The organism is Luteimonas dalianensis (assembly GCF_049339425.1).
Taxonomy (GTDB): domain Bacteria; phylum Pseudomonadota; class Gammaproteobacteria; order Xanthomonadales; family Xanthomonadaceae; genus Luteimonas; species Luteimonas dalianensis.
In genome coordinates this window covers 1-55,842 of sequence record NZ_JBMPPO010000002.1, presented here as the reverse complement: position 1 = coordinate 55,842, position 55,842 = coordinate 1, and the positions used below count along the sequence as shown (strand labels likewise).

Below are 55,842 nucleotides of genomic sequence, written 5' to 3'. Positions count from 1 at the left end.
GACAGCAACCACAGCTTCTTCCTGAGTTCCATCTACACCCGCTTCACCGACCACGAAATGCGCAACGCGTGGGAGTTCGACTTCGACGCCGACGCGGTCGATACCGACAGCGGCGAGCGCGGCGACGGCTATGCCGACGTCCGCACCGGCAACACCCCGTACCTGGGCACCGTGTACGGCGTGGAGATGGACACCACCCAGAACATCGGCAACTCCGAGCAGAGCATCTTCACCACCACCCTGGGCGGCGACCAGTCGTTCACCGACTGGCGTACCAGCTGGCGGGTGAACTACACCCGCGCCGAGGACAAGGGCGGCCCCGGCTTCGGCTCCACCTGGGTCAGCCCGGAAGACCGCAGCCTGCGGCCGACCGTCGACTACGACTTCACCAACCGCGAGCTGCACCGCGTCACCCTGTGGGAGACCATCGTCAACCCCGACGGCTCCTTCTCCAAGGGCAACCTGAAGCGCTCGCTGGACTCGCACGACTATGACTTCGTGCGCCTCACCTCGGGCGAGGACAAGGCGGTCACCGACTCCTACAGCACCCGCCTGGACCTGTTCCGCGACATCGACCTGTTCGGCCAGCCCACCGAGCTGCAGTTCGGCTTCCAGTACGACGACCGTACCAAGGAGATGAACGAGACCGAGTTCCTGATCGACGCCGACCACCTGGCCGCCGCGGGCATTGCCATGCCGACCATGGCCGGCATCGCCACCGACAAGCCCTACAAGGGCAACCTGCCGCTGGGCTACGCCTTCCGCTACCACGACGAGGCCAAGGCCTGGGCCCTGCTCAACGGCCTGCGCGCCCAGGGCGTGGGCGAGTACGACGACGTGGTTGCGTTCGAGGAGTGGTACAAGGTCACCGAGCAGATCGCCGCCGTCTACGGCATGGTCACCAGCCACTACGACTGGGGCAACGTGGTTGCCGGCGTGCGCGGCGAGTACACCCGCAACGAATCCTCCGCCCACACCGAGGACGACGACGGCAACTTCGCTCCGGTCACCATCACCGAGAGCGGCGTGGAGTTCTTCCCCAGCGTGCACGTCAACTGGGACCTCAACGACGAGATGAAGCTGCGCTTCTCGGCCAACACCGGCGCCGCCCGACCGGACTACACCGACCTGCGCCCGAACTTCGCCATCAGCGACGAGGACCAGGAGATCGACGGCGGCAACCCGTATGCGGAGACCGAGAAGTCGATCGGCTTCGACGCCTACTTCGAGTGGTACATGCGTCCGCAGGGCTTCTTCTCGGCCGGCGTGTACTACAAGGACCTGCGCGACGTGCTGTTCGACGTCTCCATCCCGCAGTTCGGCAGCGATGACCTCAACACCCCGGACATCGACCGCTCCGAGTACCGCTACTTCACCCTCGCCAACGGCGGCGACGGCCATCTGATGGGCCTGGAGATGGCGTACTCGCAGAAGTTCGGCTGGCTGGCCGAGCGCTTCAACCTGCCGATGTGGGTGGGCGACTTCGGCGTGACCGCCAACGTCAACTTCAACGACAGCGAAGCGACCACCCCGGACGGCCGCAAGGTCTCCCTGCCGGGCACCTCGGACACGATCTACAACGCGTCGGTGTACTACGAGGCCTACGGCCTGTCGGCCCGCCTGAGCTGGCAGCACCGCACCGAGTGGATCGACGGCATCGGCGACGGCGACATCATGGGCGACGAGTACTGGGACGACGTCGGCCGGCTGGACTTCTCGCTGCGCTATGCCTTCAACGACAACGTCGAGATGTACTTCGACGCCAACAACCTGCTCAACGAGCCGGGCATCCGCTACCAGGGTGACCGCCGTCGGGTCAGCGAGTTCGAGCGGTTCGGCCAGCGCTTCATGGCCGGCGTGCGCCTGAACTTCTGACCCCGGGTGGCAACGGGCCGGCCCGCGCACCGACGCGGGCCGGCCCCTGCTTTTGTGGGGCTACCAGGGGATCGTTTCCCCGTCCGTGCCGATGAAGCGGCCGCTGTCGGTGGGCTGCACGGCATCGGCCTGCCGCAGCACACCCGCCACCGCGTCCTCCGGCGCCACCTCGGCGTCGGCGCCGCCCATCTCGGTGCGCACCCAGCCGGGGCTGATCGCGAACACCACGATCTCGCGCCCGCCCAGCGCCTGGGCCATCAGCACCGTGGCCATGTTCAGCGCCGCCTTGCTGATGTTGTAGCTGGGGGTGCCGAAGCGTTTGGTTTCGGTGATCGAGCCCAGCCGCGAGGACAGGTTCACCACCCGCGCGCCGTCGGCCAGCAGCGGGGCCAGCGCCTGGGTCAGCAGCAGCGGGCCCATCGCGTTGATGCGGAAGCTGTGCTCCAGGTTGTCCGCGCCCAGGCGGCCGAAGCGCTCGCCCGAATGCAGCACGCCGGCGTTGTTGAGCAGCAGGCCCAGGCGGGCCGGCTCCTTGCCGTCGTCGCCTCCCAGCACCAGCGGCAGCTCGCGGGCCAGCTCCGCGTGCGACTTCGGCTCGGCCACGTCCAGCGGCAGCACGTGCAGGCGGCCGGGGTATTCGCCGGCCAGGGCATTGAGCGCGGTGGCCCTGCCGGGCTGGCGGCAGGTGGCCACCACCCGGTCGCCGCGGGCCAGCAGCTGGCGGGTGAATTCAAGGCCGAGGCCGCGGTTGGCGCCGGTCACCAGCGCGTGCAGGGAATTGTCCATGGCCGCCAGTGTGCCGCATCAGCGGTTGGCGCGGGCTCAGCGCGGCGGCTGAACGGACTCCGCTGCCGCCCCTGTCCGGACGGCGCCGCCGGTTGCCAGCCGCCGCCCCAGCCAGCACTATCGGCCGCGTATTCACATGGTGACCGCCCGATGCGCCAGCTGCTGATTCCCGTTTCCCTTGCTTTGGCCTTGGGTGGCTGCACCTGGGTGAAGATGGCCCCCGGCGCCAGCGCCGTGCGCATCGCGTCCTCGGCGCCCACCGGCTGCCAGAAGCTGGGCGAGGTGGAGGTCTCGGTGAAGCACTCCATCGCCTTCGTCGAGCGCAACCCGCTGCGGGTGCGCGAGGAGCTGGAGACCCTGGCCCGCAACGAAGGCCCCGGCCTGGGCGCCGACACCATGCACGCGCTGACCGAGCCGCTCAACGGCACCCAGCGCTTCGCCGCCTGGCGCTGCGGCGGGGCCGGCTGAACGGGGGAAACGGTGAAAAATGCGCCAACTTCCGGAAGCCTGTAACATTGGTTCTCTTTTGTCCCCGTTTCCGGTACGCCCATCATGCTGTTCCAACACGTCGCCATCGCCGGCCTGGCCCACATCGACGCGCCGCGCCGGCTCTCCAGTGACGAGCTGAACGCCCGCCTCAAGCCCACCCTGGACAAGCTCGGGATCCGCTACGACGTCTTCAACGACATCGCCGGCATCAGCGCCCGGCGCCTGTGGGACGGCGACGTGAAGGCCTCCGATGCCGCCACCCTGGCCGGGGTGAAGGCGCTGGCCGACGCCGGCATCGACCCGGACAAGGTCGGCCTGCTGGTCAACACCTCGGTCAGCCGCGACTACCTGGAGCCGTCCACGGCCAGCATCGTCAGCGGCAATCTGGGCCTGGGCGACGAGTGCCAGAACTTCGATATCGCCAACGCCTGCCTGGCCTTCATCAACGGCATGGACATCGCCAGCCGCATGATCGAGCGTGGCGAGATCGACTACGCCCTGATCGTCGACGGCGAGACCGCCGACCTGGCCTACGAGAAGACCATCGAGCGCATGACCCGCGCCGACGTCACCGCCGAGGATTTCCGCAACGAGATGGCCACGCTCACGCTGGGCTCCGGCGCCGCCGCCATGGTCATGGCCCGCGCCGAGCTGGCCCCGGGCGCGCCGCGCTACCGCGGCGGCGTCACCCGCGCCGCCACCGAATGGAACAAGCTGTGCCGGGGCAACCTGGACGGCATGGTCACCGACACCCGCACCCTGCTGATCGAGGGCGTGAAGCTGGCCCAGAAGACCTTCCAGGTCGCCAGCCAGAAGCTTGGCTGGGTGGTCGGCGAGCTGGACGAGTTCGTCATCCACCAGGTCAGCAAGGCCCACACCAAGGCCTTCACCCGCGCCATGGGCATCGACCCCAAGAAGGTCATGACCATCTTCGGCGAACACGGCAACATCGGGCCGGCATCGGTGCCGATCGTGCTCAGCAAGCTGCGCGAGGAAGGACGACTGAAGAAGGGCAACCGGATTGCGCTGCTGGGCATCGGCTCGGGGCTGAACTGCTCGATGGCCGAGGTGGTCTGGTAAGCGCCGTCGCCCATTGATGCATGCGGGGGCCGGCTTGTCCGGCCTCCGTCGTTTCCGGTCCTCGCGGCGGGCTGATTTCCATCCCGGCCCTGCTGGCCGCCGGGGTGCCGCCGGTGCAGGCGATCGCCACCAACAAGGTGCAGTCGAGGGCCAAGCCATACAATGCAGGAGGCTGCCCACCAGGACTGGAAATGACAGCTGATCGACGCCTTTCCTTCCGCCGCGCGCTCTTGGTATTCCTGTTGGCGCTGGCCGGTTCCGTCACCGGCATCCTGCTCGGCCCGCGCATCGTCGCCGCATTCGACGGGGCGCCCGGGTGGCTGCTGCCCGCCGTCATGATGGTTTCGGTGCTGCTCGCCCTGGTCGCGGCGTACGTGGCCTTCCGGATCGCCAGCCGCAAAGCGCAATGACCCGCAGCCGCCGGAGTACGGCGGCGCCATGATCGCCCGGCCCCCGGCGTGGGAGCCGTGGCGCCAGGGATTACTTCGGGGCGAGGACGGGCTTGCGCGGCATCAGCTCCTCGCGCATCGCCGCGTGATACGCGAACGAGGCCACGATCGCCGCCGCCTGCTTCAGGTCCTCGGGCTCCACGTGGTCCCAGGTGTCCAGGTGGGTGTGGTGGACGTTGGTGAAGTAGTCGAGCCGGTCCTGGATGAACTGGAAGCCGGGCAGGCCGACGCGATCAAACGCGATGTGGTCGGTGCTGCCGGTGTTGCGTGTGGCCACGGTCGTGGCGCCAACGTCGTGGAAGGGCTTGAGCCAGGCTTCGAAGATCGGCATCGCCGCCAGGTTCTCCTGGGCGTAGATGCCGCGGAAGCGGCCCGAGCCGTTGTCCATGTTGAAGTAGACCGAGAAGCGGTCGTAGTCGCGGGTCTTGCGCAGGGCGCCGGTGGGTTCGCGCAGCGAGGCCGGCAGCGCCTTCTGCGCCGGGTCGGTGGGTTCGGGCCAGGCGGCGAAGTTGCGCGCGACGTAGTCCTGCGAGCCCACCAGGCCCTGCTCCTCGCCGCTCCACAGCGCCACCCGGATGGTGCGGTCGGGCTGCGCGCCCACCGCCTTGAGGATGCGCATGGCCTCCATCATGACCGCGACGCCGGCGGCGTTGTCGGCGGCGCCGGTGCCGGTGTGCCAGGAGTCCATGTGCGCGCCCATCATCACGATCTCGGCGGCCTTGCGCCCGCGGCCGGGGATCTCGGCGATGGTGTTGTAGCCGGGCTGGTTGGCCTCGTGGATGAAACGCGCGTCGACGTTGACGCGCAGGCGCACGGTCTGCCCGGCCTTGAGCGCGCGCACCAGCGGGTTAAAATGCTCGGCGATCATCGCCAGCTCCGGGATGCCCACCGGCTCGCCGGCCTTGCGCGAACCGCCGCCGGCGACGCGGATGATGCCGTTGTCCCAGCTGCTGATGCTGATCGCGGCCAGCGCGCCTTCCTCGGCGAAGAAGGTGTTCACGGCCCGGTTGAGCTCCTGGCGCTCGCCGTACTCCCTGACCCGCTTCGCCCGGTCGGCGTCCGCGGTCCTGGGCACGGTGAACTGCTGCAGTCCTTCCAGCGACGTGGCGTCGTGGCGGTGCGAATCCGGTTCGGTGCCGCGCTTGTATTCGCGGGCCTCGCCCAGCAGCAGGATCTTGCCACCCAGCTTGCCGCGGTAGGTCTCGATGTCGGCCAGCTTCTTGATCTCCACGTGCACCAGCTCGCCTTCCACCGGGCCGTTGGTGCCCGGGGTCCAGGCCTTGGGCAGGGCGTGCAGCTGCTGGGCGCGGTCGCTGAGCATTTCCACGCTGGCCGAGCTGAACTCCCAGCCGCGGCCGAAGTCGTCGAAGGCGTCGTCGTGAACGTTGGCCAGGCCCCATTCGTTGAACTTGCCGCGGGTCCAGGCATTGGCCTGGGCCATCTGCGGGGAGTTGGTCAGGCGCGCGCCGATGTTCTCGGTGAGGTGGCTGAAAGTCGCCATCACCTGCGAATTGTGGAAGGCCTCCTGGCGGATCCGGCTGACCATGTCCAGGTCGACCGGCTCATTGGCCACGGCCAGGCCGCTGAGGAGGGCCAGGCCGGCCACCAGTGCACAACGCTTCAACATCGGGATTTCCTTTCGCGCCACGGTGCGGCGCCTGCGGCCGGAAACTCTAGCGGCAACGGGCGCCGCGCTCACCGGCCTTTAGTCACGGGGCGCTGCATCCGCCGCGGGACGGTCCTGCATGCGTCATGACGATCGCGCCCCGGTTAGTATCGCCAGCCCTCCCGACCTGCGGTCCGACGGCGTGGCGCGCAACCCCTTTTTCTCCGGAATGGTCGCATTCGCGCTGGCGGCCGCCGTGGTCCTGGCGGCCGGGTGGGGCGCGCTGGCGCTGTGGTTCCAGCTGCCTGGCCAGGCGCCGGTGCGGCTGCTGGTGATCGCCGGGTGGTGCCTGCTTGGCCTGGGCGCACTGGTGGCCTGCATCCGCCGGCGCGGGAAGTGGGGGCGCCGGGCGTTGCCGGGTTTCGGCCTTGCGCTGGTTGCGCTGCTGGCCTGGTGGAGCACGCTCACGCCGTCGCACGACCGCGAGTGGGCGGACGATGTCGCCCGGCTGCTGGTGCCCGAGGTCTCTGGCAGCCACGTCACCCTGCACAACGTGCGCAACTTCCAATGGCGCACCGCCGAAGACTACACCGCGCGCTGGGAGACCCGCGAATACGACCTGGACCGGCTGGTTTCGGCCGACCTGGTGATGTCTTACTGGATGGGACCGGCAATCGCGCACACGCTTGTTTCGTTCGGCTTTGATGACGGTCAGCGGCTGGTGTTTTCGCTGGAGATCCGCAAGGAGCGGCAGGAGTCGTTCTCGGCCATCGGCGGGTTTTTCCGCAGGTTCGAGCAGGTGCTGGTGGCGGCCGACGAGAACGACATCGTGCGCACGCGCAGCAACGCCCGCGGCGAGGACGTCTACCTGTACCGGCTGGATGTGCCGCCCGAGGCGCTGCGGGCCCTGTTCGCCGGCTACCTCGACGAGGCCGCGGCGCTGCGCAGGGAGCCGGCGTTCTACAACACGCTGACCAGCAACTGCACCACGATCATCTTCGCGCTGGCGCGCCGCATCGCCCCCGGAATCCCGCTCGACTACCGGCTGCTGCTGTCCGGCTACTTCGCGCGCTACGTGCATGACCAGGGCGGGCTGGCGTCCGGCTACGCGTATGAAGAACTGCAGCAGCGCGGTTACATCAATCCGCGCGCCACCGCGCTGCCGGCCGATGCCGGGCCGGAAGAGTTTTCCAGCGTGATCCGGCAGGGCGTGCCGGGAGCGGGCGGCGCAGGGGGTTCCCGGCCGGCGGGCAACGCCCCGTAATCCGCCGCGGCCTTACAATCGCAGCCCCTGCCTGCGCCCCGCCTTCATGCGATTTCCAGACTACCCCACCAGTCCCCAGCGCTTCCTCGTCCGCCCCGGCATCCAGATGTCCTACCTCGATGAGGGCCCGCGCGACGGCGAGGTGGTGGTGATGGTCCACGGCAATCCGTCGTGGAGTTTCTACTGGCGGCATCTGGTGGCGGGGCTTTCCGATCGCTACCGGTGCATCGTGCCCGACCACGTGGGCATGGGCCTGTCGGACAAGCCGGATGACGCGCCCGGCGCGTCGCCGCGCTACGACTACACCCTGCAGTCGCGGGTGGACGACCTGGGTGCGCTGCTCGACCACCTGGGCATCGACGGGCCGGTGACGCTGGCGGTGCACGACTGGGGCGGGATGATCGGCTTCGGCTGGGCGCTGGCGCACAGCGGGCGGGTGAAGCGGCTGGTGATCCTCAACACGGCGGCGTTCCCGCTGCCCGAGGTGAAGCCGATGCCGTGGCAGCTGACGATGGGGCGCGATTCGCGCGTCGGCGGCTGGCTGATCCGGCGCTTCAACCTGTTTGCGCGCGGGGCGGCGCTGCTGGGCACCAAGCGGAAATTGCCGGCCGACGTGCGCCGTGGCTACACGGCCCCGTATGACGGCTGGAAAAACGCCATCAGCACCCTGCGCTTCATGCAGGACATCCCGCTGCGCGCGGGTGACCGCGCCTGGCCGCTGCTGGAGCAGGCGGCGGCGGCGCTGCCCGGCTATGCGGACCGGCCGGCGTTCATTGGCTGGGGGCTGAAGGACTTCGTGTTCGACCACCACTTCCTCGACGGCTTCCGCAGGGCGCTGCCGCAGGCGCAGGTGCATGCGTTCGAAGATTCGGGGCACTACGTGCTGGAGGACAAGCACGAGGTGCTGGTGCCGGAAATCCGGGCCTTCCTGGATGCGAATCCGCTGCCCGGCTGAGGCGGGACGCGCCGTTCCACCGGCTTGACCGGGCCGGGGCGCCGGCGGCGCTATGCTGGCCGTATTCCCCGCCCGGAGCTTGGACATGGCAGACGCCGCCCGCGTGCGTGCGCAGAGCACGCAGACCGATTACATCGTCGATTTCACCAATCCCGCCGGCCACCGCTGGCAGGCCGACGAGCCCGAGTCGCTCGGCGGCGGCGACACCGCGCCCGATCCGATGCAGCTGGTGCTCTCGGCGCTGGGCGCGTGCACCGCGATCACGCTGAAGATGTACGCGGCGCGCAAGCAGTGGCCGCTGGAAGACGTGACGGTGGATCTGGTGCTCAACCCGGACGGCAAGCCGGAGGCCGGCAACGACATCCAGCGCCGGGTGGCGCTGAAGGGCGACCTGGACGAGGCCCAGCGCGAGCGCCTGAAGCAGATCGCCGAGGCCTGTCCGGTGCACAAGCTGCTGGCCGGGGAGATCCGGATCGATACGGCGCTGGCTGGTTGATGGGCCGTTCCCGGGTGTCGGGGGCGTAGGCAGTGAACGATCCAGGTGTTGCCAGCGGTGATGGGCACAAGCGGCGATAATCGGGCGATGACCGAGCCCTGCAACATCGCCGCCGCCCTGCCGCGCCTGGCGGCCGAAGCCCCCGACCGCATCGCCATGCGCTACCCCGGCCGCGACGGCAGCTACGCCAACGCGCTCACCTATGGCGAGCTGGACCACCGCAGCAACGCCATCGCCGCCGGGCTGGCCATGCGCGGGATCGTGCGCGGCAGCCGGGCGGTGGTGATGGTGCGGCCCACGCCCGAGTTCTTCCTGCTGATGTTCGCGCTGTTCAAGGCCGGCGCGGTGCCGGTGCTGGTGGACCCGGGCATCAACAAGCGTGCCCTGCGCCAGTGCCTGGACGAGGCCGAGCCGCAGGCCTTCATCGGCATCCCGCTGGCGATGTTCGCGCGCGCGCTGCTGGGCTGGGCCAGGGCGGCGCGCACCCGCATCACCACCGGCGGCCGCGCGCTGCTGGCCGATGCCACCCTGGTACAAGTCGAGGCCGCCGGCGCCGGGGCCGGGCCGCAGCTGGTCGAGACCGGTCCGGACGACGTCGCCGCGATCCTGTTCACCAGCGGCTCCACCGGCGTGCCCAAGGGCGTGGTCTATCGCCACCGGCATTTCCTGGCCCAGGCGGAAATGCTGGGCAGCGCCTTTGGAATCCAGCCCGGCGGGGTGGATCTGCCCACGTTCCCGCCGTTCGCGCTGTTCGACCCGGCGCTGGGCCTGACCTCGATCATCCCCGACATGGATCCGACCCGGCCGGCGCGGGCCAGCCCGGTGAAGCTGCACGCGGCGATCGAGCGCTTCGGCGTCGACCAGCTGTTCGGCTCGCCGGCGCTGATGCGGGTGCTGGCCGAGTACGGCAAGCCGCTGCCGACCCTGAAGCGGGTGACCTCGGCCGGCGCGCCGGTGCCTTCGGAAGTCGTGGCGCGCATGCGCGAGCTGCTGCCCGGCGATGCCGGATTCTGGACGCCCTATGGCGCCACCGAGTGCCTGCCGGTGTCGGTGGTGGAGGGCGCCGAGCTGGTCGCCCTGCGCGATCGCACCGCCCAGGGCGCAGGGACCTGCGTGGGCCGGCCGGTGCCGCCGAACGAGGTGCGCATCATCCGCGTCAGCGACGACGCCATTCCCGAATGGTCGGACGCGCTGATGGTCGGCGGCGGCCTGGTCGGCGAGATCACCGTGGCCGGGCCCACGGTCACCGACACCTACTTCAACCGCGACGGGCAGACCCGGCTGGCCAAGATCCGCGAAACGCTGCCCGACGGCAGCGAGCGCATCGTCCACCGCATGGGCGACCTGGGTTACTTCGATGCCGAAGGCCGGCTGTGGTTCTGCGGCCGCAAATCGCAGCGGGTGGTCACCGCCGGTGCCGGCACGCTGTGCACCGAGCAGGTCGAACCCGTCTTCAACACGCATCCGGACGTTGCGCGCACCGCCCTGGTCGGCATCGGCGAGCGCGGCTCCCAGCGGCCGGTGCTGTGCGTCGAGCCGGGGCCGGGCGTTGCGAAAGACCAGTACGGGCGCATCGTGGACGAGCTGCGGCACATCGGCGAGGGCCACGTGCACACGGCGAAGGTGGAGACGTTCCTGTTCCACCCGGGCTTTCCGGTCGACATCCGCCACAACGCCAAGATCGGGCGCGAGAAGCTGGCGCAGTGGGCGCAGGCGCAGCTCAGGCGCACCCCGGGCGGGCACGGCGCAACGCAGGGGAAGGTGCAGTGAAGATCCTGGTGACCGGCGGCGGCGGGTTCCTCGGCCAGGCGCTGTGCCGCGGCCTGGTGGGGCAGGGACATGAGGTCAGCAGCTTCAACCGCGGCCACTACCCGGAGCTGGACGCGCTGGGCGTGCGCCAGGTGCGCGGCGACCTCGCCGACGCTGCTGCGGTGATGGCTGCCACGCAGGGCGCCGAGGCCATCTTCCACAACGCCGCCAAGGCCGGCGCCTGGGGTGATTACGACAGCTACCATCGCGCCAACGTGGTCGGCACGCAGAACGTGCTCGACGCCTGCCGTGCGCACGGCATCGGCCGGCTGGTATACACCTCCACGCCCAGCGTCACCCACCGCAAGACCCACCCGGTCGAGGGCGGCACCGCGGAGACCGTGCCCTACGGCAGCGGCTTCAAGGCGCCGTATGCGACCACCAAGACCATTGCCGAGAAGGCGGTGCTGGCGGCCAACGGCCCGGACCTGGCCACGGTGGCGCTGCGCCCGCGGCTGATCTGGGGGCCGGGCGACAACCAGCTGCTGCCGCGGATGGTGGAGCGGGCCAAGGCGGGGCGGCTGCGTTTCGTCGGCGACGGCAGCAACCGCATCGACACCACCTACATCGACAATGCCGCCGACGCCCACTTCAAGGCCTTCGAGCACCTGGCCCCGGGCGCGGCCTGCGCCGGAAAGGCCTACTTCATCAGCAACGGCGAGCCCAAGCCGGTGCGCGAGATCCTCAACGGCCTGCTGGCCGCGGCCGGCGCGCCGCCGGTGACAAAGACCGTGCCGTTCCGCGTTGCCTATGCGGTCGGGGCGGTGAGCGAAACGCTGTGGCCGCTGCTGCGCCTGCGCGGCGAGCCGCCGCTCACCCGTTTCCTGGCCGAGCAGCTCAGCACCACCCACTGGTACGACATGGCCCCGGCCACCCGCGACTTCGGCTACGTGCCCAGGGTTTCGATTGCCGAAGGGCTCGAACGGCTGGCGCAGGCGTGGCGGGCGCGCTGAGCTCACGCGCCGCCGACAAAGCTGAAAGCGCTCCCGCGGGCCGGTTCATCATCACCGGTTGAAGACCGGCCCCCCGGCAAGATCGACCCACCAGCCCACAGCCCACAAGGGAAAGGTCGAGACCATGCTCAACTATGCCGTGCTGTTTTTCGTGCTTGCCATCATCGCCGGGGTGCTCGGATTCTCCGGACTCGCCGGTGCCATGGGCAACATCGCCTGGATCCTGTTCGTCGTCTTCCTGGTGATCGCGGTGATCTCGCTGATCCGCGGTCGAGGAATCTAGGCGACCCGCGCGCAAGCGTCGAAGAGCCCGCCGGAGACGGCGGGCTTTTTCGTGGGCGGCCGCGGCGAACCCGCGCCGCTGCGCCGCTACAATGCGGCCATGACCGCTCCGCCACGCTCCCCGCTGTCTTCGCTCAAGCCGCTGGCCGGCCGTGCCCTCGAGGCCGCGCTGGCGCGCGCGCTGGAGCTTGATCCGGACACCCGCGACGCACTCGGCCCGCTCGACGGCCGCCGCCTGGTGCTGCGGCTGGATTCGCCGCCGCTGGCCCTGCAGCTGACGGTGCGCGATCGCCAGCTCAAGGTCGGCCCGGTCGAGCAGGAGCACGAGCCGGACCTGGCCGTACGCACCACCCTGGCCGGGCTGCTGTCGCAGGTGCCCGGCCTGCGCCCGGGCGAGGGCGCGCCGGTGGGGAAGATGCGGATCGAAGGCGACGCCGAGCTGGCGCGGCGGGTGCAGGGGCTGGCGAAGGGGTTTGACCCGGACTGGGAGGCGCCGTTCGCGGCCGCCTTCGGCGACGTGCTCGGGGTGCAGATCGCCCGGGCGCTGGGCGGCGCGCTGCGCCAGGCGAAGGTGGCCGGCGGATCGCTGGCGCGCAGCGCCGCCGAGTTCGTCACCGAGGAGTCGCGCGACGTGGTCGCACGCGGTGAGCTGGAAGCCTTCTACGAGGACGTGGACACCCTGCGCGACGACGTCGAACGGCTGGAGGTGCGGATCCGGCGGCTGCGCGCCGCGGCGGGCCTGGCCGCATGAGTTCGCTGGGAAGGATCGCGCGCATCGGCCGGGTGCTGCTGCGCTACCGCCTGGATTCGCTGCTGGACGGCACCTCGGGCGAGCGCTGGCTGAAGCTGATGCGGCCGTTCGTGCCGCGTGCCTCGCGCGAGGTGCAGGCGCTGCCGCGCGGCGCGCGCCTGCGCCTGGCGCTGCAGGAGCTGGGCCCGCTGTTCGTCAAGTTCGGCCAGATCCTCTCCACCCGCCGCGACCTGGTGCCGCCGGATATCGCCGAAGAGCTGGCGCTGCTGCAGGATCAGGTGGCGCCGTTCGACGGCGACGTGGCGCGCCGGCTGGTGGAGGAGGCGCTGGAGCGCAGCATCGGCGAGGCCTTCGCCAGCTTCGACATCGAGCCGCTGGCCTCGGCCTCGATCGCCCAGGTGCACGCGGCCACGCTGGCCGGCGAGGGCGGCGCGCCGCCGCGCGAGGTGGTGGTGAAGGTGCTGCGGCCCGGGATCGAGAAGCAGATCGCGGACGACATCGCGGTGCTGCGCACGCTGGCCGGGCTGGTCGAGCGCACCCATCCGCGCGCCAACCGGCTGCGCCCGCGCGAGATCGTGGCCGAGATCGAGAACACCCTGGCCGCCGAGCTGGATCTGCAGCGCGAGGGCGCCAACGCCTCGGTGCTGCGGCGCAACTGGCTGGGCTCGGCCGACATGTACGTGCCCGAGCCGATCTGGTCGCACACCGCCGAGCGGGTGCTGACCCTGGAGCGGGTGAGCGGGATTCCCAGCGACGACATCGCCGCGCTGGACGCGGCCGGCATCGACCGCCGCGCGCTGGCGGCCAAGGGCGTGCGGGTGTTCTACACCCAGGTGTTCCGCGACAACTTCTTCCACGCCGACGCCCACGCCGGCAACATCTGGGTCGATGAGAACCGCCGCGAGGATCCGCGCTTCATCGCCCTGGATTTCGGGATCATGGGCCAGCTCTCGGGCGAGGATCAGTACTACCTGGCCGAGAACTTCATGGCCATCTTCAACCGCGACTACCGGCGCATCGCCGAGCTGCACCTGCAGGCCGGCTGGATGCCCGCGCACGTGCGCCTGGACGAGCTGGAGGCGGCGGTGCGCGGGGTGTGCGAGCCATACTTCACCCGGCCGCTGTCGGAGATCTCGCTGGCCGAGGTGCTGGGCAAGCTGTTCCGCACCGCGCAGAAGTACGAGCTGACCCTGCAGCCGCAGCTGATCCTGCTGCAGAAGACGTTGCTCAGCATCGAGGGGCTGGGCCGGCTGCTGGATCCGAAGATCGACATCTGGGCGGTGGCGCGGCCGGTGCTGGAGAAGATCCTGGCCGAGCGCTACAGCCCGAAGCGGCTGGCGCGCGAGTTCCGCCGGCGGCTGCCGGAGCTGGTGACGAAAACGCCGGAGATGCCGCGCCTGGTGCACGCCTGGCTGGATCAGCAGGTGAGCGGCCGGCACGAGCTGCAGATGCGCTCGAACGACATGGTGGCGCTGACCGCCGAGATCCGCGCGCTGCAGCGCAGGGCGGTGGCGGCGATTGCCGGGGCCGGGCTGCTGGTCGCCGCGGCCGTGCTGTACGGCCTGGACGCCGGTGGCCCGGAGATCGCCGGCGCTCCCGTTGCCGCCTGGGCGGCCGGCCTGTGCGGCCTGGCCGCCCTCATCGCCGCCTGGCGCCGCGGCTGACGTCGGGCGCGCTCCTACTCTTCCACGCGAGTGGGCTCCTTGCCCTTGGCGGCCTCGAAGTCGCCGGCGACGAAGTAGGAAATGTCCGCCGGGCGCAGGTGCCGCTGCAGCGCGGCGAGCACGCTTTCAGGCGTCTGCGCGCGCAGGTCGTCCTCGAACTTCGCGGCGTCGGCCATGGTGCGATCCAGGTACAGGTTTGATGCCAGCCGGCCCACCAGCTCGCCGTCGTTGGCGCGTGAGGTGCGGCGCCCCTCCAGCATGCCGTCCAGCGCCTCGCCCAGCTCCTCTTCGGAAACGCCTTCCTCCAGCAGCAGTGCCAGCTCCTCGGCGATCGCGGTCTCCACCGAGGGGATGTTCTCCGGCGCGGCGATGGCGTAGATTGTGAAGCTGCCGGCCTCGTCCAGGGCGCTGGCGTTGAAGCCCGAACCCACGCCGTAGCTGAGCCCCTCGCGCTGGCGGATGCGGTCGGCCAGGCGCGACTTGAGGATGCCGCCGCCGAGGATCTGGTTGCCCAGCACCAGCGCCGGGTAGTCCTCGTGATCCTGGCCCACCGGCACCGGCAGCATGGCCAGCAGCATCGCGTTCGGCTTGTCCGGGGTCTCCAGCTGCTGGCGCACCGCCGGCATCGGATGGTAGGGGCTGGGGATGCGGGTGAAGGCCACCTGCGCGTTCCAGTCGCCGAACAGCTCGTCCACCTGCGCCTGCACGGCCTCGGCGTCGACGTCGCCGATGATCGCGATGCTGGCCCCGCCGGTGCCGTAGAAGTCACGGTGGAAGGCCTGCACGTCGTCGCGCTGCAGCGCCTGCATGGCCTCGATCTGCTCCTCGAAGCTGAGCGACTTGAACGGGTGCCCCTCCGGCCAGCGGTCGAAGTACCGGCTCATGGCCTGGCTGGCCACCGCCTGCGGCTCGGTCATGCTGTTGCGGATGCCGGTGAGCATCTGCGTGCGCAGCTGTTCGAACTCGCTTTCGGGGAAGGCCGGGTTGCGCAGCACGTCCGCGGCCAGCTCCAGCAGCGCCGGCAGGTTGTCGCGGTCGGTGGTGGCGCGAAGGTTCACGACGTTGCCGCTGCCGCCGACGTTGAGCGTGGACTTGAGCGCGGTCAGCCGCTGCGAGATCGCGGCGCGATCCAGCTCGCCGGTGCCGCGGGTCAGCATGGCCGGCACCATCCAGCCGTCGACGGCGCGGCCGGTGAGCGACTGCTCATCGCCCAGGCGCAGGTTGATCTGCAGCTGCACCGATTGTCCGCGCGTGGACTTGGCCAGCACCGCAAGCTCGGCTTCGTTGGCAAGCGCCGAGGTGGCGGTGCGGGTGTCGATGTTGGCCGGCGACGGATCGAACGCCTCGCCGGCGGCCATCGCCTCGCGGCCTTCATAGCCCTCGAGCAGGGTGGCGGCGTCGGGCGCGGTGGCGATCTCGATGCGCTCCGGGGCCTCGGTGGGAACGAAGCGCCCGCCGGTGCGGTTGTTGCGCTGCAGGTAGGCTTCGGCCACGCGGTTCACGTCGTCGGTGGTGACCTGTTCGACCCGGTCGCGGCCGAGCAGGAACAGCCGCCAGTCGCCCTGGGCAATGGACTCGGACAGGGCCACGCCGATCGCGTTCGGGTCGCGCATGGCCACTTCCGCGCCGGTCAGCAGCCGCTGTCGCGCCTGCTCGACCTCCGCGTCGGTGAACGGGTTGGCGGCCGATTCTTCCACCAGCGCCAGCAGCTCTTCCTCCAGCGCGTCCACGTCGCTGTCGGCCGGCGCTTCGGCCAGGAACAGCATCAGGCCGGGCGCGTCCATGGAAAAGTCCATGCTCATCACCCCGGTGGCCTTGCCGCCTTCGACCAGCGCCTGGTGCAGGCGCCCGGTGGGCGTGTGGCCCAGCACCTGGGTGAGCACCGCCACCGCGGCGCTGTCCGGATGGCGGCCGGCGGGAATGTGGTAGGCCAGGCCCACGTACGGGGTCTTGCCGACCCGGCGCACGGTGACGTAGCGCTCGCCGTCCTGCGCCGGCTCCACGGTGTAGCCCCGCGCGAGCTCGCGCTCCGGGCGGGGGATGGCGCCGAAGCTGTCGGCCACCAGCTGCAGGGTCGCCTCGGGCTCGAAGTCGCCGGCAATCACCAGCACCGCGTTGTCGGGCTGGTACCAGGTGCGATAGAAGGCCTGCAGGCGGTCGATCGGCACGTTCTCCACGTCCGAGCGCGCGCCGATGGTGGAGTTGGCGTAGTTGTGCCACAGGTAGGCGGTGGAGAAGATCCGCTGCATCAGCACCCGCACCGGGTTGTTCTCGCCCGACTCCATCTCGTTGCGCACCACGGTCATCTCGCTATCCAGGTCCTCGCGCGAGATGTGCGAGTTGACCATGCGGTCGGCTTCCATCTGCAGCAGCCAGGCCAGGGTGTCGGGACTGGTGGCGAAGCTGGCGAAGTAGTTGGTGCGATCCAGCCAGGTGGTGCCGTTGAAGCGGATGCCGCGCTTGCGCATCTCGCCGGGGATGTCCTCGTGGGTGGGCGTGCCCTTGAACACCAGGTGCTCAAGCAGGTGGGCCATGCCGGTCTCGCCGTAGTTCTCGTGGCGCGAGCCGACCAGGTAGGTGACGTTGACGGTGGTCACCGGCTTGCTCGGATCGGGAAACAGCACCACCCGCATGCCGTTGGTCAGGGCGTATTCGCTGATGCCCTCGGCGCTGAGCACCGGCTCCGTGGGCGCCTGCTGGCGGGCCTGGGCCGGGATGGCCAGGAAGAACGCGAGCGCAAGCGCCGCCAGTACCGCGGCCATGCGCCGCGGACGAATCAAACGTGTGGACATCGAGCTTTCCCTTCCTGGGTTGGAGCGGGGAAAATAGCAAAACTGCCGGAACCTTTCCGGCGCGGGGCGGGCGTGGTGATGCAAGCAGCGCGTGGCGAGGACGTTGCCGACGGGGGCGCAGGCGCGGGCGGGGTCGGGGTTGTCTACGCGGATTCGCAGCTGGCCGTGGTCAGCAAGCCGGCTGGCCTGCTGGTGCACGACAGCCGCCTGGCGGCCGGGGAAAGCGACTTCCTGGTCGACCGCCTGCGCGCGCAGTTCGGGCGCCGGGTGTTCCCGGCGCACCGGCTGGATCGCGCCACCAGCGGCTGCCTGCTGCTGGCCTTTGACAGCGCCACCGCCGGCGCCCTGGGCGAACAGCTGATGTCGCGCACGGTGGGCAAGGAGTACCTGGCGGTGTGCCGCGGCTGGCCGGAGGAGGCGTTCACCGTGGATCATCCGCTCGACGGCGGGCCGGGCAAGCCGGCGAAAAAGCCGGCGCTGACCCGCTTCGAGCGCCTGGCCACGGCCGAGCTGGAGATGCCCTCGGCCGGCTTTGCGACATCACGCTACGCGCTGCTGAAGGCGTCGCCTGAAACCGGCCGCTTCCGCCAGATCCGCCGCCACCTCAAGCACGCCTCGCATCACCTGGTCGGCGACACCAGCCACGGCGACGGCCGCCACAACCGCAACTTCCGCATGCTCGGCATCCACCGCATGCTGCTGCACGCGTGGCGGCTGGAGTTCGAGCATCCGGGCGACGGCCGGCGGCTGGCGGTCAGCGCGCCGCCGGATGCGCAGTTCAACCGGGCCCTGGCGCTGTTCGGCGCCGGGGCCGCGGAGCGCTTCGCCTAGTCAGTCGCCAGTTCGGCGGCGATGTCCTGCTCCAGCTGCTGCAGCAGCGGCAGCACCATCTGCTGCACCGCGTTCATGGTGTTCTGCATCAGCTGCGGCATCTTGTCGAGCGTGTTCTGCCCGGCCGGGCTTTCGTAGAAGCCGATCATCGCCTCCACGTCGTCGGCGGTGAAGGTCTGGGCGTAGATGTCCCGGTACACCGGGCCCATCCGCTCCCAGGTCAGCAGTTCGGCCATCGTGGAGTTGGTGGCCTCCAGCGCCCGGTTGATACGCGCGCGCTCCTCGTCGTCCAGATCCTCTTCGGCGGTCATCTGCGCCACCATCTGCTGCTGCATGGCCTGCACCTGGGGCAGGGTCGCATCCAGGGTCTGCTTTGCGCGCATGACTTCAAGCAGGCGGTCGACCTGGGCCTCGCTGGGCTGCTGGGCAGCGGCCAGCGGGGCGGCGGCCAGCAGCACGGCGAGCGCGAAAATACGGGTGAGTTGCTTCATGGGAGCGGATCCTTGGCTTTGGAGTGCGCATCCTCGCCGCATGCCCGCGCGGATGCAATCGCGGGCAGCGGTCACCGCCAGGCCATAGAATCGGGCGCCAGGAGGGTGCTGTTGATGGCGACGGTGGAGATTCCCGAGGACGAGATCGTGGAGCGTTTCATCCGCGCGTCCGGCCCCGGCGGGCAGAACGTCAACAAGGTGGCGACGGCGGTCGAGCTGCGCTTCGACATCGCCGGCTCGCCGTCGCTGGCGGAGCCGGTGCGCGAACGGCTGCTGGCGCGCCGCGACCGGCGGGTGACCGCCGAAGGGGTGCTGGTGATCACCGCCCGGCGCTTCCGCACCCAGGAGCGCAACCGCGAGGATGCGCGCCAGCGCCTGCACGACTTCATCGCCAAGGGCGTCAAGCCACCCACGCCGCGCATTCCCACCCGTCCCGGACGCGCCGCCAAAGAGCGGCGGCTGCAGGAAAAGCGGGTGCGGGCGAAGATCAAGCGCGGCCGGTCGACCACGGGATGGGAGTAGGGATTGGAACAGGAAACCGAGCAGCCATTGCTGCCCGACGTGCCGCCGAGCGTGCCGCGGGTGCCCTACAGCCGCTTCACCCGCTGGTTCGGCCGCACCGTGCTCAGGCTCGGCGGCTGGCGCGTGACCGGCCCCATTCCCGACCTGCCCAGGGCGGTGCTGATCGCCGCGCCGCACTCCTCCAACTGGGACGGGCTGTGGGGGTTCGCCGCCAAGCTGGCGCTGGGGCTGCGCATCACCGTGCTGGGCAAGCAGCAGCTGTTCTGGTGGCCGCTGTCGGTGCTGCTGTACAGGCTGGGGGTGATCCCGGTCGACCGCGATGCGCCGCAGGGCACGGTGGGCCAGGCCGCGCAGATGCTGGTGCGCGCGGACAGGCTGTGGTTCGCGCTGGCCCCGGAGGGCACCCGCAAGCGGGTTGAACACTGGAAGACCGGCTTCTGGAAGATCGCCGACGCCACCCGCCTGCCGATCGTGCCGGCCTACTTCCACTACCCTGAAAAAACCATCGGCATCGGCGAGCCGTTCCATACCACCGGCAACGTCGACGCCGACATGGCCCGCATCCGCGAGTGGTACCGGCCGTGGCGGGGGCGCAACCGGGGGACGGAGTGACATGCGCTCACTGCGGTGGTGCAGGCCGGCGGGCTGAGTGCCTTCAGCGTTCCGAATGCCCGCTGTCGTAATAGTCGCGGCGGGTGAACAGATCCGGCTTGACCAGGTCGATGAAGGCGCGCGCCGGCGCCGAGAGCAGCTTGCCCTTGCGCATGATCACGCCGTAGCTGCGTCCCGGGAACAGCTTGCCCAGCGGGCGGACGGCCAGGTTTTCGGCATCGGCCTCGTTCACGCAGGCCGAGGAAATGATGCTGATGCCCATGCCCATCGCCACGTACTGCTTGATCACCTCCCAGCCGTCGACCTCCAGCGCCACGTGGTAGGGCACCCGGCTGCGCTGGAACACCTGGTCGACCAGGCGCAGGGTGACCTGGCGGCGCGGCGGCAGGATCAGGTCGTGGGCGGCGATGTCCTCCAGGCTGGGGCCCGCATGGCTGGCAAGGGGGTGGCCGCGCGGGGCGATCAGCACCTGGTCGAAGCGGTACACCTGCGCGTAGTCGATGTCGGCGGGCACGTCGACCATGGAGCCGAAGGTCAGGTCGACGGTGTTGTTGCGCACCAGCTCGGCGCCGTCGGCGGTGATCGCGCTGTGCAGCACCAGGCGCACGCCGGGGTGGGCGGCGCGGAAGGCGGCGATGAGCCTGGGCAGCAGGTACAGGGTGGTGGTGCTGTTGGCGGCAATGTTGAGCTCGCCCGCGTCCAGGCCCCGCACCCGCTGGCGGAAGGCGTCGGGCAGGGCGTCCAGGCCTTCGACCAGCGGGAGCGCCAGCTCGTACAGCACCTCGCCCTCGCGGGTGGGCACCATGCGCCGGCCGCTGCGCTCGAGCAGCGGCATGCCCAGCTCGCGCTCCAGCGCCTGCAGCTGCTGGGTCACCGCCGGCTGGCTGACGAACAGCGCCTCGGCCGCGCGCGACACCGAGCCCAGCCTGGCGGTCTGGCAGAACGCCCGCAGGGGCTTGAGGCGGTCGCCCTTGTAGGCGAGACGGGGCGTGGTGGCGGGCTTTCTGGCCATTGTTTCCGTTGAAATAAGATTTTCTGATGATATGAATTGAAAAAAATGCTTTGTCAAATAGCTGGCGCAGGGGGAGGGTGGTTCCGCACCGCAGCAAACCAGGAACCCGCCCATGTCCGCCGTCCTCAAGGAAATCCCGCTCCCGCCTGACGCTCCCGGCGTCCACGGCCTGGAGCTGGCCCGGGAAACCCCCGCCGACCTGCTCACTTCCGCCGCCCAGGCGTTCCTGGCCGGCCTGCACCGCCGCTTCGACGCCCGCCGCCGTGGGCTGCTGGCCGCCCGGGTCGGGCGCCAGGCGCACTACGACGCCGGTGCGGTTCCCGACTTCCGCGCCGACACCCGCGCCATCCGTGAGCGCGAGTGGCGGGTGGCGCCGCTGCCCGAGGCTCTGCGCGACCGGCGGGTGGAGATCACCGGCCCGGTCGACCCGAAGATGGTCATCAACGCGCTCAACTCCGGCGCCAGCTGCTACATGGCCGACTTCGAGGACTCCACCGCGCCGACCTGGGAGAACCTGATGACCGGCCAGCGTGCGCTGCGCGAGGCGGTACGCGGCACGCTCGCGTTCGACGGCGGCGGCAAGCAGTACCGGCTGCGCCCGTTCGACGAGCAGGCGGTGCTGCTGGTGCGCCCGCGCGGCTGGCACCTGGAGGAAAAGCACGCGCTGGTGGATGGCGAGCGCATGTCGGCCTCGCTGTTCGACGCAGGTCTGTTCGCCTTCCACAACGCAAAAGTGCTTGCCGGAAAGGAACGCGGCCCGTACTTCTACCTGCCCAAGCTGGAGTCGATGGAAGAGGCGGCGCTGTGGGACGACGCGCTGGCGCACATGGAGCAGGCGCTGGGCCTGCCGGCCGGGCAGATCAAGGTCACGGTGCTGATCGAGACCCTGCCGGCGGCGTTCGAGATGGACGAGATCCTGCACGCGCTGCGCGGCCGCATCGCCGGGCTCAACTGCGGGCGCTGGGACTACATCTTTTCCTACATCAAGACCTTCCGCCGGCACCCGGCGCGGGTGCTGCCCGAGCGCGGCCAGGTGGGCATGACCCAGCCGTTCCTGAAGGCCTATTCGGAGCTGCTGATCCAGACCTGCCACCGCCGCGGCGCCCACGCCATGGGCGGGATGGCGGCGCAGATCCCGGTCAGCGGCGACCCGGAGGCCAACGAACGTGCCGTCGGCCGCGTGCGCGCCGACAAGCTGCGCGAGGTCACCGCCGGCCACGACGGTACCTGGGTCGCGCACCCGGCGCTGATCCCGGTGGCGCGCGATGTGTTCGACGCGCGCATGCCCATCGCCCACCAGCAGCACGTGCTGCGCGAGGACGTGCTGGTGGTGCGCGACGACCTGGTGGAGCCCTCGCGCGGCACCATCACCCGCGCCGGGTTCGAGAACAACGTCGAGGTCTGCGCGCGCTACCTGGCCGCGTGGCTGGACGGCAGCGGCTGCGTGCCGATCCACTGGCTGATGGAGGACGCCGCCACCGCCGAGATCGCGCGTGCCCAGCTCTGGCAGTGGCTGCACCATGGCGACGGCGGCGCGCGCGAGCCGCTGTACCTGGACGACGGCACCGCGATCGACTTCGTCCTCTTCGACGCCGCGCTGCTCAACGTCGCCTCGCGCCTGTGCGACCCGGCGCTGCCCGGTGCCGGCCGCATGCGCGGGGCGCTGGCCATGCTCGAGGAGCTGACCCGGCGCGACACCCTCGAAGACTTCCTCACCGTCCCCGCCTACGAACGCCTGTGATCCCGGAGCCCGACATGACCACCCGCCAGCAGCAGATCGACACCCTCACCCGCGACTGGAACAACGACCCGCGCTGGGCCGGCGTCGAGCGCCCGTACTCGGCCGCCGACGTCGTCCGCCTGCGCGGCAGCGTGCGCCCCGAGCACACCCTGGCCCGGCGCGGCGCGGAAAAGCTCTGGGAACTCGTCAACGGTGATGCGCGGAAGGGCTACGTCAATGCCTTCGGCGCCATCAGCGGCGGCCAGGCGATGCAGCAGGCCAAGGCCGGGCTGGAGGCGGTGTACCTGTCCGGTTGGCAGGTGGCCGCCGACGGCAACACGTCCGAGACCATGTATCCGGATCAGTCGCTGTACGCCTACGACTCGGTGCCGGCGATGGTTCGCCGCATCAACAACACCTTCCAGCGCGCCGACGAGATCCAGTGGAAGGCGATCTGCGACGGCAAGCTGGCCGAGCGCGACGCCATCGACTTCTTCCTGCCGATCGTGGCCGACGCCGAGGCCGGCTTTGGCGGCGTGCTCAACGGCTTCGAGCTGATGAAGAACATGATCGCCGCCGGTGCGGCGGGCGTGCACTTCGAAGACCAGCTGGCCGCGGTGAAGAAGTGCGGCCACATGGGCGGCAAGGTGCTGGTGCCGACCTCCGAGGCGGTGCAGAAGCTGGTGGCCGCCCGCCTGGCGGCGGACGTGGCCGGCGTGCCGACGATCGTGCTGGCGCGCACCGATGCGGAGGCCGCGACGCTCGTCACCTCCGACCACGACGCCAACGACGCGCCGTTCCTCACCGGCGAGCGCACCGCCGAGGGCTTCTTCAAGGTGCGCAACGGCCTGGAGCAGTCGATCAGCCGCGGCGTGGCCTACGCGCCGTACGCGGATCTGGTGTGGTGCGAGACCGGCACGCCGGATATCGGCTTCGCCCGCGAGTTCGCCCAGGCCGTGCATGCGAAGTATCCGGGCAAGCTGCTGGCCTACAACTGCTCGCCCAGCTTCAACTGGAAGGCGAACCTGGACGATCGCCAGATCGCCAGCTTCCAGGACGACCTGGCCGCGCTGGGCTACCGGTTCCAGTTCATCACCCTGGCCGGCATCCACATCAACTGGTTCAACAGCTTCCGCTTCGCCCACGACTATGCCCGCGGCGAGGGCATGCGCCACTACGTGGAGCAGGTGCAGGAGCCGGAGTTCGCCGCCCGCGAGCAGGGCTACACCTTCGTCTCGCACCAGCAGGAAGTGGGCGCCGGCTACTTCGACGACGTCACCACCGTGATCCAGGGCGGCGCCTCAAGCGTGACCGCCCTGACCGGCTCAACCGAGGAAGCCCAGTTCCAGGAGAAGGCCCGCGCCGCCGCCTGACCCCCGCCGCCTGTAGGAGCGCGCCGTGCGCGCTCCTACAGGGGGGTGATCTCCCGTTCCATGCGGCGGTAGTACGGCCACAGCGCGCCGGCGCGGGCGATGACGTAGACCACGAACGCCGCCCACAGGCCGTGGTTGCCCCAGGCGGCGGTGAGCGGCCAGGCGACGAGCAGGAACGCGGCCAGCGACAGCACCCCCGCATTGCGCATCTCGCGGGTGCGGGTGGCGCCGATGAACACGCCGTCGAGCTGGAACGCCGCCACCGAGACCAGCACGTACAGCGCCGCCCACGGCAGGTGCGCGAACGCCACCTCGCGCACCCCGTCCAGCGTGGTCAGCGCGCTGACCGCCGGCTGGCCCAGCAGTAGGATCGCCAGCGCCAATGCCGCCGCGGTGCCGAACGCCAGCTCGCTGGTCAGCCGCACCGCGCGCCGGAAGCGCTCGCGGCTGCGCGCCCCCCAGGCCGCGCCCACCCGCGCCTCGGCCACGAAGGCGAAGCCGTCCAGGAAGAAGGCGCTGAAGGACACCAGCTGCAGCAGGATGTGGTTGGCCGCCAGGGTCACGTCTCCAAAGCGCGCGCCGGCGTTGGCGAACCAGGCGAAGGCGAACAGCAGGCACAGCGTGCGCACCAGGATGTCGCCGTTGGCCGCCATCGCTTGGCGGATGCGGGCGCCGTCGGCGATGCGCTGCCAGGACAGGAACGGCGCGTCGTCCCCGCCGCGGCGCTCGCGCAGCACCCGCCACACCACCGCCAGCGCCACCGCGCAGGTGCTCCATTCGGCAATCGCCGTGCCCACGCCGATCCCGCGCGCGCCCATGCCCAGGTGACCGGCGAACCAGATGTCCAGCCCGGCGTTGAGGCCGTTGAGTAGCAGCTGCACGAACAGCAGCTCACGGCTGCGGCCCAGGCCGATCAACAGGCCGCTGCAGGCGAACAGCGTGAGCGCGGCCGGCGCGCCCCAGATCCGGGCCTGGAAGTACTCGGCGGTGACCGACTCGACCGCCTCGCTGCCATCCATCAGCCCCAGGTACAGCCACATCACCGGCCACTGCACCGCGACCAGCACCGCGCCCAGTACCGCCGCCATCAGGACCGCCCGCCCCATCGACGCGCGCACCTCCGCCTCGTCGCCCGCGCCCGCGGCCTGGGCCACGAAGCCGGTGGTGCCCATGCGCAGGAAGCCGAAGCTCCAGTAGACGAAGTTGAAGGCCAGCGCGCCCAGCGCCAGCCCGCCCAGGTCGGTGGCGGTGCCGAAGTGGCCGATGACCGCGGTGTCCACCAGCCCCAGCGCCGGCACCGCGGCGTTGGCCAGGATGATCGGCCAGGCCTGTCGAGTGACTTCAAGGCGGGTCAGGGGCGCGGAACGGGAAGACGTCATGGCCGACATGATGCCGCCCCGGCCGAACGGCCGGGGCGGGATTGCCGGGCAATCCGGGTGGTTTGGGATTGCCGGGGAATTTGAATCACGCGGCTTCGCGCCTGAGAGGCGCTCCTACGAAGGGCGATGCCCCGTAGGAGCGCGCCATGCGCGCGAAGCCGCGTGACGTCGAAGCTACTCGCGCACGTCCGGCGTGTGCGATTCCAGCGCCTCGGCCAGCCCCGGCACGATGCCGGCGCCGGCCGGCACCTGGATGCTGGAGCCTTCCAGGTCGCCGATCGGCTCGGCGCGCCCGCCCAGGCAGGTCGACAGGAAGCCTTCGGCCACCGCGTTGAAGGCCATGTTGTTCTCCGGGCGGGCAAAGCCGTGGCCCTCGTCCGGGAACAGCACGTAGGTCACCGGTATCTCCTTCTCCGTCATCGCATCGACGATCTGGTCGCTCTCGGCCTGCTTCACCCGCGGGTCGTTGGCGCCCTGGCCGATCAGCAGCGGCTTGCTGATGTTGTCCACGTGGGTCAGCGGCGAGCGCTCGGTCAGCCAGGCGCGACCCTCCTCGGTGCGCGGGTCGCCCATGCGCCGGGCGAGCTGCTCGAAGAAGCTGGCCCAGTACGGCGGCACGGTTTCCAGCAGGGTGTTGAGGTTGGACGGGCCGACGATGTCCACGCCGCAGGCGAAGGTGTCCGGGGTGAAGGTGAGCCCGGCCAGCGTCGCGTAGCCGCCGTAGCTGCCGCCCATGATGGCCACCTTGTCTTCGGTGGTGACGCCGCTGTCGACCGCCCACTGCACGGCGTCGATCAGGTCGTCGTGCATCTTCGCGCCCCACTCGCCGTCGCCGGCGTTGGTGAACTCCTTGCCAAAGCCCGTGGAGCCGCGGAAGTTCACGCTCAGCACCGCGTAGCCGCGGTTGGCCAGCCACTGGTCGGAGCCGCTGTAGCCGTAGTAGTCGCGCGCCCACGGCCCGCCGTGCACCAGCAGCACCATCGGCACCGCCACGTCCGGCTTGCCGTCGCCGTCGGGGTCGGCGTGCGCGGGCAGGGTGAGGTAGCTGACCAGGTTCAGGCCGTCGCGCGAGGTCAGCTCGACCGGCCACATCGGCACCAGCGGCGCGCCGTCCAGCGCCGGCCGGGCGGAGAACAGCGCCTCCAGCTCGCCGCTGTCGCGGTCGTAGCGGTAGTACTTCGCCGGTGCCTCGGCCGCCGAATAGGTGACGATCCAGGTGCGGTCATCCAGCGTACGCGAGCCGATGCCGACCTCGCCCGGGCCGATCTGCTCCAGCTTCTCCAGGTCGGCGGCGATGGCCTCGTCCAGCACCGTCCACTCGTCGCGCAGGTAGTTGACCGAGACGGCCTGCACCTGGCCGGTGGCCGGGTCGGACAGGCTGCCGCCGATGTCGGCGCGCGCGTCCTCATGCACCAGCGTGCGCTCGCCGCTGGCGGTGTCGATCGCGTACAGCGCCGAGGTGTTGCGCTCGCGTGAATCGAGCATGTACAGGGTCTGCCCGTCCAGGGTCAGGCCGGCCGGCGAGGTGCTCATGGCGTCCTCGAACGGAATCTGCTCGTGCACCTGCCAGCCGTCGCCCTCGCGGCGCAGGATGTCCATGCCGCCGTCGGGGCGGCCGCGGGTGGCGTAGCGCAGGTTGTAGTCGGCATCGGCCATGTAGCCGGCGATCTGCTGCGTGTTCTCCTCCACCAGGGTGCGCTCGCCGCTGGCCAGGTCGACCCGGTACAGGTCGTGCCACTGGGCGTCGCGGTCGTTCATGCCCACCAGGATGCTGTCCGGGTGATTGCGGCTGACCCCGGAGACGCTGGCGGTGGTCTTCTCGAACGGGGTCAGGTCGCGGGCCTCGCCGCTGTCCAGATCCAGCGAATACAGGTGGAAGTCCTCGTCGCCGCCGCTGTCGCGCAGGTACAGCAGTGTGCCGGGGCGGTACGACCAGAAGTAGGCGCGGATGCCGCGGCCCTCGTCGCGGGTGACCGGGCGCGCGCCGTTGAGGTCGTTCGCCGGCGCCACCCACAGGTTGAGCACGCCGTTGACCGGCGCCACCCAGCTCAGGTACTCGCCGTCGGGACTGATCCGCACGCTGGCGCGCTCGGGGTTGCCGAACAGGGCCTCGCGCGGAATCAGGTCGACCTCGTCGATCGAGGCCGGGCCGGTGCGGGCGGTGGTGTTCATGTCGCCATTGTCGCCGCGCGGGCCGCAGGCGGACAGGGACAGGGCGATGCAGCTGGCGAGCAGCAGTGACTGGTGGCGCATTGGTGGTTCCCCGGGGATTGAAGCGGACAGCGTGCACGCTACCCCGAAACCGGGCGCGGCGGTGTTCCGGACGCGTTAAAACCGGAGAGTGACCAATGGCAGGGTGTGGGCGGCGGGCGGGCCGGGGCCTACGCCGCCAGCGCCTGCGGCTCGAAGCCGCGATAGCCCACCGCCTCGGTCAGGTGCGCCGTGCCGATGTGCTGGCTGGCGTCCAGGTCGGCGATGGTGCGGGCCACGCGCAGGATCCGGTGCATGGCGCGGGCGGACAGCTGCAGCGACTCGATGGCGCGTTCGAGCAGCAGCTGGTCGGCGCTGCCCAGCCGGCAGGTGGCCAGGGTGGCGGCGTGGTCGAGGCGGGCGTTGGGCACGCCGGCACGCTCGACCTGGCGGGCCCGGGCCGCTTCCACCCGCGCCCGGATCGGCGCGCTGGCCTCGCCCTCGGGCGCGTCCGGGCGCAGCAGCGCCGCCGGCAGCCGGCGCACGTCCACGTGCAGGTCGATCCGATCCAGCAGGGGGCCCGACACCCGCGTGCGGTAGCGGGTCACCGCGTCGGGGCTGCAGCGGCAGCGGCCGGAAGGATCGCCGGCCCAGCCGCACGGGCACGGGTTCATGGCCGCCACCAGCTGGAACCGCGCCGGGAACTCGCACTGCCGCGCCGCCCGCGAGACCGAAACGGTGCCCGACTCCAGCGGCTGCCGCAGCACTTCCAGCGCCTGGCGCGACCACTCGGGCAGCTCGTCCAGGAACAGCACCCCGTGGTGGGCCAGCGAGATCTCGCCCGGGCGCGGCTCGCCGCCGCCGCCGGCCAGGGCCACCGCGCTGGCGGTGTGGTGCGGAGCCCGGAACGGGCGCTCGCGCCAGCGGCTGGCATCCATGCCGCGGCCGGCCGCAGACGCCACCGCCGCCGCTTCCAGGGCGTGGGCCTCGGACATCGGCGGCAGCAATCCGGGCAGGCGCGAGGCCAGCAGGGTCTTGCCGCAGCCGGGCGGGCCGGAAAGCAGCAGGTGGTGTTCTCCCGCCGCGGCGATCTCCAGCGCCCGCCGGGCCTGCAGCTGGCCGCGCACGTCGCGCATGTCGGGCACCGGCCGCGGACTGGCGGGCTCGGGCGCGGCGGCGCGCATCGGCCGGTCGCCGCGCAGCAGGGCGCACACTTCCAGCAGGGTGCGGGCGGCGAATACCTGCGCGCCGCCCGCCAGGGCGGCCTCGGCGGCATTGCCGGCCGGTACCACCAGCCGCCGCCCGTCCGCGGCGGCGGCCACGGCCGCCGGCAGGGCGGCCTGCACCGGGCGCAGCTCGCCGGTCAGGCCCAGCTCGCCGATGAACTCGGTATCGCGCAGTGAATCGGCCGGCACCTGGCCGCTGGCGGCCAGGATGCCCAGCGCGATGGGCAGGTCGAAGCGGCCGCCGTGCTTGGGCAGGTCGGCCGGGGCCAGGTTGACGGTGATGCGGCGCTGCGGGAACTCCAGCTGCGCGCAGTGGATGGCGGCGCGCACCCGATCCTTGGCCTCGCGCACCGCGGCCTCGGGCAGGCCGACGATGGACATGCCGGGCAGGCCCCCGGCCAGGTGGACTTCGATCGCAACCGCGGGGGCCGATACCCCCGCACGCGCGCGTCCATGCACGAGTGCGAGCGCCATGGTGGCGGGGTCAGTGGGCGGGCGGCGGCGCGGCGGCCTGTGGCGCCTTGCCGTCCAGCTCGGCTTCCATCCACTTCACCGCCTGCTCCAGCGCCTCCAGCTTCTCGCGGGTGCGCAGCAGCACCGCGCGCTGGACTTCGAACTCCTCGCGGGTGACCAGGTCGAGCTTGGCCAGCCCGCCCTGCAGCACCGCCTTGAAGTTCTCCTGCATTTCCTCGCGGCTCTCGCGCACCGAGGGCGGCACCAGGCTGCTCAGGCGTCGCGCCAGATCATCGATATGGCCCAGTTCGATCATGGATTGAAAGTCCTCCGGAGGGTGGGGGCAGCATGTCGCGAAGCGCGGAGGGATGCCGTCGGCGCCAGCCGCTCCGTGGGGTAGGAAAACCCTGACGGCGCGGCGGCGGCGCATTGTATCCGGGCGTGTTCGCGCATGCCGTGCGCGGGTATCCTGCCCCCATCCCAGATGGAGTCCGCGTGATGAAGATGGTCGTGGCCATCATCAAGCCGTTCAAGCTCGACGACGTGCGCGAAGCGCTGGCCGAGGCCGGCGTGACCGGCATCACCGTCACCGAGGTCAAGGGGTTCGGTCGCCAGAAGGGCCACACCGAGCTCTACCGCGGCGCCGAGTACGTGGTGGACTTCCTGCCCAAGCTCAAGCTGGAGGTGGCGGTGACCGACGACCAGGTCGACGCGGTGGTCGAGGCGATCCTGGAATCGGCCAACACCGGCAAGATCGGCGACGGCAAGGTATTCGTGCAGCCGCTCGAGCGCGCCGTGCGCATCCGCACCGGCGAGCTGGACGCGGACGCGCTCTGACCCCGGGGCGGCGTCAGCCGCCCAGCGCTTCGGCCACGAACGGCGGCAGCACCTGCGCCGCCCGGTGGATGCCGGCGCTGTAGTACTTCGTCGTGAACGCCTTGCCCGCCGCGTCGTCCTCGCGGAACCCGAAGCCGCGCCCGCCCTTGCGGGCCAGGGTGCAGCTCCACCAGCCGCTGGGGTAGCAGGGCTGGGGGAAGGGCAGGGTCTGGAAGCTGTCGAAGCCGGCCTTGCCCATCTCGGCGCGGATGTCCCGGATCAGATCCAGCAGCACCAGCGGCGACTCGGACTGCTGCACCAGGATGCCGTCGTCCTTCAGCGCCCGGAAGCAGCTCTCGAAGAAGGCGCGGTTGAACAGGCCGGTGGCCGGGCCGACCGGGTCGGTGGCGTCCACGATCACCACGTCCAGGCTGCCGGGCGCGCAGTTGGCCATGTACGCGATGCCGTCGTCGAACAGGATCTCGGCGCGCGCATCGTTGTTGGACTCGCACAGCTCGGGGAAGTGCTTCTCCGACATGCGCGTGACCTGCTCGTCGATGTCGCACTGCACGGCCTTTTCCACCCCCGGATGGCGCAGCACCTCGCGCAGGGTGCCGCAGTCGCCGCCGCCGATGATGGCCACGCGCTTCGGATCCGGATGGGTGAACAGCGCCGGGTGCGACATCATCTCGTGGTAGAGGAAGTTGTCGCGCGTGGTCACCATCATCGCGCCGTCGATGAGCATCACGTTGCCCCAGTCGGTCGATTCGTACACCTCGATCTTCTGGAACGGCGACTGCACCTCGTCCAGCTTGCGGGTGACGCGGTAGCCGATGGCCGAACCGCTGGGCTCGAAGTTCTCGTACAGCCAGGTGGGGGCGTTCATGCGGGGGATCCTGCAGCGCGGCGGAAACCGCGCATTGTAGGGCCTGCCCGCGGCCCTGGCTCTTGACGCCCCGTTGCGTCCAGCGGCGCTAACGTATGCGATTCAGGTCTGCGGCCGGTATCCGCTGCGGGCCGGGATCTACAATGGGAGATTCCCCTGTTCGAGGCCTCGCCATGACCGCCTGGTCGATTGACCGCGCCCGCAAGACCTACTCGATCCCGCACTGGGCGTCGGGCTATTTCGACGTCGACGGCGGCGGCCGGATGACGGTGCATCCGCGCGGCCCCGGCGGCCCGGCGGTGGCCCTGCCCGAGGTGGTCGACCGCGCCCTGGAGTCGGGCGCCAGCCTGCCGCTGCTGGTGCGCTTTCCCGACATCCTCGGCGACCGCCTGCGCACGCTGCAGGACGCCTTCGCCCAGGCCCAGGCCGACGCCGGCTACGAGGGCGGCTACACCGCGGTCTACCCGATCAAGGTCAACCAGCACCGCGGCGTGGCCGGTACCCTGGCCGCGCACGCGGGCGAGGGCTTCGGCCTGGAGGCGGGCAGCAAGCCGGAGCTGATGGCGGTGCTGGCGCTCTCGCGCCCGGGCGGGCTGGTCATCTGCAACGGCTACAAGGATCGCGAGTACATCCGCCTGGCGCTGATCGGGCGCAAGCTGGGCATGAACGTGTTCATCGTGGTGGAGAAGCCCTCCGAACTGCGCCTGGTGATGGAGGAGTCCAGGGCGCTGGGGGTGGAGCCGGTGCTGGGCGTGCGCATGCGCCTGGCCACCCTGGGCGCGGGCAAGTGGCAGAACTCGGGCGGCGACGGGGCCAAGTTCGGCCTCAACCCGCGCCAGCTGCTCGACCTGTGGAAGTCGCTGCGCGACAGCGGCATGGGCAGCGCGCTCAAGCTGCTGCACTTCCACATGGGCTCGCAGATCTCCAACGTGCGCGACATCGCCCGCGGCATGCGCGAGGCCACCCGCTACTTCGCCGAGCTGTCCAGGCTGGGCGCGGACATCGACTACGTCGACGTCGGCGGCGGCCTGGGCATCGACTACGAGGGCACCCGCTCGCGCAGCTACAACTCGGTCAACTACGGGGTGGCGCAGTACGCCTCGACCATCGTCCACGCGCTGTCCGAGGCGTGCGCCGGGGCCGGCCTGCGCCAGCCGCGCATCGTCACCGAGTGCGGCCGGGCGATGACCGCCCACCACGCGGTGCTGGTGGCCAACGTGTCGGAGGTCGAAACCGCGCCGGAGGGCCGCGTGCCCGACCCGCACGACGACGAGCCCGCGGTGGTGCGCCACCTGCGCGAGATCCACGCCAGCCTCGACGGGCGCCCGGCGGTGGAGCTCTACCACGAGGCCGTTCACCACCATGCCGAGGGCCTGGGCCTGTACGCGCTGGGCCAGCTCGACCTGGTGCACCGCGCGCGCATCGACGACCTGTTCTACGCCATCGCCCACGCGGTGAAGGCGCGCCTGACCTACGGGGAAAAGAGCCACCGCCCGCTGCTGGACGAGCTCAACGAGCGCCTGGTGGACAAGTACTTCGTCAATTTCAGCGTGTTCGAGTCGATGCCCGACGTGTGGGCGATCGACCAGGTGTTCCCGATCGTGCCGATCGAGCGCCTGGACGAGGCGCCCACCCGCCGCGGCACCATCGCCGACCTCACCTGCGACTCGGACGGGAAGATCGACACCTACGTGGAGAACGAGGATCTGGACAGCTCGCTGCCGCTGCACGCACTGCGCGCGGGCGAGCGCTACCGGCTGGGCTTCTTCCTGGTCGGCGCCTACCAGGAGATCCTGGGCGATATCCACAACCTGTTCGGCGACACCGACGCGATCGAGGTGAAGCTCGACGACGAAGGCGGCTACGCCATCGCCCAGCAGCGCCGCGGCGACACCACCGACGTCATGCTCGACTACGTGGGCTACAAGGTGGACGACCTGCGCCGCATCTACCGCGCCAAGGTCGGCGCCGCGGAGCTGTCGAAAACGGAGGCCGCGCGCCTGAACGAGGCCTTGGAAACCGGCCTGACCGGCTACACCTATCTGGATGATGCGCCGCTGGCGTGATCCGCCGCGCCCCCTCTTTTTACCGAAGGAGACGTGTGATGAAAAAGGGCTATTTCGCCAACATCGAGGAACGCACCCTCGACAACAACGACTTCCGCCGCGTGCTCTACACCGGCCCCAACCTGCAGCTGGTGGTGATGGCGCTGAAGAAGGGCGAGGAGATCGGCACCGAGGTGCACCCGGACATCGACCAGTTCTTCCGCGTCGAGCAGGGCAGGGCGAAGCTGGTGATCGACGGCGCCGAGCACTTCCTGGAGGATGACGACATCGCCATCGTCCCGGCCGGCGCCGAGCACAACGTCATCAACGCCGGTGACGAGCCGCTCAAGATCTACACCCTCTACGGCCCGCCCGAGCACCGCGACGGCACCGTGCACGCCACTGTCGAGATCGCCGAGAAGCAGCACGAGGCCGACCACTACGACGGCAAGCCGACCGAGTAACGGTTCCTTTCCTGAACCCTGATCAGGGCTGTCGCACGCGGCGCGCAACGCGCCGCCGCGACTTCAGCCGCGTGCGCCGGCCTGTGTCAGCGCGGCTTCCATGATCGGCTTGGCCCAGTCGGGCGTGTGCCCGAGCGTGTCCGCGTCGGTGGGCCAGTCGATGCGGCCTGCGTGCATCTGCAGCAGAAGGCGCGGGCTGGAGACTGGTGTCCCGGGGGCGGCGTCGGTGCTGTTGTCGTACACCTGCAGGCTGGTCAGGTGCGGCAGCAGGGTGATCAGGTTGGCGATGGAAGAGACGCAACGTTCGCGGATCTTCGCCTCCGGGATGTCATGGCCGCCGCCGGCCACCCGCAGGCGTACGCGGGCGATGTGGCGCTCTGGAGAGTCCAGTCCGCAGAACCAGATCATGAGGTCATGGGTATCTGCGGCTTCGCGCAGCCTGGCGGGGATGGTGTTGCCGCCGAGGGTGGTTTCGAAGGCATGGTCATGCCTGCCCGTGATCGCTGCCTCCAGCCGGCGCATGCCTTCCTGCCACGCCTGGGCATTGGCCTGTGTCTGGGTGCAGCCGGAGGCGTCGAGCAGGTCGCGCGCGTAGTCGTCCGGGTTGAACCAGGCCATCCCGGCCTGGCGCAGCGTGTCGCCGCCCACCGAACTCTTGCCGGCGCCGTTGACGCCCGCCAGGACGAGGAGGCGGGGCCTGGTCACCGTCAGCCTTTTCCAGCGATCACACGACCGCCCAGGTCAAGAGGCCGGTCGAATATCGACGCCAACCTGTCTCCCGCGCCCGGTTCCTGCAGACAGGCCAGGCGCTCGTCGTACTTGCGCCGCAGGGCGTCCAGCATGGCCCGATCCTTCTCGCCGGCGGCGCGCAGCAGCCCCAGCAGGCGGTCGTACTCCTCCGCCGGCAGGATCACCGCCTCGGGCCGGTCGTGGTTGGTCACCACCACCTTGCCCTCGCGGCGCACTGCGTCCATCACTCCGCGCCAGCCCAGCTTCTTGACGTCCGAGGCCGGGGTGCGGGGCAGTTCGTCGAGGGGGGGGTAGGGAAGTGTGGCGGACATGGCGGACTCTCCGCATTGGGAAAGGCCAATATACCCTTTTTTGCCATTATTGCCTTAATGGGCCATCAGGGCCGCGGCCAGACCCCTGCGCCGCGGGCCTCATCCTTCCCGGTGCACCTGGAACCCCGCGAACGACTGGCTCACCGGCATGATCTCCAGCCGGTTGATGTTCAGGTGCGGGGGCAGGGTGGCCACGTAGTGGATGACGTCGGCGATGTCGGCGGCGGTCATCGGCCGGGCGCCCGCGTACAGGGTGTCCGAGGCGGCCTGGTCGCCGCCGGTGCGCACCAGGGTGAACTCGGTTTCGGCCATGCCCGGCTCGATGCTGGTCACCCGCACGCCGGTGCCGTGCAGGTCGGAGCGCAGGCCCAGCGAGAACTGGCTGACAAAGGCCTTGGTGCCGCCGTAGACGTTGCCGCCCGGGTAGGGATGCACGCCGGCGATCGAGCTGATGTTGATGACCGCCCCGCGCCGCTCGATGAGCGCCGGCAGCAAGGCGTGGGTGAGCGTGGCCAGGGCGGTCACGTTGGTGTCGATCATCTGCCGCCACTGGGCCAGATCCGCGCGCTGGGCGGGCGCGGTGCCCAGCGCCAGGCCGGCGTTGTTGACCAGCACGTCGATGCCGCGGAACGGGGCGGGGAGGGCCTCCAGCGCCGCGGCCATGGCGTCCGCGTCGCGGATGTCGAAGGCGGCGGTGTGCAGGCGTTCGCCGCCGTGCCGATCGACCAGTGCCTGCAGGCGCTCGGCGCGGCGGCCGGTGGCGATCACCCGCCAGCCGGAGTCGAGGAAGCGGGCGACGGCGGCGGCGCCGAATCCGGCGGTGGCGCCGGTGATCAGGATGGTTTTGTCCATCCACCCAGTCTAGCGGTTCGCCCGCTGCGGGCGGCCCGGCGCGCGGCCCCGCCTACGGCGCTGTCAGGACGTAGCTGCCTTCAAGGGCCGCGTCGCACAGTTCGCCGGCGGTGCCGGACAGCGAGATCACGTCCGGCGCGAAGGCCAGGTCGAACGCGCAGCCGGGGGCGGTGAAGCGGGCGCTGCCCACGCGCTCGGTGAACTCGCCTTCCACCGGCCGCGCGCCGTCTTCGCTGGACAGCACGCGCAGGCGGTAGCGGTCGTGGCCGGTCACTTCGATCCACAGCGCCGCCACCGGCCCGTCGCCGTCGCCGCCACCGCCGTGACGGTGGTAGGTGCCGGGCGTGAGCAGCGGCGGCCGCCCGCCGGCGATCTGCAGGCGCAGCTCGTCCATGCGGCTGCGGTAGCTGGTCTGCAGGCAGCGCACGGTGGTGCAGGCGTCGCGGCGCTCGGCCGCCCAGGCCGCCTGTTCGCCGTCGAATGCGTCCGGATCCTGGCTGCGAGCGCGGGCGTCGGCAGCCAGCGCTTCCAGCTGCGCCTGGGTCTGGCCCAGCGCGCGGCTCTGGCATACGGTCTTCTGCGCCCAGTTGCCGGGCGCCTCGCAGTCCAGGCCGGCCGCTGCGGCGGCCGGCGCCGCTGCGACCAGGCCCAGGCACAGCAGCATGCGGAAGAAATTCGGGGTCATGTCCAGCGCTCCTTCGCCGTGGAAAATGGTTACTGCACCTTGATCGGAAGGGCTTCCAGGCCGCCGCCCTCGAGCTTGCCCTTGGCATCGGCCAGCTCCGACGCGGTGCCGTAGGGGCCCATGCGCACCCGGTACACGGTGCGGCCCTGCACCTGGGCCGACTCGACCCGCGCGCCCAGGCCGAGCAGGGCGATCCGGGCCTTGAGCGCCTCGGCGTCGCCCGAGGCGCTGAACGAGCCGGCCTGCAGCAGGTAGCGGGCGGTGGTGTCGGCCGGGGCTGCGGCCGCGGCCGTCGCTGCCGGCTGCGATGCGCTTTGGGCAGGCGTCGGGGTGGGCGAGGGCAGTGGTGCTTCCGGCTCGGCCAGCTGCGCCGCATCCTGTTCGCGCTGCTGCGCCTGGCGCCGCTCGCGCTCCCGCTCGGCCTGGGCGCTGGCCTCCAGCTCGGCGTCGGTCATCGGCACTTCCTGGCCCGGCAGCAGGGTGTAGAAGTCGTAGTCGGGATCGCTGGAGGCGGTTTCGGCCGGGGCAACGGGGGCCGGCAGGGCCGCGTCCTCGTCGGCGGCGCCGGTGGCCGCCGCCGGGGTGGCGTCGGGGTTGGCGCGCGGGCGGTAGAAGCCGTCGTCGCCGTCGGACTTGAGCAGCCGCGGCGCGGCCAGCACCACCAGCAGGGTGATCACGATGCCCAGCACCATCCACGCCCAGCCGGGAAGCCCGCCGCTGTTGCCGCCGCTGCGTCGCGCCTGCGACCTGCCTTTCTTCACTGCCATCTGGACTACATCCTCTCCGGGGCGGCCACGCCCACAAGCTCCAGCCCGTTGGCCAGCACCTGGCGGGTGGCCAGGGCCATCGCCAGCCGCGCATTGCGCACGCGGGCGTCGTCAACCAGGAACTGGTGATCGTTGTAATACGTCTGGAACGACTGTGCCAGTTCCAGCAGGTAAGTGGTGACCAGGTGCGGTTCAAGCTGCTCGCCCGCCGCCTGCACCGTTTCCGGCCAGCGCGAGATCGCGTCCAGCAGCTCGCGTGCGGCGGCGTTGTCCACGTCCTGCTCCTGCGCCAGCCCGTCGTCCAGGTCGAACGCCATGCCGCGTTCCTCCAGCTGGCGCAGCAGCCCGCAGATGCGCGCGTGCGAGAGCTGGACGTAGTAGACCGGGTTGTCCAGCGACTGGCTGCGCGCCAGGTCGATGTCGAACACCAGCTGCGAATCCGGCTTGCGCGCCACCAGGAACCAGCGCGTCGCATCGCGCCCGGCTTCCTCGATCAGATCGCGCAGGGTCAGGTAGCTGCCGGCGCGCTTGGACAGCTTCACCTCCTCGCCGCCGCGCATCACCGTCACCATCTGGTGCAGCACGTATTCCGGATAGCCCTGCGGAATGCCCGCATCCAGCGCCTGCAGGCCGGCCTTCACCCGCGCCAGCGAGCCGTGGTGGTCGGCGCCCAGCTCGGTGATCGCCCGCTCGTAGCCGCGTTCCCACTTGGACAGGTGATAGGCCACGTCCGGCACGAAATACGTGTACGTGCCGTCGGACTTGCGCATCACCCGGTCCTTGTCGTCGCCGAAGTCGGTGGTGCGCAGCCACAGCGCGCCGCCTTCCTCATAGGCATGGCCCGCCTCCACCAGCCTGCGCACGGTCTGCTCGACCTTGCCGTCGGCGTACAGGGAAGACTCGAGGAAATACACGTCGAACGCCACGCCGAACGCGGCCAGGTCCTGGTTCTGCTCGTTGCGCAGGTAAGCCACCGCGAAGCGGCGGATGTCGTCGATGTCGCCCGCGTCGCCGCCGGCGGCCACCGCCTGGCCTTCGACCTCCACGGTCGCCTTGTTCAGGAACGCCTGGGCGACGTCGGCGATGTAGTCGCCGCGGTAGCCGTCTTCCGGCCAGCCGGCGTCATCGGGGGCGAGCCCCTGCGCGCGCGCCTGCACCGAGCGGGCCAGGTTCTCGATCTGCACCCCGGCGTCGTTGTAGTAGAACTCGCGCTTCACGTCCCAGCCGTTGGCGGCCAGCACGCGGGCGATGCAGTCGCCGATCACACCCGCCCGGCCGTGGCCGACGTGCAGCGGGCCGGTGGGGTTGGCGGACACGTACTCCACGCCCGCCACGCGGCCCTGGCCGCCGTCGTTGCGGCCGTAGGCGTCGCCTTGGGCATGCACCAGCCGCAGCTGCTCCTGCCAGGCGCCGGCGGTGAGGCGGAAGTTGATGAACCCGGGGCCCGCGATTTCGGTGCCGGCGACCAGGTCGCTGGCCGGCAGCGCGTCCACCAGTGCCTGCGCCAGCGCGCGCGGATTGGTGCGCCCGCCGGCCTGGCTGGCCGCCTTGACCAGCAGCATCGCCGCGTTGGTGGAAAAGTCGCCGTGGCCGCGGTCGCGCGGGCGCTCGATCACGAAATCGGGAACGGCGGCGTCGGCAGGCAGGGTGCCCGCGTCGCGCAGGCTGTGGATGGCCTGGATGACCAGGCCGCGCAGGTTGGTTTTCACGAATATCTTGGATCCCGGGGGGCGCGCACATTGTATCCGAGGCCCCGTGCGGGCCGTGGCCCGGGCTGCGCGCGCGGCCGCTCAGACCCAGCCGCGCATCGCCAGCGACACCGGCGCGCCGTCGCCGACCACGAAATGATCCAGCAGGCGCACGTCCACCAGCGCCAGCGCCTGCTTGAGCTGGGCGGTGACCGCGCGGTCGGCGGCCGAGGGCTCCGGGCAGCCGCTGGGGTGGTTGTGGCCCACGATCAGCGCCGCCGCATTGTGCGCCAGCGCCCGCCGCACCACCTCGCGCGGGTGCACCTCGGCGCCGTCGATGGTGCCGCGGAACAGCTCCTCGAACGCCAGCGCCCGGTGCCGCGTGTCCAGGAACAGCGCCGCGAACACCTCGTGCGGATGGCTGCGCAGGCGCTGGGCGAAGTACATCCCGGCGGCCTTGGGATCGGTCAGCGCCTCGCCGCGCTCCAGCCCCGCCGCCAGGTAGCGGTCGCACAGCTCCAGCGCCGAGGCCAGCCGCGAGGCCCGCGCCGGGCCCAGCCCGGGCAGCCTGGCCATGTCGGCCGGGCCCAGTTCGAGCAGGGCGCGCAGCGGGCCGTGTTCGGCCAGCAGCCGGCGCGCGCTGGCCACCGCGTCCAGGCCGCGGGTGCCCGAACCCAGGAAGATCGCCAGCAGCTCGGCGTCCGAGAGCACCGCCGGGCCGCGGGCCAGGAGCTTTTCGCGGGGGCGTTCGCCGCTGGGCCAGTCACGGATGCGCACGCTTGCAGTCCTTTGCAGTGAGGAGTGACGAAGGGCGGCCGCCCGGTGGCCAGGCCGGTGAGGTCAGGGGAGAACCGTGGCCGCTGGAGGCGGACGGCCGCCGCTCCGTCGGCCTCCATTGACGCCGATCCGGCCGGGCCGGCGCAGCCGGGCAAGTCCGCTGCTTCGGGTAAGCTGTCACGCGGATCCGCCGTAGGAGTATTCCGACCCGATGCAGCAGCCGGCCGCCAACCTGCACGACAAGCGCGTCCTGGTGTGCGTGGGCGGCGGCATCGCCGCCTACAAGGCCTGCGAGCTGGTGCGCCGCCTGCGCGATGCCGGCGCCGCGGTGCGGGTGGCGATGACCGACAGCGCGCAGCGCTTCGTCAGCCCCACCAGCTTCCAGGCCCTGTCCGCCGAAGCGGTGCGCACCTCGCTGTGGGATGCCCAGGCCGAAGCCTCGATGGGTCATCTTGAACTGGCCGGCTGGGCCGACCGCATCGTGGTCGCCCCGGCCACCGCCAACCTGATCGCGCGCCTGGCCCACGGCTTCGCCAACGACCTGGTCACCACCCTGTGCCTGGCCAGCGAAGCGCCGCTGACCATCGCCCCGGCCATGAACCACCGCATGTGGCGCCACGCCGCCACCCGCGCCAACGTGGCGCTGCTGCAGGAGCGCGGAGTACAGGTGGTGGGCCCGGATGACGGCCCGCTGGCCGAGGGGGAATCCGGCCCGGGCCGGCTGGTGGAGCCGATGGCGATCCTTGCGGCGTTGGGCAAGTGAGCAGCGCGCTGTCGGGCAAGCGGGTGCTGGTCAGCGCCGGCCCCACCTATGAAGACATCGACCCGGTGCGGTTCATCGGCAACCGCAGCAGCGGCAAGATGGGCTTCGCGGTGGCCGCCGCGGCCGCCGCCCGCGGCGCGCAGGTGATCCTGGTGGCCGGCCCGGTGTCGCTGGAAACACCGGCGGGCGTGGAGCGCATCGACGTGCGCTCGGCCGCGCAGATGCGCGAAGCGGTGCTGGCCGCGCTGCCGGCGGACGTCTACGTCTCCGCCGCCGCCGTTGCCGACTACACCCCGGCCACCACCGCAGCGCAGAAGATCAAGAAGGGCGCCGGCACCATGGCCATCGAGCTGGTGCCCACCGCCGACATCCTGGCCGAAGTGGCCGCGCACGCGCTGCGCCCGCGGCTGGTGGTGGGCTTTGCCGCCGAGACCACCGACGTGGCGCGCCACGCCCGCGGCAAGCTGGAAGCCAAGCGCCTGGACATGATCGCCGCCAACCGGGTGGGCGTGGAAGGCAGCGGCTTCGAGAGCGACGACAACGCGCTGTCGGTGTACTGGCCCGGCGGCGCAAGCGAACTCGGCCCCGGCCCCAAGACCCGGCTGGCGGGCGAACTGCTCGACCTGGCCGCCCAACGCCTCGCATAGGACACCCACCGGCATGCACCACACCCTGCAGGTCAGGACGCTTGATCCGCGCTATTCCGATGAATGGCCGCTGCCCGCCTACGCCACCGAGGCCAGCGCCGGCCTCGACCTGCGCGCCGCGCTGGACGAGCCGCTGGCGCTGCAGCCCGGCGACGCGGCGCTGATCCCGTCGGGGCTTGCGATCCACGTCGCCGAGCCGGGCCTGTGCGCGGTGGTGCTGCCGCGCTCGGGGCTGGGCCACAAGCACGGCATCGTGCTGGGCAACGGTACCGGGCTGATCGACGCCGACTACCAGGGGCCGCTGATGATCAGCGCCTGGAACCGCGGCAGGCAGGCCTACGTCATCGAGCCGGGCGAGCGCATCGCGCAGCTGGTGTTGCTGCCGATCGTGCGTGCCCGCCTTGAAGTAGTGGATACTTTCGCCGAGAGCGCGCGTGGGGCCGGAGGATTCGGCCATACCGGACGCCGCTGACCGGGGGGGACAAGGACATGAACGAGAAGCAGACAGACAGGACGCGCCAGCTGCTGGCGCAGCTGCGGCCGGCAATGCCGCTGTTGGCGCTGGCGCTGGCATTGCTGGCGCTGTGGCTGGCCTGGAGCGGCTGGCAGCAGCTGCAGGACGAAAGCCGCCGCGGCGCGCTGGAGCAGGCCCGCGACGGCGTCGCCCAGGCCACCGCGCACAGCGTCGGTACCGAGATCGAACGGCTCACCGAGCGGCTGGCCGCCCCCGCGGTGCGCACCGCGCTGGCCGCCGGCGAACTGGAAGCTGCTTCGGCGGCGATGGCCGCTGACTGGCCGAACCTGGAGGAGCTGGCGGTCTACGGGCCGAGCCTGGAGAGCGTGTACGCGGGGCTGGGCGAGAGCGGCTTCGGCCGCGCCGCGGTGCTGGAGGCGGCGCTGGTGGAGGACAAGCCGGTGGCATGGGTGATCCGCGAGAACGACGCCCCGCGGCTGGCGCTGGCGGCGCCGGCGCGCGAGGACGGCGTGCTGGTGGGCGCCGCGTTCGTGCGCCTGCCGCTGTCGCGCGCCACGCTGGCCACTGAGCAGGCGTCGATCGACGAATCCGACATGTACCTGGCCCTGCGCCAGGGCGGGGTGACCCTGCTCGAGCGCGGCAACACCGAGTACGTGGAGGCGGCCGAGCGGATGTCGATGCCGGTTGCCGGCACCGGCATGCGGGTGGTGGCCGCGGCCCCGGCCGCGCCGGGCGCGCCGTTCGGCCTGCGCGGGCTGGCGCCGCTGATGGTCGCCCTGGGCCTGCTGTTCGCGGCCTGGGTGGTGTGGCGGGTGCTGCCCAGGCTGATGCGCACGCAGGACGCCGTCGAGGAGCAGGCGCCCACCCTCGTCCAGGCGCTGGAAGCCGAGCCGGATCCGGAGACGCCCGCGCCGGCGGTGGCCGAGGCCAGGGCACCGGCGGTCAGGATCGACGCGGGCATCTTCCGCGCCTACGACATCCGCGGCGTGGTCGGCAAGTCGCTGGATACCGGCGTGGCCGAGCTCATCGGCCAGGCCATCGGCTCGCTGATGAAGGAGCAGGATCTGACCGACATCGTCGTCGGCCGCGACGGCCGCCTGTCCGGCCCGGACATGGTCGCCGGGCTCACCGAGGGCCTGCGCAAGGCCGGCCGCAACGTGATCGACATCGGCATGGCGCCCACCCCGGTGGTGTACTTCGGCGCCTTCCACCTGCGCACCGGCTGCTGCGTGTCGGTCACCGGCAGCCACAACCCGCCCGACTACAACGGCTTCAAGATCGTGGTCGGCGGCGAGACCCTGTCGGGCGACGCCATCACCGACCTGCACGCGCGCATCGCCGAGGATCGCCTGTACAGGGCAGATGCGCCGGGTGGGCTGAGCGAGCGCGACATCGGCGAGGACTACGTCGACCGCATCGCCGGCGACGTGCAGACCGAGCGCGCGCTGAAGGTGGTGGTGGACGCCGGCAACGGCGTGGCCGGCGAGATCGGCCCGCGGGTGCTGGAGGCGATCGGCTGCGAAGTGGTGCCGCTGTACTGCGAGATCGACGGCGAGTTCCCCAACCACCATCCCGACCCCAGCGAGCCGGAGAACCTGGAAGACCTGATCAACATGGTGCAGCGGCTGGACGCCGACCTGGGCCTGGCCTTCGACGGCGACGGCGACCGCCTGGGCGTGGTGACCAAGGACGGCGAGAACATCTTCCCCGACCGCCTGCTGATGCTGTTCGCCGCCGACGTGCTCGAGCGCAACCCGGGCGCGGTGATCGTCTACGACGTCAAGTGCACCGGGCGCCTGCCCGGGCACATCCTGCGCCACGGCGGCAGCCCGCTGATGTGGAAGACCGGGCACTCGCTGATCAAGGCCAAGATGCGCGAGGTCGAGGCCGAGCTGGCCGGCGAGATGAGCGGCCACTTCTTCTTCGCCGAGCGCTGGTACGGCTTCGACGACGGCATCTATGCCGCCGCCCGGCTGCTGGAGATCCTGGCCGCGCGCGACGAGACGCCCACCGAAGTCCTCAGCGCGCTGCCCACCGGCGTGGCCACCCCGGAGATCAAGGTGCCGGCGCCGGACGAGAATCCTCACGCCTTCGTCGAACGCTTCCAGGCCGGCGCCGAGCTGGAGGGCGCGCGCCTGTCGACCATCGACGGCGTGCGCGCGGACTGGAACGACGGCTGGGGCCTGGTGCGCGCCTCCAACACCACCCCGGTGCTGGTGCTGCGCTTCGACGCCGACGACCAGGCCGCGCTGGAGCGCATCCAGGCCCTGTTCCGCGAGCAGATCCACGCCATCGATCCGGAGCTTGAGCTGCCGTTCTGACCCGGTGGGCGCGCGCAGTCCTACGCGCCGGTCAGTGGATGCCTGATGGTTCCGGGATCGTGCGTGGAGGATGCTGGATCCGTCTTCCACTGCCCAGGGACGGGTCATGCGCACGTTCATTGTCCTGCTGCTGGCGCTGGTGCTGTGCGCGCCGGCGTTCGCGGCGCCGCCGCGGCTCATGCTGGCCACCGATTACCGGGACGGGATCCAGGTTGCCGACTACTTCGTGAGCGAGAAGCTCGACGGCGTGCGCGGCCACTGGGATGGCCAGGCGCTGCAGACCCGCAACGGTCACCGGATCCAGGCGCCGGAGTGGTTCACCGCCGGCTGGCCGCGGGTGCCGATGGACGGCGAGCTGTGGCTGGGACGCGGGCGCTTCGAGGAGGCCAGCGGCATCGCCCGCACCGCGGGCGGCGACCACCCCGGCTGGCGGGAGATGCGCTTCATGGTGTTCGACCTGCCCGCGCACGAGGGCGGCTTCGGCCGGCGCGTGACGGCAATGCGCGCGCTGCTGGCGGCTGCCAACGTGCCGTGGCTGCGGACGGTGGAGCAGCGCCGGGTGGCCGGCCGGGAGGAGCTGGATGCGCGGATGCGGGCGGTGGTCGATGCCGGCGGCGAGGGCCTGATGCTGCACCACCGCGAGGCCCGCTACCGCGCCGGGCGCAGCGGCGACGTGCTCAAGCTCAAGCCGTTCGACGATGCCGAGGCGCGGGTGGTCGGGCATACCCCCGGGCGCGGCAAGTACGCGGGCATGACCGGCGCGCTGGTGGTGGAGCGGCCCGACGGGCTGCGCTTTCGCATCGGCAGCGGATTGACCGATGCGCTGCGCGCCAGCCCGCCGCCGGTCGGCACCCACGTCACCTATCGCTTCAACGGCCTGACCGGCAACGGGGTGCCGCGCTTTCCGCGCTTCCTGCGGGTGCGCCACGCGCTGCCGCCGCCGGATCCGGAATGAATCCGCCCGGGATGGGACAATGGGGGCCGTTCCTGAATGCGAGGCCCATGATGAGCGCCCTTCCCGACTGCCCGCAGTGCGGTTCCAGCTACGCCTACGAAGACCGCAACCTGCTGGTCTGCCCCGAGTGCGGCCATGAGTGGTCGCCCGGCGAGGCGCAGGCGGAAGCGGCCGCGGCCGCAGAGGCCGCCGTGGTGCGCGACGCCAACGGCAACCCGCTGGCCGACGGCGACAGCGTCATCGTGATCAAGGATCTGAAGGTGAAAGGCTCCTCCACCGTGGTCAAGGCCGGCACCAAGGTACGCGGCATCCGCCTGGTCGATGGCGACCACGACATCGACTGCAAGGTCGACGGCATCGGCGCGATGGGCCTGAAGTCCGAATTCGTGCGCAAGGCCTGATCCGCAACGGCAACGGCCCGCCGAAGCGGGCCGCTGTGTTGTACCGCGGAGCGGGGAGCGTTACGCCCCGGGCCCGTCGCGGTCGCGGCGCTCCAGGTACTCGCGGGCCCAGCGGTCGGTGACCCGGCCGGCGGCCTCGCGCCCGCCCAGGCCGAAGGCCAGGGCCGTGGCCACGGCCACCGCGCCCAGCACCAGGCCGAAGGCCAGGTTGACGATGTCGTCGGCGATGCCCATCGCGCGCAGGCCCATGGCCAGCACCAGGCCCAGGATCGCAACCCGCGCGATCCGCGCCAGGCCGGCGCGCCCGTCCGGGTTGGCGCGCTGGATCGCACGCGCCGCCAGATCGGCCAGCCAGTAGCCGATTACCAGGATCGCCGCCCCAAGCAGCACGTCGCCGCCGAAGGCGATGAAGGTGGCCAGCAGGTCACGCACGCCGGTGAAGCCGAGCCGGTGCGCGGCTTCCACGGTGGCAAACAGCATGATGAAGAACAGCGCCACCTGGCCGGCGAAGGCCGACAGGCTGGTGCCGGAAGGCTGCGTCGTGGTGACCGCCGGGCCGGGGCCGGGCGCCGCCGGGGCGTCGCCGCCCGGCTCGGTTCCCGTCGGCGTGTCCGGCAGCGCGGCGGCCCCCGGACGCTCGAACACGTGGCCCATGCCCAGCCGCTCGGGCACCCGGTCAAAGCCCAGGTTGGCCAGCAGCCGGGTGATCAGGCCGGACACGAACCGCCCCACGAACCACGCCAGCAGCAGGATCAGCGCCGCCGCCAGGATGTTGGGCACCGCCGCCAGGAACATGTTCAGCATGTTGCCGGCCGGATCGGAGATGGCCCGGATGGCCAGCGCATCCAGCGCCGCGATCAGGGTCGGCACGATCACCAGGATGAACACCACGGTGCCGCCCAGCTTCGACAGGCTGACGCCTTCGGTCAGGTGCTCGCGGTTGCTGAAGCGGTCGACGCCGGCGGCTTGGAGCAGGTTGGTCACCAGCCCGCGCAGCACCTTGGCGATCAGCCAGCCGACCACGCCGATCACCACCGCGGCGAAGATGTTGGGCAGGGCCGCGGCGAACTGGCTGGTCATGGTGGTCAGCGGCGCCATCAGCCCGTCGATGCGCAGCGCGCCGACGATGGCCGGCAGGAACAGCAGCAGCACCAGCCAGTAGACGACGTTGCCCAGCACCGAGGAAATCGGCTTGACCCCGGCCGAGTCGGACAGCTTCTCGTCCCAGTGTCCTGCAGCCATGACCCGGTTCATCCCGGCCCGCAGCACCGTGGCCAGCAGCCACGCCACCAGCGCCAGGATGCCGGCCAGCACGATCCGCGGCAGGTACAGCATCACCTCGGCCACCAGCGCCGAGAACGGCGCGTACAGGCCGTCGAAGCGGAGCACGCTGAAGACCCCGATCAGGGTGATGATGATGATGAACCAGAAGCCGATCGACGCCGCGATGGCCACCACGTCGAGCTTGCTCACCGCCGGCCCGCCGGCCTGGCTGTTGATGCGTTCGTTCAGTCGCAGCCGGCCCAGGCCGTTGCGGATCAGCGCGCGCACCGCCAGGGCGATGAGCAGACCGACGACGAGGATGGCGATCGCGCCCAGCACCATGGGCAGGTACTGGCCAAGGCTTGTTTCAAGCTGGCTCGAGAATGTGCTCGGATCCATCGGATTCCCTCCTTCCTGTGACGGATGGCGGAACCCCCTTTGCGCCCCGCCGCGCCCCAGTCTTAACGCAGCCCGGGTGGGCGGAGGGTGAACGAACGGTGTCAGCCGTCGCCGCGCCCGGCGGTGAGGCTGCGGTAGCGTTCGCGCGCTTCCTGCAGGCTGGCGTCCAGCTCCTCGCGCTCGCGCAGCTGCTGCTCCAGGATCTGCTGCTGGCGCATCAGGTCGGCGTGCTGGCGGGTGATGTTCTCGAGCAGCGGCTTGCCCACCGCGTTCTCGTGCAGCTCGGTTTCCGCCGCCTGGCGCAGCTGGGTGAGCAGGCTCATGCGCAGGTTGGCCACGCCCATCCGCGAGGTCTTGATCGACTCGTCGATGAGGATGATGCGGTTGTCGTAAGCGCGCTCCAGGTCGGCCTCGGTGGCGTAGGACTCCACCATCGCCACGTCGCGGCGGCGCGCGGCGGCTTCGGCTTCGGCCAGTTCGGCAGCGTGCCGGGCCTCGGCCTCGGCCTCGGCGCGCTCCTCGTCGGTCAGCGCGCGCCCGACCCGCTCGCGAACCGCGCCGGTGGCGGCGCTGATCTCGGTGCGCGCGGCGTCCACCGCCGAGGCGGGCAGGGCGTCGCCGCAGATCTTGCGGCCGCCTTCCTCCCAGCAATACAGGCGGCGCTCGCCCTCGCGCTGGGCCGATGCCAGCGCGGGCGCCAGCAGCAGCGCGATGCAGCCAATCCCGACCATGGTCTTCATCATCGTCCCCGTCCCCCCGGCCGGTCGAATGCGCCCGTTCAGCCGGCCCCGTAACGCCCGCGGTAGTCGCGCAGGCGGGCCTGCTCTTCCGACAGTTTCACGTTTTTGGAGGTGAACGCAAGCAGATCGTCAAGACCGGCCACCGCGACCACCGGGATCGCGTTGTCCGCGGCCACCGCCTGCGCGGCCGAGCGCCGCGGGGTGGCGGACGCATCCACCACCTCCTGGCGATCGAGCGCGATCACGATTCCGGCCGCGGTGCCGCCGGCCGCGGTGATCAGCCCCAGCGCGTGGCGCACCGCGGTACCGGCGGTGATCACGTCGTCCACCACCAGCACCCGGCGCCCGGCCATCGGCGCGCCGATCAGGCTGCCGCCCTCGCCGTGGGCCTTGGCCTCCTTGCGGTCGAAGGCCACGGGCAGGTCGCGGCCGCGGCGGGCCAGCTCGCAGGCCAGCGCGGTGGCCAGAGGGATGCCCTTGTAGGCCGGGCCGAACAGCAGGTCGAACTGCGTGCCCGCCTCTTCCAGCGCGTCGGCGTAGCAGGCCGCCAGGCCGGCCAGGCGGGCGCCGGAATCGAACCGGCCGGCGTTGAAGAAATACGGGCTGGTGCGCCCGGACTTGAGCACGAATTCGCCGAAGCGCAGCGCTTCGGCTTCCAGGGCGAGCTGCAGGAAGCGGGTGCGGTGGTCGGTCATCGAGTCGGGCGCGGCGCTGCGCGTGCGGGCGGGATGGGCATGGTACGGCACCGGCGGCGGCCGCGGCCTGCGCACAACGTTCACTTTGGCGCGGTAAGGTTGGGCCGCGACCCGGGGAGCCGCATTGATCGTACGCAATGCCTGCGCCGCCCCGGCACTTGATCATGGGCCGCGAGGACATGCGGGAGCAAGGAATGGGCACGCGATGGAAAACCGGTTTGATGGCAGGCGCGGTGGCCGCGCTTGCGCTGGGCGGCGTGGCGTGCGCGCCCGGTGACAGTGACAGCGCGGGCGACACCCGCCCGGTGCAGGACGACAGCGCGCCCGCAGCGGTGCAGACGCCGGCCGGCGGCGTGGCCGTCCAGACGCCGGCACCGGCCGACAGCTCGGCTGGCAGCGCGCCCGCGCCGGATGCCGGTGCCGACGGCACCCTGCGCCAGACCGCCGCGTCCCTGTTCGGCAGCATTCCCGACGCGCCCACCGAAGTCAGCGGCCGCCCGGTCACCGCCGAGCGGGTGGAGCTGGGCCGGATGCTGTTCTTCGAGCCGCGCCTGTCGCGCAGCCACGTCATCACCTGCAACACCTGCCACAGCATCGGCACCGGCGGCGCCGACAACGTGCCGGCCTCGATCGGCCACGGCTGGCAGCGCGGCCCGCGCAACTCGCCGACCGTGTTCAACGCCGTGTTCAACGCCGCCCAGTTCTGGGACGGCCGCGCCTCCGACCTGGCCGAGCAGGCCGGCGGCCCGGTGCAGGCCAGCGTGGAAATGAACAGCACTCCGGAGCTGGTGGTCCAGACGCTGTCGAGCATCCCGCAGTACGTGGAGCTGTTCGGCGAAGCGTTCCCGGAGTCGGGCGGCATCACCTTCGATGACGTCACCATCGCGCTGGAGGCGTTCGAGACCACCCTGGTCACGCCCGATGCGCCGTTCGACCGCTGGATCGAAGGCGACGACAGCGCCATGACCGCCACCGAGGTCGAGGGCCTGCAGCTGTTCTTCGAAACCGGCTGCGCTTCGTGCCACAACGGCGTCAACTTCGGCGGCCAGAGCTACTTCCCGTTCGGCGTGCTCGAGCGCCCGGGCGGGGAAATCCTGCCCGAGGGCGACAAGGGCCGGTTCGAGGTCACCGCCACCGCCACCGACGAGTACGTGTTCCGCGCCTCGCCGCTGCGCAACGTGGCCCTGACCGCGCCGTACTTCCACTCCGGCCAGGTCTGGAGCCTGGAGGAGGCGGTGGCGATCATGGGCACCTCGCAGCTTGGCCGCGACATCAGCGAGGACGAGGCGGTCAAGATCGCCGCCTTCCTGCGCACCCTGACCGGGCGCCAGCCGGAGGTGGAGTACCCGATCCTGCCGCCGAGCACGGCCGACACGCCGCACCCGGAGCGGTAACCGGGTGGCGGCTGGGAGCGGGCGGGCGCGGTGAGGTAACCTTGCCGCGCCGTCCGCCTTTCCCGGTAGTCAATGCGCATCATCAGCTTCAACGCCAACGGCATCCGTTCGGCGGCCAGAAAAGGGTTTTTCGACTGGTTCGGCCAACAGGATGCCGACATCCTGTGCGTGCAGGAGACCAAGGCCCAGGAACACCAGCTCGCCGGCGAGGAGTTCCGCCCGCCCGGCTATCACGTCGCCTTCCGCGACGCGACCACGAAGAAGGGCTACAGCGGGGTGGCGATCTACAGCCGCCGCGAGCCCGACGAGCTGCGCACCGGCCTGGGCTGGGAGCCGTTCGACGAGGAGGGGCGCTACATCGAGGCGCGCTTCGGCAACCTCTCGGTGGTCTCGTTCTACATTCCCTCGGGCTCCTCGGGCGAGATCCGCCAGGGCTTCAAGTTCGAAATGATGGAGTGGCTGCGGCCGATCCTGGACGAGTGGCTGGCCAGCGGCCGCGACTACGTGCTGTGCGGGGACTGGAACATCGTGCGCGCGCGCAACGACATCAAGAACTGGACGTCGAACCAGAAGAACTCCGGCTGCCTGCCGCCCGAGCGGGCCTGGCTCAACGGCCAGATCGCCGACGCCTGCGGCGACGGCTCGCCGCAGCCGGAGACCGGCTGGGTCGATACCTTCCGCGCGCTCAGGCCCGACGCGGTCGAGTACACCTGGTGGTCGAACCGCGGCCAGGCCCGGGCCAACAACGTCGGCTGGCGGCTCGACTACCAGCTGGTGACGCCGTCGCTGCGTGAGCGCCTGCGCGGCTGTTCGATCCTGCGCGAGCCGCGGTTCTCCGACCACGCGCCCTATACGGTGGACTACGCCTGATGGGCGCGACAAAAGCCGCGAAGCCTTCGGTCTGGAAGGCGTTCGCGCAGCCGTCGGCGGCGACGATGTTCTTCTTCGGCTTCGCCTCCGGGCTGCCGTTCCTGCTGGTGGCCGGCACCCTGGCCTACTGGCTGCGCGAGGGCGGCATCCAGCTGCGCGAGATCACCATGATCGCCAGCGCCGGCATGGCGTATTCGTTCAAGTTCCTGTGGGCGCCGCTGGTGGATCGCTGGCGGCTGCCCGTGCTCGGCCGCTTCGGCCAGCGCCGCGGCTGGCTGCTGCTGGCGATGGGCGCGGTGATCGTGGGGCTGCTGGCGATGGCGGCGGTCGCCCCGGGCCAGCTGGCGCTGTTCGTCTGGCTGACCCTGCTGGTGGCGTTCTCCGGTGCCACCCTGGACATCGCGGTGGACGCCTACCGGGTGGAGATCGCGCCGCCGTCCCAGCAGGGCGCGCTGGTGGCGACCTATTCGCTGGGCTACCGCATTGCCCTGATCGTGTCGGGCGCGGTGGCGCTGCTGCTGGCCGACCAGACCAGCTGGGCCAACGTGTACCGGATCATGGCCGCGTTCATGGTGATCCCGGTGGTGGTGTGCCTGTTCGCCGCCGAGCCGGACGTGACCCGGGTGCGGGTGCAGGGCTGGGTGGAAGGGCTGAAGGAGGGCGTGGTGGAGCCGTTCGCGGACTTCTTCCGCCGCTTCGGCATCGGCATGGCGCTGGTGATCCTGGTGTTCATCCTGTCGATGAAGATCTCCGACCAGGCGCTGGTGGGCGGCATCATCGGCCCGTTCTACCTCGACCAGGGCTACACCCTGACCGAGATTGCCGCGGTGACCAAGGTCTACGGCATCTGGGTGGGCATCGCCGGCGCGTTCCTCGGCGGCATCGCGGTGGCGCGCTGGGGCATCCGCTGGCCGCTGCTGGTGGCGATCGCGCTGGGCGCGGCCAGCAACCTGCTGTACCTGAGCCTGATCGGCGCCGACGGCAGCATTCCCCGCCTGACGATGGTGATCTCCGGCGAGAACCTGGCCCAGGGATTCCTCGGCACCACCGCGGTGGCCTACATGTCGGCGCTGGTGAACCAGCGCTACACCGCCACCCAGTACGCGCTGTTCTCCTCGCTGATCATGCTGCCGGGCAAGGTGCTGGGGTTCTTCTCGGGCTGGATCGTGGAGGTCACCGAGGGCTACGCGGTCTACTTCATCATCACCGCGGCGGTGGCGGTGCCGGCGGTGTTCCTGTTCTTCTGGCTGTATCCGCGGGTGCGACTGGCCGGTGAAAACGACACTGCGGAGACGTCCGGCTCCGGACCCGGCTGAACAACCCCGGGTTTGCCCTGTCTTGTCCGCCCGCCGCGCGTTGTGGCAGCTTAGCGGAGCAGGCAGGGGGGGTTGATCACCGATGACCGAAATCATGCTCAGGAATATCGACGACGTCCTGCTCGATCGCATCGAGCGGATCGCCAAGCGCTGCGGCTGGGATCTGTCGACCACGCTCATGCACCTGCTCGAAAAGGGCCTGCACGCCTACGAGGGCAGCGGCGAGCTGCACTTCGAAGGCGGCGAGGCCGACGTGCTGCAGGCCGCGCTGGAGGCGCTCAGCCAGGTACCCGACGACCCTGGCTTCGCCCTGATCGGCCGCGCCACGGTCAGCCGGTAGGAGCGGATCAGGCGGGGTAGATGCCGCCGAGGATGCGCGGGCCGGCGGCGCCGGTGACCGAAGCCAGGTTGCCCGGCAGGCCCAGGGCGGTCTGCCGCGCCAGCCAGGCGAACCCCATGGCTTCCACGAAGTCCGGATCCAGGCCGTGGGCGGCGCTGGACTCGACCGTGCAGCCGGGCAGGGCCGCGGCCAGCGCCGCCATCAGCACCTGGTTGTGCACCCCGCCGCCGCAGACGACCAGCCGTTCGACGGCGGGCATCGCGTGCAGCAGGGCGCCGGTCACCGTGCGCACCGTCAGCGCCAGCAGCGTGGCCTGCACGTCCTGCGCCGACTCGCTGCCGCCCAGGTGCGCATCGATCCAGCCCAGGTGGAACTGGTCGCGGCCGGTGGACTTGGGGGGCAGCTGGGAGAACCAGGGCTCGGCCATCAGCCGCGCCAGCAGCGCCTCGTCGACCCGGCCGCTGGCGGCCAGGGCGCCTCCGCGGTCGAAATCCTCGCCGGTGTGGCGCAGGCACCAGGCGTCCATCAGGCCGTTGGCGGGGCCGGTGTCGAAGCCGCGTACCAGCGTCGGGTCGGCCGGGGCGCCGCGCGGCAGCAGGGTGAGGTTGGCGATCCCGCCCAGGTTGAGCACCGCCCGCGCCTCGTCCCCGCGGGCCAGCAGGGCCGCGTGCAGCGCCGGCAGCAGGGGCGCCCCGTGGCCGCCGGCGGCCACGTCGCGGCGGCGCAGGTCGGCCACCACCGCGATCCCGCTGCGTTCGGCCAGCAGGCTCGGGTCGCCGACCTGCAGGGTGTAGGGGAAGGCGCCGTCGCCACGGCGCCCGCGCGGGCGGTGGCGCAGGGTCTGCCCGTGGGTGCCGATGGCGGCCACGGCCGAAGCCGGGGTGCCGCTTTCGGCCAGCGCCGCGGCGGCCGCGTCGGCGAAGGCGCGGCCGATCCGCGCATCCAGCTCGCCGATCTCGTCCAGCAGCAGGGTGGCGTCGTGCTGGCCCAGCTCGACCAGGCGCTGGCGCAGCGCCCGCGGCCATTCATAGGTGCGGCCGAACAGCAGCCCGGGATGATCGGGCTGGGTGAAATCCACCAGCGCCGCGTCGATGCCATCGGCGCTGGTGCCGGAAATCAGGCCCAGGTAGAGGTGGCGTTCGGTGGGGATCGGAAAGGACATGGCCAAGGCGTGCGCTGCGGGAGCAGCACTGTAGCCGCCGCCGGCACCCGCCGCACGCGCGGTGGTTCAGCCGCGGTCGGCGGCCGGTACCGGATCCGACGACGCGATCGCGGGCGCGGCGCCTGCCGCCCGTGCGTAGTGCAGCTGCTCGTACTGCTGGATCCGGGCCAGGGTCGGCGCGGTCTCGGCCTTGAACCGGGCCAGCGCCTCGCCCTTGAGCGGCTCGGGCGGCGGCATGGTGACCTTGAGCGGGTCGCGGTGCTTGCCGTTGACCCGGAATTCGTAGTGCAGGTGCGGGCCGGTGGCCAGGCCGGTGGCGCCGACGTAGCCGATGACCTGGCCCTGCGACACGCGGTCGCCCTGGCGGAAGCTGCCGAAGCGCGACATGTGCGCGTACAGGGTGGTGTGGCCGCGGCCGTGGTCGAGGATCACGGTGTTGCCGTAGCCGCGCTGGCTGCCGCGGAACTGCACCCGTGCGTCGCCGGCGGCCATGATCGGGGTGCCGGTGCGGGCGGCGTAGTCGACCCCTGCGTGCAGGCGCATCGTGCCCAGGATCGGGTGCCGGCGGTTGCCAAAGCGCGAGCTCAGGCGCGCGAACTGGATCGGCGTGCGGATGAAGCTGCCCTTGAGCGGGCGCCCCTCGGCGTTGTAGTACTCGACCTTGCCTTCGTGCTCGAAGCGGAAGCCGGTGAAGGTCTTGCCGCCGGTGGTGAAGGTGGCGGCCACCACTTCGCCGCTGCCCACGCGCTCGCCTTCGCGCCAGAGCTCCTCGATGAGCACGCTGTAGCGGTCGCCGGGCTGGATCTGGCGGGAGAAGTCGATGTCGTACTGGAAGATGCGGTCGGTCAGGGTGGCGATCGCGCCGTGCGACAGGCCGGCCTGGCGGGCGGAGCCGAACAGCGAGTTGCGGATCTCGCCGCTGACCACCGAGGTGTGGACCTCGACCGGCCGTTCGATCACCTGCTCGGTGATGGTGTCACCGGCCACGGCCAGCTCCACGCGCTCGGTCTGGCTGCGGTCGAAGCGGAAGCCCAGCAGGCTGCCGTCGGCGGTGTCGATTTCAAAGCCCAGCTCGGTGCCCGGACGGATCCGGGCCAGGGTGGTGCTGGCCGAAGGCGTCTGCAGGATCCTGTTCATCACCGCGGTGGACACGCCCTGGCTGGCGAAGATCTCGCCCAGGGTCTGGCCCGATTCCACCGTCACCAGCTCCCAGCGGCTGGCCGGCACGGCCTCCTCGCGCACCGGGGCCGGCGGCAGCACCAGGGCCATGGTCGACATGTGCGCCTGGCCGTCGTGCACCTGCATCGCGCTGGAAAAGCCCGGCACCAGCGCGCACACCAGCGCCGCGGTGGTTCCCAGCAGGCTGGCCTGCGCCCACTGGCGGCGCGTCCAGCGGCCGTTGAACCCGCGCGGCGCGGCGGCAGCCGCCTGCGCCGACCGGGATTCGCCGGCGGCCACGTGGTCGAGGTTGGAGAGACGGACGAGACGGTTGCGCTCCGTTGCGGAGGCGGGGTCTTGGGACGTCATGTTCGATCCGGGCTCGAGTGAAGGACTCGTCAGCGAGGTACGATAAAGACGTGAGGTGATCGCGTCAAATGATTGACCCATCAGGCATTTTCGCGCCGCCACAAACGTTAGAATCGCATTAACCCATTCGACCGCGGTCACGTTTCAACGTCGCCGCCCAGCCCCTGGACCGCCCACCGTGACCCACGCCGACACCGCCCGCGAGGCCCTGGACCTGATCGCCCGCGGCGCCGACGAAATCCTCAAGACCGACGAGCTGGCCGCGCGCCTGGCCGAAGGCCGCCCGCTGCGGATCAAGGCCGGCTTCGACCCCACCGCGCCCGACCTGCACCTGGGCCATACGGTGCTGCTCAACAAGATGCGGCAGTTCCAGGATCTGGGGCATACCGCGGTGTTCCTGATCGGCGACTTCACCGGCATGATCGGCGACCCGTCGGGCAAGAGCGCCACCCGCAAGCCGCTGACCCGCGACGAGGTGCTGGCCAACGCCGAGACCTACAAGGCGCAGGTGTTCAAGGTGCTCGATCCGGAGCGCACCGAGGTGCGGTTCAACTCGGAGTGGTTCGGGCAGATGGGCGCGGCCGACATGATCCGGCTGGCGTCCAGCCATACCGTGGCGCGGATGCTCGAGCGCGACGACTTCGCCAAGCGCTACGGAGCCCAGCAGCCGATCGCCATTCATGAATTCCTCTACCCGCTGGTGCAGGGCTACGACTCGGTCGCGCTCAAGGCCGACGTCGAGCTGGGCGGCACCGACCAGAAGTTCAACCTGCTCATGGGCCGCGCGCTGCAGGAGCAGCACGGGCAGAAGCCGCAGATCGTGCTGACCATGCCGCTGCTGGTGGGCCTGGACGGGGTCAACAAGATGTCCAAGTCGCTGGGCAACTACATCGGCGTCACCGACCCGGCCATCGACTTCGTCAACAAGACGATGAAGATCGGCGACGAGCTGATGTGGGACTGGATCGAGCTGCTGAGCTTCGATATCGGGATCGACGAGGCGGCCAGGCTCAAGGCCGACGTCGCCGCCGGCACGCTCAACCCGCGCGAAGTGAAGCTGCGCCTGGCGCGCGAGCTGGCCACCCGCTTCCACGACGCCGCCGCGGCCGAGACCGCCATCGCCGGCTGGCACGCGGCCGTGACCGGGCAGGGCGACACCTCGCTGCTGCCGCTGCAGGAAGTCGCGATCCCGGCCGAAGGCCTGCGCATCGCCGCGCTGCTGACCGCCGCCGGCATCACCCCGAGCAATTCGGAGGCCAACCGCAAGCTCAAGGAGCGCGCGGTGCGGGTGGACGGCGCGGTGGTCGAGGATGCCAGCCTCGTCCTGCAGCCCGGCTTCGAAGGCGTCCTGCAGGTCGGCAAGCGCAACTTCGCCCGCGTCCTGCTCGTGGCGGGGGGATGGGGAGGGGGGGGGGGGGGGGGGGGGGGGGGGGGGGGGGGGGGGGGGGGGGGGGGGGGGGGGGGGGGGGGGGG

General features: G+C 70.9%; 51 protein-coding genes and 1 pseudogene (1 of these 52 only partly in view). 30 read left to right on the top strand and 22 right to left on the bottom strand.

Features of this window, described 5'->3' with window-relative positions:
* Positions 1–1,875: the 3' portion of a TonB-dependent receptor gene (locus tag ACOZ90_RS02480; RefSeq protein ID WP_422892053.1), read on the top strand. The gene continues 1,128 nt to the left of window position 1, outside the view; only the last 1,875 of its 3,003 coding nucleotides appear in the window; its start codon lies off the left edge, out of view; it ends in the stop codon at positions 1,873–1,875.
* A gap of 60 nt (positions 1,876–1,935) precedes the next feature.
* On the opposite strand, the gene ACOZ90_RS02475 is transcribed toward ACOZ90_RS02480, so the two are convergent.
* Positions 1,936–2,661, bottom strand: a complete 726-nt coding sequence (locus tag ACOZ90_RS02475; RefSeq protein WP_422892052.1) for an SDR family oxidoreductase — start codon at positions 2,659–2,661, stop codon at positions 1,936–1,938.
* 150 nt (positions 2,662–2,811) lie between these two features.
* Here ACOZ90_RS02475 and ACOZ90_RS02470 point away from each other — a divergent pair, with 150 nt between their 5' ends.
* The 3 genes from ACOZ90_RS02470 (at position 2,812) to ACOZ90_RS02460 (ending at position 4,640) form a co-directional block, all read left to right on the top strand.
* Positions 2,812–3,129, top strand: coding sequence for a DUF4156 domain-containing protein (locus ACOZ90_RS02470; protein WP_422892051.1), 318 nt, complete (start codon positions 2,812–2,814; stop codon positions 3,127–3,129).
* An 84-nt stretch (positions 3,130–3,213) separates the two neighbouring features.
* Positions 3,214–4,230 (top strand): 3-oxoacyl-ACP synthase III, encoded by a 1,017-nt coding sequence (locus ACOZ90_RS02465; protein WP_422892050.1) that lies wholly within the window; start codon positions 3,214–3,216, stop codon positions 4,228–4,230.
* 191 nt (positions 4,231–4,421) lie between these two features.
* Entirely contained in the window at positions 4,422–4,640 is a 219-nt protein-coding gene (locus ACOZ90_RS02460) for a hypothetical protein (RefSeq protein WP_422892049.1), read from the top strand.
* A gap of 70 nt (positions 4,641–4,710) precedes the next feature.
* On the opposite strand, the gene ACOZ90_RS02455 is transcribed toward ACOZ90_RS02460, so the two are convergent.
* Positions 4,711–6,306, bottom strand: coding sequence for a M20/M25/M40 family metallo-hydrolase (locus ACOZ90_RS02455; protein WP_422892048.1), 1,596 nt, complete (start codon positions 6,304–6,306; stop codon positions 4,711–4,713).
* A gap of 208 nt (positions 6,307–6,514) precedes the next feature.
* On the opposite strand from ACOZ90_RS02455, the gene ACOZ90_RS02450 reads away from it, so the two are divergent.
* From ACOZ90_RS02450 to ubiB, 8 genes are all read left to right on the top strand, one after another.
* Complete coding sequence (locus ACOZ90_RS02450) at positions 6,515–7,549, top strand: Lnb N-terminal periplasmic domain-containing protein (protein ID WP_422892410.1); 1,035 nt, start codon at positions 6,515–6,517, stop codon at positions 7,547–7,549.
* 46 nt (positions 7,550–7,595) lie between these two features.
* Positions 7,596–8,504, top strand: a complete 909-nt coding sequence (locus ACOZ90_RS02445; protein WP_422892047.1) for an alpha/beta fold hydrolase — start codon at positions 7,596–7,598, stop codon at positions 8,502–8,504.
* Between the two features lie 85 nt (positions 8,505–8,589).
* Positions 8,590–9,000, top strand: coding sequence for an OsmC family protein (locus ACOZ90_RS02440; RefSeq protein ID WP_422892046.1), 411 nt, complete (start codon positions 8,590–8,592; stop codon positions 8,998–9,000).
* Positions 9,001–9,087: 87 nt separating this feature from the next.
* Complete coding sequence (gene oleC, locus ACOZ90_RS02435; protein ID WP_422892045.1) at positions 9,088–10,770, top strand: olefin beta-lactone synthetase; 1,683 nt, start codon at positions 9,088–9,090, stop codon at positions 10,768–10,770.
* The gene (gene oleD, locus ACOZ90_RS02430) at positions 10,767–11,762 is read left to right on the top strand and encodes a 2-alkyl-3-oxoalkanoate reductase (RefSeq protein WP_422892044.1); all 996 of its coding nucleotides are present in this window, start codon (positions 10,767–10,769) and stop codon (positions 11,760–11,762) included. The genes oleC and oleD overlap by 4 nt, the downstream gene beginning before the upstream one ends.
* A gap of 124 nt (positions 11,763–11,886) precedes the next feature.
* Entirely contained in the window at positions 11,887–12,045 is a 159-nt protein-coding gene (locus ACOZ90_RS02425; protein ID WP_422892043.1) for a DUF1328 domain-containing protein, read from the top strand.
* 99 nt (positions 12,046–12,144) lie between these two features.
* Positions 12,145–12,795 (top strand): ubiquinone biosynthesis accessory factor UbiJ, encoded by a 651-nt coding sequence (locus ACOZ90_RS02420; RefSeq protein WP_422892042.1) that lies wholly within the window; start codon positions 12,145–12,147, stop codon positions 12,793–12,795.
* Positions 12,792–14,459: a ubiquinone biosynthesis regulatory protein kinase UbiB gene (gene ubiB / locus ACOZ90_RS02415; RefSeq protein WP_422892041.1), complete on the top strand. Its 1,668-nt coding sequence runs from the start codon at positions 12,792–12,794 to the stop codon at positions 14,457–14,459. The genes ACOZ90_RS02420 and ubiB overlap by 4 nt, the downstream gene beginning before the upstream one ends.
* Positions 14,460–14,473: 14 nt before the next feature.
* Here the strand turns inward: ubiB and ACOZ90_RS02410 are convergent, their stop codons facing one another.
* Positions 14,474–17,251, bottom strand: a complete 2,778-nt coding sequence (locus ACOZ90_RS02410; protein WP_422892040.1) for a M16 family metallopeptidase — start codon at positions 17,249–17,251, stop codon at positions 14,474–14,476.
* A 78-nt stretch (positions 17,252–17,329) separates the two neighbouring features.
* Here ACOZ90_RS02410 and ACOZ90_RS02405 point away from each other — a divergent pair, with 78 nt between their 5' ends.
* Entirely contained in the window at positions 17,330–18,082 is a 753-nt protein-coding gene (locus ACOZ90_RS02405; RefSeq protein ID WP_422892039.1) for a pseudouridine synthase, read from the top strand.
* On the opposite strand, the gene ACOZ90_RS02400 is transcribed toward ACOZ90_RS02405, so the two are convergent.
* Positions 18,079–18,573: a DUF2059 domain-containing protein gene (locus ACOZ90_RS02400; protein WP_422892038.1), complete on the bottom strand. Its 495-nt coding sequence runs from the start codon at positions 18,571–18,573 to the stop codon at positions 18,079–18,081. The genes ACOZ90_RS02405 and ACOZ90_RS02400 overlap by 4 nt on opposite strands.
* A gap of 114 nt (positions 18,574–18,687) precedes the next feature.
* Between ACOZ90_RS02400 and arfB the strand changes: the two genes are divergently transcribed.
* Both arfB and ACOZ90_RS02390 read left to right on the top strand, forming a co-directional pair.
* Positions 18,688–19,095 (top strand): alternative ribosome rescue aminoacyl-tRNA hydrolase ArfB, encoded by a 408-nt coding sequence (arfB, locus tag ACOZ90_RS02395; RefSeq protein WP_422892037.1) that lies wholly within the window; start codon positions 18,688–18,690, stop codon positions 19,093–19,095.
* A 3-nt stretch (positions 19,096–19,098) separates the two neighbouring features.
* Entirely contained in the window at positions 19,099–19,707 is a 609-nt protein-coding gene (locus tag ACOZ90_RS02390; protein ID WP_422892036.1) for a lysophospholipid acyltransferase family protein, read from the top strand.
* Between the two features lie 43 nt (positions 19,708–19,750).
* Here ACOZ90_RS02390 and ACOZ90_RS02385 read toward each other — a convergent pair whose 3' ends face one another.
* The gene (locus ACOZ90_RS02385; RefSeq protein ID WP_422892035.1) at positions 19,751–20,719 is read right to left on the bottom strand and encodes a LysR family transcriptional regulator; all 969 of its coding nucleotides are present in this window, start codon (positions 20,717–20,719) and stop codon (positions 19,751–19,753) included.
* A 112-nt stretch (positions 20,720–20,831) separates the two neighbouring features.
* On the opposite strand from ACOZ90_RS02385, the gene aceB reads away from it, so the two are divergent.
* Positions 20,832–22,460, top strand: a complete 1,629-nt coding sequence (gene aceB / locus ACOZ90_RS02380) for a malate synthase A (RefSeq protein ID WP_422892034.1) — start codon at positions 20,832–20,834, stop codon at positions 22,458–22,460.
* A 14-nt stretch (positions 22,461–22,474) separates the two neighbouring features.
* Positions 22,475–23,812, top strand: a complete 1,338-nt coding sequence (aceA, locus tag ACOZ90_RS02375; RefSeq protein ID WP_422892033.1) for an isocitrate lyase — start codon at positions 22,475–22,477, stop codon at positions 23,810–23,812.
* 35 nt (positions 23,813–23,847) lie between these two features.
* Here aceA and ACOZ90_RS02370 read toward each other — a convergent pair whose 3' ends face one another.
* From ACOZ90_RS02370 to ubiK, 4 genes are all read right to left on the bottom strand, one after another.
* Complete coding sequence (locus ACOZ90_RS02370) at positions 23,848–25,191, bottom strand: MATE family efflux transporter (RefSeq protein WP_422892032.1); 1,344 nt, start codon at positions 25,189–25,191, stop codon at positions 23,848–23,850.
* A gap of 174 nt (positions 25,192–25,365) precedes the next feature.
* On the bottom strand, positions 25,366–27,444 hold the full coding sequence (locus ACOZ90_RS02365) for a S9 family peptidase (protein WP_422892031.1): 2,079 nt from the start codon (positions 27,442–27,444) through the stop codon (positions 25,366–25,368).
* A 128-nt stretch (positions 27,445–27,572) separates the two neighbouring features.
* On the bottom strand, positions 27,573–29,081 hold the full coding sequence (locus ACOZ90_RS02360; RefSeq protein WP_422892030.1) for a YifB family Mg chelatase-like AAA ATPase: 1,509 nt from the start codon (positions 29,079–29,081) through the stop codon (positions 27,573–27,575).
* Positions 29,082–29,091: 10 nt separating this feature from the next.
* The gene (gene ubiK / locus ACOZ90_RS02355) at positions 29,092–29,376 is read right to left on the bottom strand and encodes a ubiquinone biosynthesis accessory factor UbiK (RefSeq protein WP_422892029.1); all 285 of its coding nucleotides are present in this window, start codon (positions 29,374–29,376) and stop codon (positions 29,092–29,094) included.
* A 182-nt stretch (positions 29,377–29,558) separates the two neighbouring features.
* Here ubiK and ACOZ90_RS02350 point away from each other — a divergent pair, with 182 nt between their 5' ends.
* Positions 29,559–29,897, top strand: coding sequence for a P-II family nitrogen regulator (locus tag ACOZ90_RS02350; protein WP_422892028.1), 339 nt, complete (start codon positions 29,559–29,561; stop codon positions 29,895–29,897).
* Positions 29,898–29,910: 13 nt separating this feature from the next.
* On the opposite strand, the gene speE is transcribed toward ACOZ90_RS02350, so the two are convergent.
* Positions 29,911–30,762 carry a polyamine aminopropyltransferase gene (gene speE, locus ACOZ90_RS02345; protein WP_422892027.1) on the bottom strand — a complete coding sequence of 284 codons (852 nt, stop codon included), beginning with the start codon at positions 30,760–30,762 and terminating at the stop codon, positions 29,911–29,913.
* Between the two features lie 173 nt (positions 30,763–30,935).
* On the opposite strand from speE, the gene speA reads away from it, so the two are divergent.
* On the top strand, positions 30,936–32,828 hold the full coding sequence (speA, locus tag ACOZ90_RS02340; protein ID WP_422892026.1) for an arginine decarboxylase: 1,893 nt from the start codon (positions 30,936–30,938) through the stop codon (positions 32,826–32,828).
* 38 nt (positions 32,829–32,866) lie between these two features.
* Entirely contained in the window at positions 32,867–33,271 is a 405-nt protein-coding gene (locus ACOZ90_RS02335; RefSeq protein WP_422892025.1) for a cupin domain-containing protein, read from the top strand.
* A 63-nt stretch (positions 33,272–33,334) separates the two neighbouring features.
* Here ACOZ90_RS02335 and ACOZ90_RS02330 read toward each other — a convergent pair whose 3' ends face one another.
* From ACOZ90_RS02330 to radC, 7 genes are all read right to left on the bottom strand, one after another.
* Positions 33,335–33,976, bottom strand: coding sequence for an ATPase (locus tag ACOZ90_RS02330; RefSeq protein ID WP_422892024.1), 642 nt, complete (start codon positions 33,974–33,976; stop codon positions 33,335–33,337).
* Positions 33,977–33,978: 2 nt separating this feature from the next.
* Positions 33,979–34,332, bottom strand: a complete 354-nt coding sequence (locus tag ACOZ90_RS02325; RefSeq protein WP_422892023.1) for a type II toxin-antitoxin system prevent-host-death family antitoxin — start codon at positions 34,330–34,332, stop codon at positions 33,979–33,981.
* A gap of 99 nt (positions 34,333–34,431) precedes the next feature.
* Positions 34,432–35,184 carry an SDR family NAD(P)-dependent oxidoreductase gene (locus ACOZ90_RS02320; protein ID WP_422892022.1) on the bottom strand — a complete coding sequence of 251 codons (753 nt, stop codon included), beginning with the start codon at positions 35,182–35,184 and terminating at the stop codon, positions 34,432–34,434.
* 52 nt (positions 35,185–35,236) lie between these two features.
* Positions 35,237–35,869, bottom strand: coding sequence for a lysozyme inhibitor LprI family protein (locus ACOZ90_RS02315; RefSeq protein ID WP_422892021.1), 633 nt, complete (start codon positions 35,867–35,869; stop codon positions 35,237–35,239).
* 29 nt (positions 35,870–35,898) lie between these two features.
* Complete coding sequence (locus ACOZ90_RS02310) at positions 35,899–36,636, bottom strand: SPOR domain-containing protein (protein WP_422892020.1); 738 nt, start codon at positions 36,634–36,636, stop codon at positions 35,899–35,901.
* Between the two features lie 5 nt (positions 36,637–36,641).
* Complete coding sequence (gene argS / locus ACOZ90_RS02305) at positions 36,642–38,345, bottom strand: arginine--tRNA ligase (protein WP_422892019.1); 1,704 nt, start codon at positions 38,343–38,345, stop codon at positions 36,642–36,644.
* 81 nt (positions 38,346–38,426) lie between these two features.
* Positions 38,427–39,101 carry a RadC family protein gene (gene radC / locus ACOZ90_RS02300; RefSeq protein WP_422892018.1) on the bottom strand — a complete coding sequence of 225 codons (675 nt, stop codon included), beginning with the start codon at positions 39,099–39,101 and terminating at the stop codon, positions 38,427–38,429.
* 211 nt (positions 39,102–39,312) lie between these two features.
* Here radC and coaBC point away from each other — a divergent pair.
* The 5 genes and pseudogenes from coaBC (at position 39,313) to ACOZ90_RS02275 (ending at position 44,663) form a co-directional block, all read left to right on the top strand.
* Positions 39,313–40,511: pseudogene (coaBC, locus tag ACOZ90_RS02295) on the top strand (bifunctional phosphopantothenoylcysteine decarboxylase/phosphopantothenate--cysteine ligase CoaBC).
* Between the two features lie 13 nt (positions 40,512–40,524).
* On the top strand, positions 40,525–40,983 hold the full coding sequence (gene dut, locus ACOZ90_RS02290) for a dUTP diphosphatase (protein ID WP_422892017.1): 459 nt from the start codon (positions 40,525–40,527) through the stop codon (positions 40,981–40,983).
* A 17-nt stretch (positions 40,984–41,000) separates the two neighbouring features.
* Positions 41,001–43,307 carry a phosphomannomutase/phosphoglucomutase gene (locus tag ACOZ90_RS02285; protein WP_422892016.1) on the top strand — a complete coding sequence of 769 codons (2,307 nt, stop codon included), beginning with the start codon at positions 41,001–41,003 and terminating at the stop codon, positions 43,305–43,307.
* Between the two features lie 106 nt (positions 43,308–43,413).
* The gene (locus ACOZ90_RS02280; protein ID WP_422892015.1) at positions 43,414–44,262 is read left to right on the top strand and encodes a DNA ligase; all 849 of its coding nucleotides are present in this window, start codon (positions 43,414–43,416) and stop codon (positions 44,260–44,262) included.
* A 50-nt stretch (positions 44,263–44,312) separates the two neighbouring features.
* Positions 44,313–44,663 carry a zinc ribbon domain-containing protein YjdM gene (locus tag ACOZ90_RS02275; RefSeq protein WP_422892014.1) on the top strand — a complete coding sequence of 117 codons (351 nt, stop codon included), beginning with the start codon at positions 44,313–44,315 and terminating at the stop codon, positions 44,661–44,663.
* A gap of 60 nt (positions 44,664–44,723) precedes the next feature.
* On the opposite strand, the gene ACOZ90_RS02270 is transcribed toward ACOZ90_RS02275, so the two are convergent.
* The 3 genes from ACOZ90_RS02270 to pyrE all read right to left on the bottom strand — a co-directional run bounded on the left by ACOZ90_RS02270 (position 44,724) and on the right by pyrE (position 47,760).
* The gene (locus tag ACOZ90_RS02270) at positions 44,724–46,325 is read right to left on the bottom strand and encodes a mechanosensitive ion channel (protein WP_422892013.1); all 1,602 of its coding nucleotides are present in this window, start codon (positions 46,323–46,325) and stop codon (positions 44,724–44,726) included.
* A gap of 101 nt (positions 46,326–46,426) precedes the next feature.
* Positions 46,427–47,065 (bottom strand): hypothetical protein, encoded by a 639-nt coding sequence (locus tag ACOZ90_RS02265; protein WP_422892012.1) that lies wholly within the window; start codon positions 47,063–47,065, stop codon positions 46,427–46,429.
* A gap of 38 nt (positions 47,066–47,103) precedes the next feature.
* Entirely contained in the window at positions 47,104–47,760 is a 657-nt protein-coding gene (gene pyrE / locus ACOZ90_RS02260) for an orotate phosphoribosyltransferase (protein WP_422892409.1), read from the bottom strand.
* Positions 47,761–47,981: 221 nt separating this feature from the next.
* On the opposite strand from pyrE, the gene ACOZ90_RS02255 reads away from it, so the two are divergent.
* From ACOZ90_RS02255 to ACOZ90_RS02240, 4 genes are all read left to right on the top strand, one after another.
* Positions 47,982–49,154 (top strand): cytochrome-c peroxidase, encoded by a 1,173-nt coding sequence (locus ACOZ90_RS02255; RefSeq protein WP_422892011.1) that lies wholly within the window; start codon positions 47,982–47,984, stop codon positions 49,152–49,154.
* A gap of 72 nt (positions 49,155–49,226) precedes the next feature.
* Positions 49,227–50,024 carry an exodeoxyribonuclease III gene (locus ACOZ90_RS02250; protein WP_422892010.1) on the top strand — a complete coding sequence of 266 codons (798 nt, stop codon included), beginning with the start codon at positions 49,227–49,229 and terminating at the stop codon, positions 50,022–50,024.
* Positions 50,024–51,340, top strand: a complete 1,317-nt coding sequence (locus ACOZ90_RS02245; protein ID WP_422892009.1) for an AmpG family muropeptide MFS transporter — start codon at positions 50,024–50,026, stop codon at positions 51,338–51,340. The genes ACOZ90_RS02250 and ACOZ90_RS02245 overlap by 1 nt, the downstream gene beginning before the upstream one ends.
* 82 nt (positions 51,341–51,422) lie before the next feature.
* Positions 51,423–51,680 carry a hypothetical protein gene (locus ACOZ90_RS02240; RefSeq protein WP_422892008.1) on the top strand — a complete coding sequence of 86 codons (258 nt, stop codon included), beginning with the start codon at positions 51,423–51,425 and terminating at the stop codon, positions 51,678–51,680.
* 7 nt (positions 51,681–51,687) lie between these two features.
* On the opposite strand, the gene ACOZ90_RS02235 is transcribed toward ACOZ90_RS02240, so the two are convergent.
* Positions 51,688–52,842 carry an anhydro-N-acetylmuramic acid kinase gene (locus ACOZ90_RS02235; RefSeq protein WP_422892007.1) on the bottom strand — a complete coding sequence of 385 codons (1,155 nt, stop codon included), beginning with the start codon at positions 52,840–52,842 and terminating at the stop codon, positions 51,688–51,690.
* 66 nt (positions 52,843–52,908) lie between these two features.
* Positions 52,909–54,369 carry a M23 family metallopeptidase gene (locus ACOZ90_RS02230; RefSeq protein ID WP_422892006.1) on the bottom strand — a complete coding sequence of 487 codons (1,461 nt, stop codon included), beginning with the start codon at positions 54,367–54,369 and terminating at the stop codon, positions 52,909–52,911.
* Between the two features lie 178 nt (positions 54,370–54,547).
* Between ACOZ90_RS02230 and tyrS the strand changes: the two genes are divergently transcribed.
* Positions 54,548–55,842: tyrosine--tRNA ligase (tyrS, locus tag ACOZ90_RS02225; protein WP_422892005.1), on the top strand; the 1,295-nt coding region annotated here is incomplete at its 3' end.

Bases quoted from the DNA above. Each gene is read 5' to 3' on its own strand.
- ACOZ90_RS02475 (WP_422892052.1), bottom strand. From the start codon at position 2,661: ATGGACAATTCCCTGCACGCGCTGGTGACCGGCGCCAACCGCGGCCTC.
- ACOZ90_RS02470 (WP_422892051.1), top strand. From the start codon at position 2,812: ATGCGCCAGCTGCTGATTCCCGTTTCCCTTGCTTTGGCCTTGGGTGGC.
- ACOZ90_RS02465 (WP_422892050.1), top strand. From the start codon at position 3,214: ATGCTGTTCCAACACGTCGCCATCGCCGGCCTGGCCCACATCGACGCG.
- ACOZ90_RS02460 (WP_422892049.1), top strand. From the start codon at position 4,422: ATGACAGCTGATCGACGCCTTTCCTTCCGCCGCGCGCTCTTGGTATTC.
- ACOZ90_RS02455 (WP_422892048.1), bottom strand. From the start codon at position 6,306: ATGTTGAAGCGTTGTGCACTGGTGGCCGGCCTGGCCCTCCTCAGCGGC.
- ACOZ90_RS02450 (WP_422892410.1), top strand. From the start codon at position 6,515: ATGGTCGCATTCGCGCTGGCGGCCGCCGTGGTCCTGGCGGCCGGGTGG.
- ACOZ90_RS02445 (WP_422892047.1), top strand. From the start codon at position 7,596: ATGCGATTTCCAGACTACCCCACCAGTCCCCAGCGCTTCCTCGTCCGC.
- ACOZ90_RS02440 (WP_422892046.1), top strand. From the start codon at position 8,590: ATGGCAGACGCCGCCCGCGTGCGTGCGCAGAGCACGCAGACCGATTAC.
- oleC (WP_422892045.1), top strand. From the start codon at position 9,088: ATGACCGAGCCCTGCAACATCGCCGCCGCCCTGCCGCGCCTGGCGGCC.
- ACOZ90_RS02425 (WP_422892043.1), top strand. From the start codon at position 11,887: ATGCTCAACTATGCCGTGCTGTTTTTCGTGCTTGCCATCATCGCCGGG.
- ACOZ90_RS02420 (WP_422892042.1), top strand. From the start codon at position 12,145: ATGACCGCTCCGCCACGCTCCCCGCTGTCTTCGCTCAAGCCGCTGGCC.
- ubiB (WP_422892041.1), top strand. From the start codon at position 12,792: ATGAGTTCGCTGGGAAGGATCGCGCGCATCGGCCGGGTGCTGCTGCGC.
- ACOZ90_RS02410 (WP_422892040.1), bottom strand. From the start codon at position 17,251: ATGTCCACACGTTTGATTCGTCCGCGGCGCATGGCCGCGGTACTGGCG.
- ACOZ90_RS02405 (WP_422892039.1), top strand. From the start codon at position 17,330: ATGCAAGCAGCGCGTGGCGAGGACGTTGCCGACGGGGGCGCAGGCGCG.
- ACOZ90_RS02400 (WP_422892038.1), bottom strand. From the start codon at position 18,573: ATGAAGCAACTCACCCGTATTTTCGCGCTCGCCGTGCTGCTGGCCGCC.
- arfB (WP_422892037.1), top strand. From the start codon at position 18,688: ATGGCGACGGTGGAGATTCCCGAGGACGAGATCGTGGAGCGTTTCATC.
- ACOZ90_RS02385 (WP_422892035.1), bottom strand. From the start codon at position 20,719: ATGGCCAGAAAGCCCGCCACCACGCCCCGTCTCGCCTACAAGGGCGAC.
- aceB (WP_422892034.1), top strand. From the start codon at position 20,832: ATGTCCGCCGTCCTCAAGGAAATCCCGCTCCCGCCTGACGCTCCCGGC.
- aceA (WP_422892033.1), top strand. From the start codon at position 22,475: ATGACCACCCGCCAGCAGCAGATCGACACCCTCACCCGCGACTGGAAC.
- ACOZ90_RS02370 (WP_422892032.1), bottom strand. From the start codon at position 25,191: ATGACGTCTTCCCGTTCCGCGCCCCTGACCCGCCTTGAAGTCACTCGA.
- ACOZ90_RS02365 (WP_422892031.1), bottom strand. From the start codon at position 27,444: ATGCGCCACCAGTCACTGCTGCTCGCCAGCTGCATCGCCCTGTCCCTG.
- ACOZ90_RS02360 (WP_422892030.1), bottom strand. From the start codon at position 29,081: ATGGCGCTCGCACTCGTGCATGGACGCGCGCGTGCGGGGGTATCGGCC.
- ubiK (WP_422892029.1), bottom strand. From the start codon at position 29,376: ATGATCGAACTGGGCCATATCGATGATCTGGCGCGACGCCTGAGCAGC.
- ACOZ90_RS02350 (WP_422892028.1), top strand. From the start codon at position 29,559: ATGAAGATGGTCGTGGCCATCATCAAGCCGTTCAAGCTCGACGACGTG.
- speE (WP_422892027.1), bottom strand. From the start codon at position 30,762: ATGAACGCCCCCACCTGGCTGTACGAGAACTTCGAGCCCAGCGGTTCG.
- speA (WP_422892026.1), top strand. From the start codon at position 30,936: ATGACCGCCTGGTCGATTGACCGCGCCCGCAAGACCTACTCGATCCCG.
- ACOZ90_RS02335 (WP_422892025.1), top strand. From the start codon at position 32,867: ATGAAAAAGGGCTATTTCGCCAACATCGAGGAACGCACCCTCGACAAC.
- ACOZ90_RS02325 (WP_422892023.1), bottom strand. From the start codon at position 34,332: ATGTCCGCCACACTTCCCTACCCCCCCCTCGACGAACTGCCCCGCACC.
- ACOZ90_RS02320 (WP_422892022.1), bottom strand. From the start codon at position 35,184: ATGGACAAAACCATCCTGATCACCGGCGCCACCGCCGGATTCGGCGCC.
- ACOZ90_RS02315 (WP_422892021.1), bottom strand. From the start codon at position 35,869: ATGACCCCGAATTTCTTCCGCATGCTGCTGTGCCTGGGCCTGGTCGCA.
- ACOZ90_RS02310 (WP_422892020.1), bottom strand. From the start codon at position 36,636: ATGGCAGTGAAGAAAGGCAGGTCGCAGGCGCGACGCAGCGGCGGCAAC.
- dut (WP_422892017.1), top strand. From the start codon at position 40,525: ATGCACCACACCCTGCAGGTCAGGACGCTTGATCCGCGCTATTCCGAT.
- ACOZ90_RS02285 (WP_422892016.1), top strand. From the start codon at position 41,001: ATGAACGAGAAGCAGACAGACAGGACGCGCCAGCTGCTGGCGCAGCTG.
- ACOZ90_RS02280 (WP_422892015.1), top strand. From the start codon at position 43,414: ATGCGCACGTTCATTGTCCTGCTGCTGGCGCTGGTGCTGTGCGCGCCG.
- ACOZ90_RS02275 (WP_422892014.1), top strand. From the start codon at position 44,313: ATGAGCGCCCTTCCCGACTGCCCGCAGTGCGGTTCCAGCTACGCCTAC.
- ACOZ90_RS02270 (WP_422892013.1), bottom strand. From the start codon at position 46,325: ATGGATCCGAGCACATTCTCGAGCCAGCTTGAAACAAGCCTTGGCCAG.
- ACOZ90_RS02265 (WP_422892012.1), bottom strand. From the start codon at position 47,065: ATGAAGACCATGGTCGGGATTGGCTGCATCGCGCTGCTGCTGGCGCCC.
- pyrE (WP_422892409.1), bottom strand. From the start codon at position 47,760: ATGACCGACCACCGCACCCGCTTCCTGCAGCTCGCCCTGGAAGCCGAA.
- ACOZ90_RS02255 (WP_422892011.1), top strand. From the start codon at position 47,982: ATGGCAGGCGCGGTGGCCGCGCTTGCGCTGGGCGGCGTGGCGTGCGCG.
- ACOZ90_RS02250 (WP_422892010.1), top strand. From the start codon at position 49,227: ATGCGCATCATCAGCTTCAACGCCAACGGCATCCGTTCGGCGGCCAGA.
- ACOZ90_RS02245 (WP_422892009.1), top strand. From the start codon at position 50,024: ATGGGCGCGACAAAAGCCGCGAAGCCTTCGGTCTGGAAGGCGTTCGCG.
- ACOZ90_RS02240 (WP_422892008.1), top strand. From the start codon at position 51,423: ATGACCGAAATCATGCTCAGGAATATCGACGACGTCCTGCTCGATCGC.
- ACOZ90_RS02235 (WP_422892007.1), bottom strand. From the start codon at position 52,842: ATGTCCTTTCCGATCCCCACCGAACGCCACCTCTACCTGGGCCTGATT.
- ACOZ90_RS02230 (WP_422892006.1), bottom strand. From the start codon at position 54,369: ATGACGTCCCAAGACCCCGCCTCCGCAACGGAGCGCAACCGTCTCGTC.